Genomic DNA, 54,340 nt, shown 5'->3' on the forward strand with positions numbered 1-54,340 from the left:
GATCGGGGGGTTTTTGGGGTGGGGGGGGGGGGGGGGGGGGGGGGGGGGGGGGGGGGGGAGGGGGGGGGGGGGGGGGGGGGGAGGCACCAAAAACCCCCCCCCCACCCCACCTTGAAGCCCGGTTGTCAGGCGACGATCAGATAGATCCCGTACGTCACGGCCGCCGCGCAGAGCGCGAAGCACACGTACGCGCCCACGCGTGCCGCCGCCGCCCCGCCCGCAGCCGATGAGGCGCCGGACGCGGAGGCGCCGGACATGGCCGCCTCGTGCTTGGAGAGGCCGACGATGCCGAGGGTGAACAGGCCCACCAGGGCCACCGTCACCGCGAGGCTGACTCCGAAGACGGTGCCGAGAGCTGCCCAGTCGATGTCCATGCTGACTCTTCCTTACACCGTGGCGGGCCGGGCGGGGTCCGCCGCGGTGCTGGTCGGGGCCGCGATGGTGGCCTTGACGAAGTCGATGTCCGCGCTCGCCACGGCCGACCCGGTGGGGGGCGGTGTGACGGCGGCCATCGCGTTGGTCACGACGCCCACGGGCTCGTCGACGGAGGGGCCGCCGATCTCGTCGTCGGCGACGTTCGTGTGGTCGACGGCGTTGCGCCGGGACAGCACCCAGATCACGGCCGAGCCCGCCACGAGGAGCGCGGCGGTCACCGCGACGCCCCAGGGGCCCTGCTTGGTGAGGAACTCCGCGCCCGCGCCGACCAGACCGGCGGCCGGCAGCGTCAGGCCCCAGGCGATGAACATGCGGGTCGCCGTGGACCAGCGGACGACGCCGCCCTTGCGGCCGAGGCCCGCGCCCATCACGGCGCCGGAGCAGGACTGGGTGGTGGAGAGCGAGAAGCCCAGGTGCGAGGAGGCCAGGATGACCGTCGCGGCGCTGGTCTGGGCGGCGAAGCCCTGCTGCGGCTGGAGGTCGGTGAGGCCCTTGCCCATGGTGCGGATGATGCGCCAGCCGCCGAGGTAGGTGCCGAGCGCGATGGCGACACCGGCCGAGACGATGACCCACATCGGGGGGTTGGAGCCCGGGTTCAGGACACCGCCGGTGACCAGGGCGAGCGTGATGATGCCCATGGTCTTCTGCGCGTCGTTCGTGCCGTGGGCCAGCGAGACGAGGCCCGCGGAGGCGATCTGACCGACGCGGTAGCCCTTGGCGGTGGCCTTGGTCTCGGTGTTGCGCCCGATGCGGTACGTCAGGCGCGTGGCCAGCGTCGCGGCGAGACCGGCCACGAGGGGCGCGGCGATCGCGGGGAGCAGGATCTTGGTGACGACGGTGCCGCCGTCGATCGACGACCAGCCCATCGACATGACCGCGGCGCCGATGAGGCCGCCGAAGAGTGCGTGGGAGGAACTGGAGGGCAGGCCCACCAGCCAGGTCAGCAGATTCCAGAGGATCGCGCCGACGAGCGCCGCGAAGATCACCTCTGTCTTCAGTCCGTCCTCGTTGACGATCCCTCCGGAGATCGTCTTGGCGACCTCGACGGAGAGGAAAGCGCCGACGAGATTCAGCACGGCGGACATGGCCACCGCCGTCTTGGGCTTGAGAGCGCCAGTCGAGATGGTGGTCGCCATCGCGTTGGCCGTGTCGTGGAAACCGTTCGTGAAGTCGAACACGAGAGCGGTAACGATCACGATCCCGAGGAGAAGCGTGATGTGTTCCATTTACCCAGGCTTCTGTTGGACGTCAGTGGCAAGTGGAACGTAGGCAAGCTGAGTGAACGGAAAGTGAACTGGGCCGGGCCGTACGGTGACCCAATGCGGGGCACCGCCACTCCGGTTCTTCCGGGGCGCCGGCGAAGATCGCCCGGAGGAGCGTCACAAGGCCCGGAATCAGGGCTTCCCGAGGTGCCCGGCTACCCACGGGCGAAGCTTTTCAACGTGTTCGCCGAGCCGTTGAAGAGATTCTGATCACCCGGCAGCGCGCCGGCTTTGTCGTGCTGCCAGATGGTCAGGTACGACCAGCCCTTGGGCAGCGCCCCCGGCGTCGACGCCCAGCGCGCCAGCCACAGCGCGTGGTCCGATCCGAAGGCCCGGCTGCCGCCCGTGCAGGCGTTCCACCACTTGGTGGTCGTGTAGATCACCGGGCGCCGGCCCGTCTGCCGCTGCACCTCGCCGCTGAAGGCCTTGATCCAGTCGACCATGCGGGCGCTGCCGAGGCCGTAGCACTTCCGTGAGCCGTACGGATTGTGCTCGATGTCGAGCGCGGGTGGCAGCGTCCGGCCGTCCGCCCGCCAGCGCCCTCCGTGGTCCATGAAGTACGCGGCCTGCCTCTTGCCCGAGGACTTGTCCGGCAGGGCGAAGTGGTACGCGCCACGGAGGATGCCCGCCGCGCGGGAGCCGTCGTACTGCTGCCGGAAGTAGGGGCTGCGGTACGTGTGGGACTCGGTGGCCTTCACGTAGACGAACTGCGCGCCCTTGTTCCTGGCCTGCTGCCAGTCGACGTTCTTCTGGTGCGAGGAGACGTCGTGCCCTCTCGGCTTGCCCGCGGCCGAAACCGGAATCTCGGCGAGGGTGGCACTCCCGAGGGTCAGAGCCGTCACGGAGGCCGCGATGACGCGGGCGCGACGGAGGGACGGTGTGCGGTCACGGGCCATGTTTCCCCCGGATGGCGACGTGCAGGACAAATCACCCAGAGGCTAGTGGAAGATCGTTCGACACCGGCCGACCGCGGGCCAACCCGTGTCGGCCCCGCTGCTGGCAGGATCACGGCATGACGGAGCAGCGGGAAGAGCGGGGCGAGGACCGGCGGGACGCGATCGAGCGGGCATGGGGCGAGCTGGTGGCGGCGGCCCGCAGGACCGTGACGGACGGCCTGGTCGTCGGCACGTCGGGCAACGTCTCGGTACGCGTCGGCGGCACGATCCTGGTCACCCCGAGCGGCGTGCCGTACGACCGCCTGACCCCCCGGAACGCCGTCGGTGTCGACACGGACGGCAACCAGCTCTTCGGTGACCTCGCCCCGACCAGCGAACTGCCCATGCACCTCGCCGTCTACCGCACCACGTACGCCGGAGCCGTGGTCCACACCCACGCGGTGCACGCCACCGCCGTCTCCACCCTGGTCCCTGAGCTCCCGCCCATCCACTACATGACGGCCGCGCTCGGCGGCCCGGTCCGCGTCGCCCGGTACGCGCCGTACGGCTCGGACGAGTTGGCCGAGAACATGCTCCGCGCCCTCAGGGACCGCTCGGGCTGCCTGCTGCAGAACCACGGGACCGTCACCTACGGAGACACCCTGGACCAGGCGTACGACCGCACGGCGCAGCTGGAGTGGATGTCCCGCCTCTGGCTCACGGCAAGCTCCGTCCCTGGCCACGCCCCGACCCTCCTGTCCACGGGACAGCTGAGGGAGGTGGAGGACAGGCTGCGGGGCTACGGCCAACGGTGACGTATCGCCGTGGGGCTCCGCGGAGCAAGTGACTTCACCCTGGGGGCCCCGCCCACTGGCCCAAGGCGGGCCAGGGCCGGACACTGGGCAGGTGCGCCAAGCCAAAGCGACGGCAACGGCCGTCACCGCCGTCACCACCGCCCTCGTGGGCGGCGCAGCCGCCGTCGCCGCGGGCCGGTTCGCCAGCAACGCGGCCCTGAAGGCACCCCCCGGCCGCCCGCTGCCCACCGAGCCCCGCCTCACCGTCCACTCCACGGCCGCCGGCCAGATCACCCTGACCCGCGCCCTCGCGAGCCTGCGCCCCGGCACGTACGGCCTCAGCGGCAACGGCAGCCATGCCGTGATCGGCCCCGTCCTGGACGCGGCTCCGCACGCGGCGGACACCGTCGTACGCCGCCTCGAGCGCGTCACGCACGGCTCCCTGGAACCGGGGGCGAAGGTCTGGCTCACCCCGCAGGTCCACATCGGCGACCCGCACGCCGCCCTGGACATCGACCACGCGGACGTCGACATTCCCGGCGAACTCGGCGGCCTGCCCGCCTGGTTCGTGCCGGGCACCCGGGACACCTGGGTGATCACCGTGCACGGCCTCGGCACCACCCGCGAGCACCCCATGGTCGTCATGGATTTCCTGCACCACCAGCAGTTCCCGGTGCTCGACCTCGCCTACCGGGGTGACCTCGGCGCGCCCCGCTCCCCGGACGGCCTCGGCCACCTCGGCGAGACCGAGTGGCGCGACCTGGACGCCGCCATCCGCTACGCCGTGCGCAACGGAGCCCGGAACGTGATCCTGCACGGCTGGTCCACCGGCGGTGCCATGGCGCTGCACGCCGCCGCGTACTCCGCCCTGCGCGACCGGATCAGCGGGCTCGTCCTCGACTCCCCGGTGCTGAACTGGGAGACCACCCTGCGGGCGCTCGCGGGGGCCCGCCGCACGCCGGGCCCCCTCCTGCCGCTCGCGGTGCGCGCCGCCCAGGGCCGCACGGGCCTGCGCGGCGACCGCATCCTGGAGGCCGCCGACCCGGCGGTTCTCAAGGTCCCCACGCTCCTCTTCCATGGCCCCGACGACGTGATCGCCCCCTGGGGGCTCTCCCGTCAACTGGCCGAGAGGCGACCGGAGCTGGTCACTCTCCACACCGTTCCGGATGCGCCCCACGGAGCCATGTGGAACGCCGACCCTGCGGGCTACGAAGAGGCGCTGCGGCGCTTCCTCACGCCCCTCATGTAGCGCGCGAGAGCCCCCCGACGCAGCGCTCCGGAGCCTTGCGCAAGCATTCCGTTTGGGTTTTCGGACCGTCAACAGGAAGACTGCTCCCGTGACGTCCCGTATCCCGCGCGACTCAAGGCTCCGACTCGTCCGCGCTCAGTCCCCCAGGGCCGAGAGGCGAGCGGGGGTGGAGCGCGGCACAGCGCGACCCCTGACCGCCCCCGGCGCAGTGACGCAGCAGCACGCGCGCCGTCCCGCGCCCCGGCCACCCGAGGGCACGCCCGCCCCCGGCGAGCTGGCCCGGATGGCACGCAATCACCTCGCCGACGCCGTGCGGGTCGCGCGCTGGGCCGACGCGTCCCTGCGCCCGGGGCCAAGGCGCGGCGGGCCGACGCCCGACGGCAAGGGCACCCTCTCCGCCGCCACCGCCGAACGCGCCGCCGCCGAACTGGCGCTGACCCCGGATCAGGTGCGCGCCGACTGGGACACCGCACGGCTCGCCGGCCTGATCGAGGTGCACGGCGACAGCGCGCGCCCCGGCTGGCGGCTGCGCGCCTGGGACCGTGACGACGCCGCGGTACTGCGCGGCTGGGTCGCCCTCTTCGACGCCTGGTCGCTCACGCACGCGGCATCGCGCGAACCGGCGCCCGCCACTGTGGCCGAGACCGTCGAGGCCATGCCGCAGCTCCTCACCCTGCTGCAGCTCTCCGCGGGCCCCGTGCCCGTCCCGCAGCTCCTCGACCTCCTCGACCAGCGCGTGACCGAACTGCGCACGGAACGCTGCGAGATCCCGTACGGCCCGCAGCCCGAGCCGGTCGACCCTGCCGAGACCCCGGCCCTCGCCACCCTCCTGGACTGGGCGCTGAACGGCCTGGCCGCCGTCGGCGCGCTGACGTACGCCGAAGGGCAGGCCACGCTCACGCCGCTCGGCAGCTGGGCGGTCTGGGTCAAGCTGGAGCAGATCTGCGTGGCCGCGCAGAGCCCGGCGGGCAACATCGAGCAGGCCGCCGAGGACATGCTCCGAGGCTGCGCCCGCCTGCGCCCGAACGCGGCCCGCTCCGAGTACCGCGCTTGGCTCGCGGCCCGGCCCGTCGGCAGCGCCGTCGCCGAGCTCCTGGAGGCCGCCCGCGGCGAGGACGCTCTGCTGCGCGGCCTCGCCTTCGAGGCCCTGCGGGTGGTCGGCGCCCCGGCCGAGGCGGAGGTGCGGGCCGTCGTGGACGAGACCCCGCTGCGGCCCTACGCCCTGATCTGGCTCGCCGAGCAGGAGGGCGCCGACCCCGAGGACGTCCACCTCGTCCTGACGCGGGAGGAGTCGACGTGGCTGTGGGTCGACACCGCCGCGGCCGTCGCCGACCACGGGGAGACCCACCTCCTCGTACGCCACCTGGAGTCCGCGGAGCAGCCCACGGTGCCCGCGCTCCTGGACGAGGTGCGCCGCATCGGCCACCCCCGCACGGTCCAGGTCCTGGTCGCGCTGGCCGCCGCCCACCCCGACCCGGCGCTCGCCAAGGCCGTGCGGCGCGCGGCCTTCCAGGTGCACACCGGCGGGGTGTAGCAGCTCACCGGAAGGTGTTGCACTGCGCCATGTCGCCGGTCCGGTAGCCCTGGTAGAACCACTGCTGGCGCTGCTCGGCCGAGCCGTGCGTCCAGGACTCGGGGGTGACCCGGCCCTGGAACTTCTCCTGGATGCGGTCGTCGCCCACGGCGGCCGCCGCGTCCAGGCCCTCGCGGATGTCCGCGTCGGTGAGGCTGGTGATCAGCGGCTTGCCCGTCCGGTCGTCGGGGGTGCGGGTCGCGTGCCGCGCCCAGACGCCCGCGTAGCAGTCGGCCTGCAGCTCCACCTTCACGGCGTTGCTGTTCTGTCCCGTACGCCCGTCCTGGGAGCGCTGCAGCGTCCCCATCAGGTTCTGCACGTGGTGCCCGTACTCGTGCGCCACGACGTACGCCTGCGCGAACGGGCCGCCGCTGGAGCCGAACTTGGTCCGCAGCTCGTCGAAGAAGCCCAGGTCCAGATAGACCTTGCGGTCGCCGGGGCAGTAGAAGGGGCCGACCGCCGACGACGCGGCGCCACAGGCCGTGCCCACGCGGCTGGTGTAGAGGACGGTCGGCGCGGGGGAGTAGGACCCCTTCCTGCGCTGGAACTCGGGGCGCCAGTAGTCCTGGACGCTGTTGACCACGGCGACCATGCGGCAGTCGCCCTTGGTGTTCGCGTCCTCCCCCGTACGGCAGCTCTGCTGCACCTGCGCGAGGGACGAGGAGGTGGCGACGGGCTCCTCGTTGCCCGAGGAGAGGCCGAGCTGATCCGGGCCGACCCCGAAGAGCAGGCCGAGGACCAGCGCGATCAGCCCCGCGATGCCGCCGCCGACCGTCGCCTTGCCGCCGGGGACCCGGCTGCCGCGCACGTCCTGTACCTCGGACGTGTCCAGATTGGCGTCGTCGTCGAACTGCATGGGCGCACCACCCTCTGCCTCGCATCCGGGACGGCGTCGCGCCGCCCTGTGCCGAGATGTCGGCGTCTTCATCCTGATATGACCCACTCTGCGCGGCGTCGGACGGGGGTCCGAACGGGGGACCCTCGCCGCTCGGTGCGTCGTGTCGCCGCCGCCGCCCGGGGCCGCACGGTGACACCGCCGCTACGCTCTGCGCCTGTCCCATGGGCAGAGGTACCGGCGGATGTGCCGAAGAGCGGCAGATGTGCCGAAGAGGGGGGCGTCGTGTCCGTAGTGCCGTTCGAGGTGTCCGGATCCGAACCCGTGAGACCGGCGCCCGCCCGCCGTGGCTCCCGCCTCGCCCTCCCGGTGGTCCTCGGCCTGCTGGCCCTGCCGCTCATCACCGCCGCCCACCACTCGCGACCCGCCCCCTACGGAGACCACCTCACCGTCCACGCGCGCGTCGACGGCGGCGCACCGGCCCCCGAGCTCCGCACCAAGGGCCGCGCGGTCCGGGCGTACGACCCGGCGACCGGGCACCCCCGCTGGACGTACAGCCGTGAGGGGGAACGGCCGCTCGCGCTGCTTCCCGTCCCCGGGCATGCCGTCGCGCTCTGGAGCGACGGCATGGTCACCGACACCGCACGCGCCGACGGCAGCGCCGTCCGCTGGCACCGCGCCATCCCCGGCAGCGCACCCTGGCTGGGCTCTCCCGCCGCCCGGGGCGCCGCCGGGGTCCTCCAGCCGCTCGATCCCCGCGGCCGCATGCTCGCCGTCGTCACCCCGCAGCGCATCGCCGCCTACCGCACCGCCGACGGCGACCTGCGCTGGGTACTGCCCGCGCAGGGCGGCTGCGCCTTCGAGCCCGCCCGCTCCGCGCGCCGCGGGCAGGCCCTGATGGTCGCCCAGCCCTGCGGCGACGCCGGAACACCGTGGACCTCGCAGCTGATCGCCGTGGACGACCTCGGCCGGATCGTGCCCCGGCGCACGCCCCTGGGCAACGAGCTGCCGGGCGGCGCCTCGGACGACGGACGCACCCGGGCAGGAAAAGCGGTTGCACCGCCCCGTTAGAATTGGCCGCATGGCCATTCTCCTCGTGCACTAGACGGCGTGATCGCCTTCAGTCTTTCCGCCGTCCGAACCCACCCCTGCCCAGGAGTCTGTCCGTGATCACCGCTTCCGGCATCGAGCTGCGCGCCGGCGCCCGCATCCTCATCGAGAACGCCACCTTCCGTATCGCCAAGGGCGACCGCATCGGCCTGGTGGGCCGCAACGGAGCGGGCAAGACCACGCTCACCAAGTGCCTCGCCGGTGAGGGCACCCCGGCCGGCGGCACGATCAGCCGCTCCGGCGAGGTCGGCTATCTCCCGCAGGACCCGCGCACCGGCGACCTGGACGTGCTCGCCCGCGACCGCATCCTCTCCGCCCGCGGCCTCGACACCCTCATCCGCAAGATGCGCGAGAACGAACAGCGCATCGCCACCGGCTCGGGCGGCACGCGCGACAAGGCGATGAAGCAGTACGAGCGCCAGGAGACGGAGTTCCTCACCAAGGGCGGGTACGCCGCCGAGGCCGAGGCCGCCACCATCGCCGCCGCGCTCAGCCTCCCCGACCGCGTGCTCGGCCAGCCCCTGCACACGCTCTCCGGTGGTCAGCGCCGCCGCGTCGAGCTGGCCCGCATCCTCTTCTCGGACGCCGACACCCTGCTCCTCGACGAGCCGACGAACCACCTCGACGCCGACTCCATCGTCTGGCTCAGGGACTACCTCAAGTCCTACCGCGGCGGCTTCATCGTGATCTCCCACGACGTCGACCTGGTCGAGACGGTCGTGAACAAGGTCTTCTACCTGGACGCCAACCGCGCCCAGATCGACGTCTACAACATGGGCTGGCGGCTCTACCAGCAGCAGCGCGAGTCGGACGAGAAGCGCCGCAAGCGCGAGCGGCAGAACGCCGAGAAGAAGGCCTCCCAGCTCCACTCGCAGGCCGACAAGATGCGGGCCAAGGCTACCAAGACCGTCGCCGCGCAGAACATGGCCAAGCGCGCCGACAAGCTCCTCGCCGGTCTGGACGAGGTGCGCCAGAGCGACAAGGTCGCGAAGCTGCGCTTCCCGGACCCCTCGCCCTGCGGCAAGACCCCGCTGATGGCCGAGGGTCTCTCGAAGTCGTACGGCTCCCTGGAGATCTTCACGGACGTCGACCTCGCCATCGACAAGGGCTCGCGCGTGGTCATCCTCGGCCTCAACGGCGCGGGCAAGACCACGCTCCTGCGGCTCCTCGGCGGCGCCGAGAAGCCCGACACCGGTCAGGTCATCGAGGGCCACGGTCTCAAGCTCGGCTACTACGCCCAGGAGCACGAGACCCTTGACCCCGAGCGCACGGTCCTGGAGAACATGCGCTCGGCCGCGCCCGACCTCGACCTCGTGGCGGTGCGCAAGACGCTCGGTTCGTTCCTCTTCTCCGGCGACGACGTCGACAAGCCCGCGGGCGTCCTGTCCGGCGGCGAGAAGACCCGTCTGGCGCTCGCCACCCTGGTGGTCTCCTCCGCCAACGTGCTGCTCCTCGATGAGCCCACGAACAACCTCGACCCGGCGAGCCGCGAGGAGATCCTCGGCGCGCTTCGCACCTACAAGGGCGCGGTCGTCCTCGTCACGCACGACGAGGGCGCGGTGGACGCGCTCCAGCCGGAGCGGATCATCCTGCTGCCCGACGGCATCGAGGACCTGTGGGGCCAGGACTACGCGGATCTGGTCGCGCTCGCCTGATCCGGGCGGGGCGGCGGCCTGTGCCGTCCTGGCGTCCACCTGGGTTGATCGAATAACTGATCCACAGCGTATGGATCATTCGGCCGAGCCGTGATCCTTCATCTGTGTGAGGTCTCCTCGTACCGAAGTGTGGGATACACGGATTTCCGCGGCGGGCGGGGAATCGGATATGGCTCTCTCCTGCCAACGCGCTGACCTGGCACTTCGGTCCACAACCCATTCGGCGGCACGGAATTCCCTACGCGGAATCGTTCATTCCGCTCGTGGTGCCGCCTTCCCCGGCGGGAAACCTCGTCGTACGGACCTTGCCGAATGGGTGGCCAGGAAGCCCGGGAGGGGTGATCATGAGAAGTCCAGAGCGCACTTCCTATGAGGAGGCACGGGTGGCCGAGACTCTGAAGAAGGGCAGCCGGGTAACCGGCGCCGCGCGTGACAAGCTCGCGGCAGACCTGAAGAAGAAGTACGACGGCGGTGCGAGCATCCGGGCGCTGGCTGAGGAGACGGGCCGTTCGTACGGCTTTGTGCACCGCATGCTCAGCGAATCCGGAGTCACGCTGCGGGGACGCGGCGGGGCTACGCGAGGCAAGAAGGCCGCAGCCGGCTGACGGCTGCGGGCGGTTCACCGGCTTCGACGGTGGCCACCCGGCCGATCGCCTGATCGGCCGGGTGGTTACTGTGCAGTCACTTACGGGCGCGTCCGCGCGCCCGCACCGACTGCACACCACCATCGGAGGCTCCCATGGTTTCGCCCGGCAGTGAACTCGGCGGATCCGCACCGGTACTCGACAAGGACGGCGTACGCCTGACTGTCGACGAGGCCGTCGCCACGGTGACGCTGGCCAACCCGGCCAAGCGCAACGCCCAATCTCCCGCGCTGTGGAGGGCGTTGGCCGAGGCAGGCCGGATGTTGCCGGGCAGTGTCCGTGTCGTCGTGCTCCGCGGTGAGGGCAAGTCCTTCTCCGCGGGCCTCGACCGACAGGCGTTCACGCCCGAGGGCTTCGACGGTGAGCCGTCCTTCATCGACTTGGCGCGCGGCGACGACGACGTCCTCGACGCGACGATCGCCGAATACCAGGAGGCGTTCACCTGGTGGCGGCGCAGTGACATCGTGTCCATCGCCGCCGTCCAGGGGCATGCCATCGGTGCGGGCTTCCAGCTCGCGCTCGCCTGTGACCTGCGGATCGCCGCGGACGACGTGCAGTTCGCCATGCGCGAGACCAGCCTGGGCCTGGTGCCCGACCTCACCGGCACGCACCCCCTCGTGGGTCTCGTCGGCTACGCCCGCGCGCTGGAGATCTGCGCCACCGGGCGGTTCGTCCACGCCCCCGAGGCCGAGCGCGTGGGCCTGGCCAACCTTGTCGTGCCCGCCGACCAGCTCGACGCGTCCGTGAGCGACCTGGCGGCCGCGCTGCTCACCGCGCCGCGCGACGCCGTCATCGAGACCAAGGCCCTCCTGCAGGGCGTCGCCGGTCGTACGTACGAGGAGCAGCGCACCGCCGAGCGTGCCGCGCAGGGACGCCGCCTGCGGGACCTGGCGGGGCTCGGCGACTGACGCCGTCACTCCACCGCGGTGACCAGGACCGTCACCGAAGGATGGTCCTGCAGCGCGGAACCGACCGCCGTGCGGACCGCGAGCGCCACGTCGAGGGCGCGGTGTTCGCGGTCCGTGGCCAGCTCCACGCGCGCGTGACGACGCGGCAGGGATGCGTCCGCCGCGGCCCGGGACTCCTCCAGGTGAACGGCGCGGCCGTACCCGCCGAGGGCGGCGGTCAGCCGCCGTACGCCCGGGACTTCGAGGGCGGCGCTCGCCACGCGTGCCTCTTCGCCGCTTCCGGGGGCCGACTGTGCCCCGTCCGGCGGCATCTTCCCCGGCTCCCTCGGCACCTCCACAGGCGCCTGCCCCGCGTCGAGCAGCGTCGTCACGCTGAGGTCCACCTCCGCGACCACCAGGCCGAGCCGCTCACCGGCCGCCGTGAACAGCGCCGTCCGGAGCCGGTCCGCCGCCGCGGGAAGCGGCTCGCCCGTCTCGGCCGCGAACTCCGCCGTGATCCGCAGCGGCCCCGGCGGCAGCGCGCTCGGCGGCGCGGGCACAACCGGAGTGGCCGCCCGCGACGGATCGGCGAGAGCCAGCCGCAGGGTTCCCAGACGTACGCCGCTCACCCCCTCCGCCGCATGGCGCAGTACTCCGTCCGCGCACGCCTCGGTCAGCCAGGAGCCGTCACCCGGACCGCCCAGGGGGAGAACCCGCCCCAGGCCGAGCTGCCGCCGTACCGCCTCGGTCCATCCGTCACCCGTCATGACCCCAGCCTGCCCCATCCCTGGCGCGCGAGGACGTAACCGCACTTAGTGTGGACGAAGGAGTAGATCCCCGTTCGAAAGGGACACACGGCGATGAGTGACATCGGACAGCGGAACCGGCCTGGGGAGACCCTTGAGAAGGGGGCTTCGGACGAGGCAGCGGGGAAGAGCACGACCAGGAAGGGCGGCGGCGACCCCGCTTCCCGTGGGCGTACCACCATCGCGGACGGCGTGGTCGAGAAGATCGCCGGGCTCGCGGCACGCGATGTGGACGGCGTGCACGCGATGGGCGGCGGCCTCTCCAGGACCTTCGGGGCCGTACGCGACCGGGTGCCCGGCGGTTCGAGCTCCAAGTCCGTGTCGCGCGGCGTGAAGGCCGAGGTCGGTGAGGTGCAGACGGCACTCGACCTGGAGATCGTCGTCGAGTACGGGGTACCGATCGCGGACGTCGCGCGCGATGTGCGGGAGAACGTCATCGGGGCGGTCGAGCGGATGACCGGGCTCGAGGTCGTCGAGGTCAACATCGCCGTGAGCGATGTGAAGCTCCCGGACGACGAGGAAGACGATGAGCAACAAGGCCGCCTTCAGTGACCTCCCCGTACGCAACCCCATACGGGACAATCCCCACCCCAGCCGCGTCTTGCTAAGGAGCGCACGATGAGCATGGCCGTGATCGGCATGGTGGCCGGAATGGCGCTCGGCTTCGCCGGGTACTTCGGCGGGTTCGGGGCGTTCTTGCTGGTGGCCGCGTTGGGCGCCATAGGGTTTGTCGCGGGCCGGTTCCTCGAGGGGGACCTGGAGCTCGGCGACTTCTTCCGTACCCGTGGCGACGACCGGCGGCGGTGAGCCGTGGCGGCACAGGTCGGGCCCGGGGAACGCGGCGCGACCCAGATCGCCGACCGGGTCGTCGCGAAGATCGCGGCGCAGGCGGCACGCGAGGCGCTGACGGAACTGCCCGCGGACTGCTCGCCGCCGCACGCGACCGTCACCGTGCGCCATGACGTCGCCCGCGTCCGGGTCAGCGTCGAGCTGGACTACCCCTCGGACATCGGCGGGCAGTGCGGCGCGGTGCGTCGCCAAGTCGCCCAGCGGGTAAAGGCGTTGGCGGGGATGGAAGTGCCCGAGGTCGCGGTCCAGGTCGAGCGGCTGCACTCGGCACACGTGCGCGCGGCGGCGCAGGGAAGGACGCGATGAGCGAGGCTCAGGGGCCCCAGGGCGCAGGCGGCGGCGGCACGCAGCCGCTGCCCGTCGTCGAACGCGCCGAGAGTGAACTCGACCAGTCGGCCTCCGCGGCGGCCTACGACCCCCCGCCCACCCTGGTCGACGAGACGAAGGCGACCCGCTTCTGGTCACCGCGGCGCGTGCCCGCCGCCGTCCTCGCCCTGTTGATCCTCGGCGGCGCGGGGCTTTTGCTGTACGACATCGCGGCGGTGCGTGCCGGGCACTCGGCCATGAGCTGGCGGCGCGACCTCTCCCGCGAACTCGGCGAGCGGCCCCTGGACGACACGGCGGTCCTCATCGGCGCCGGGGTCGCCGCGGCCGCCGGGATCTGGCTGCTCGTGCTCGCCGCGACACCCGGGCTGCGGGCGATCCTCGCCATGCGGCGCGAGGACGCGGACGTGCGGGCGGGGCTGCACCGGGGCGCCGCCGCGATGGTGCTGCGGGACCGGGCGATGGACGTGTCAGGGGTGCAGTCGGTGCGGGTCCGCATGACGCGCTCGAAGGTGGACGTGCACGCGGTCTCGCACTTCCGCGAACTCGACGACGTACGAAGCGACTTGGACGCCACGCTGGCCGACGGCATCCGGGACCTGGGCCTCGCCCGCGGCCCCGCGCTCACCGTCCGGGTGGCACGGCCCGGCAGGAAAGGCTGAGCGCGATGCTGAAGACGGTCAACCGTGTGGTGCTCGGCCTGCTGGGCCTGGTGCTCGTCATCGGGGGCGGCTCGGTCCTCGCGGTCGGGCTGGGGGCCTCGCCGCCGTCGTGGTGGGTCCACGACGGGAAGCGTGACGTCCTGCTGAGCGACGCGGACCGGTCGCGGTGGCGGGACGAGGGCTGGTTCTGGCCCTCGGTGATCGCCGTGCTCGCGGTGCTCCTGCTGCTCGCCCTGTGGTGGCTGGTGGCGCAGTTGCGGCGGCGCAGGCTGGCCGAGGTGCTCGTGGAGACCGGGGACGGCGAGGGCGCGCTGCTGCGGGGACGGGCCCTGGAGGGCGTACTCGTGGGGGAGGCGGAGTCCCTTGACGGCGTGCAGCGGGCCGGGGTCTTCCTGACCGGCCGCCGCAACGCCCCCGAGGCCCGGGTGTCGCTGCACCTCGAGCCCCAGGCGACGCCCGGCGAGGCGCTGCACCGGCTCTCCACGGAGGCGCTGGCGCACGCGAGGGATTCGGCGGGGCTCGCCCGGCTGCCCGCGGTGGTGCAATTGCGGGCGGTGAAGCACCGGGCCGAGCGGGTCAGTTGAGGGGCCCCGGCGGCTAGAACCCGTGCCGTGCCCCGCCGTCCACCGGCAGCATGACGCCCGTCAGGTAGGAGGCCGCGGGCGAGAGGAAGAAGGCCGCCGTGCGTCCGAACTCCTCCGGCGTCCCGTAACGCCGCAGCGGGATGCGCGACTCGTGGCCCGCCCGCGTCGCCTCGGGGTCCGCGGAGAGACCGTCGAGCTGCCGCACCCGGTCCGTGTCGATACGGGACGGCAGCAGCCCCACGACGCGGATGCCCCGGGGGCCGACCTCGTCGGCGAGCGACTTCGCGAAGCCCGCGAGGCCGGGCCGCAGCCCGTTGGAGATGGTGAGTCCCGGGATCGGCTCGTGCACGGAGGCGGAGAGGACGAAGCCGATGACGCCTCCCTCGCCGAGCTCCGCGGCCGCGGAACGGGCCAGGCGTACCGCCCCGAGGAACACGGACTCGAAGGCTGACGTCCACTGCTCGTCCGTGTTGTCGGCGGCGAAGCCGGGCGCGGGCCCGCCGACACTGATCAGCACACCGTCGAAGCGGCCGAAGTGCTCACGCGCGGCGGCGATCAGCTGCCCCGCGACGGCCGGATCGGCGTTGTCCGCCGCGATGCCCCGTGCGTTGCCGCCGAGCTCGGTCGCCGCCTCGGCGACGGTCTTCTCGTCCCGGCCGGTGATCAGTACCTTCGCGCCGTCCGCGACCAGCGCACGCGCGGCGGCGTTGCCCAGGCCCCGGGTGGCACCGGTGATGACGTAGACGCGGTCCTTCAGTCCAAGATCCATGGCCCTATCCTGCCGCGTCCCGGCCATGGAACGCGAGGCCCGCTATACGGCGGCCGGCGTCGACTCTGAAGCGGGCGCTGTCTCCGCGGCAGCCGCGCGGCGGTCCCGCACCTCCCTGCGCACCAGGACCACCCAGCCGATGGGCACGCCCGAGCAGAACAGCCACCACTGGACGGCGTACGCCATGTGCGGGCCGATGTCGCCGTGCTCCGGCTCGCCGATCAACTGCGGGGAGCCGTCGGCGGGCTCGGGCGAGGTCAGCTCGACGTAGCCGCCGAGGACTTCCTTGCCGAGGCTGTGCGCCTGCTGGCCGCTGCTGATCAGCATGATCTGACGGTCCGGCAGGCCCTGGACGTCCTTGATGCCGCTCTGCGCGGACGTCTCGTCGGCCATCAGGCGGCCGGTGACGGTGATCTCGCCCTTGGGGGCGGCGGGGATCTTGGGGAACGCGGTCTGCGGTCCGTTCGCCGGGATCCAGCCACGGTTGACGAGGAGGACCTTGCCGTCGTCGAGGACGAACGGGGTCAGGACGTGGAAGCCGATCTCCTCGTCGGAGTTCGTGCGGCGCCGCACGACGACCTCGTCCTTCGTGTCGAACGTCCCACGCGCGGTCACCCGGCGGTAGCGCTCGGAGTCCGTGACGGAGTGACCGGGCGACGTCAGCCGCTCGGCCGGTACTGGCTCGGCGTCCAGGGCCTTGGAGATCTCCGCGTTCTGCGCGACGCGGTGCTCGTGGCGGTGCAGCTGCCAGAAGCCCAGCTCGATCATCGTGGGGATGAGAACGAGGCCGATGAGGGTGAGGATCACCCACTGCCGGGACAACAGGAAGCGGTACACCCCACGACGGTACAACTCGGTCGTGGGGTGCACGGGGGTGGGGTACTCCGGAACGGGGCCGGGGCGGGCCGTGGGGGGCTTTTCGGGAGGGCCCGGGTCACACCCTGTCGACGATGCCCACCTGCCCCTCCGCCCGCGAGCAGTGCGCACCGCAGTACCACTGCCCGTCGGCCTCCACGCCCTGGCCGATGATCCGGCAGCGGCAGTGCTCACAGATGGGCGCCATGCGGTGAATGGCGCAGGAGAAGCAGTCGAAGACGTGCACCGCGCCTTGCGCGTGCACCTCGAACGACATGCCGTAGTCGTTTCCGCAGACCTCGCAACGTGCCATGCGCCACAGGGTGGGACGCGAGGCGCCCGCAAGCGAGCAAGCAGGCGGGCGCCGGGCCGACAATTCACCCGTCTGACACCCGCGGGCGGCTCAGCCCTCCGCCGCCGGGGCGACGTCCTGGAGGAGCTGGCCGAACGCGGCCTCGTCGATGACTGGGGTGCCGAAGGACCGTGCCTTCACGGTCTTCGAGGTGCCCGAGTCCGGGTCGTTCGTGACGAGCAGACTGGTCAGGCGTGACACGCTCGTCGCGATGTGCAGCCCGGCCTCGACCGCGCGGTCCTCGAGGAGGTCGCGTTCGACGGAGGTGTCGCCGGAGAACGCGACACGCATGCCCTGTTGGAGCTGTTTGCCCGGTTCATACCGACCTGGGTTGGGGTAGGGGCAGGCGGGCCGCTTGCGGGAGGGGCGCCAACTCGTCGGGCCGTACGAGGAGTACGAGGAACCCGCGGAGCCGGGCCCGGCCGGCTGGCGGACGATCCGGGGCGCGCCGTCGGACCACTCGGTGAGCGGACGGCACTCCAGGAGCGGCAGCCGCACCCCGCCGGTGGCCGCGGCCTTGAGGCTGGGGCGGAAGGCCTCGGCGAGCACACGCGCGTCGTCGAGGGCGTTGTGCGCGTGGCGCTGCTCGACCCCGAAGTGCGCGGCGAGCGACTCCAGCTTGTGGTTGGGCAGCGGGAGCCGCAGCTCCTTGGAGAGGGCGATGGTGCACAGGCGCTGGCGCACGGGCGCGGTGAGCTCGGCGCGTGCGTACTCCCTGGCGATCATCGACCAGTCGAAGACGGCGTTGTGCGCGACCAGGACGCGGTCGGCCAGGCGCGAGGCGAACTCCTCGGCGACGTCCTTGAAGAGCGGCGCGTCCGCGAGGAGGGCGCTGGTGAGACCGTGGATCCACACGGGCCCGGGGTCGCGCTGGGGATTGACCAGGGTGTACCAGTGGTCCTCCACCTCGCCCCGCGCGTCCACGCGGTAGACGGCAGCCGACACTATGCGGTCGTCGCGGGCGAGACCGGTGGTCTCGACGTCGACGACCGCGTACCCCGTTGGGTACGCGGCCGGCCAGGTGGCTGCGGACGCTGCGGTCGTCTGGTCTTCGAGCATGGTCCATGAGGATACGGGCCACGACTGACAGTCAGGTCCCTGGGCTGTCCGCCGCGTCGAGGAGTCCGGACACCAGTGCCTTGACCGACAGGGTGAACAGCGCCTCGTGGTCGGCGGGTCGGGCGAGCGCGCGGGCGAGCGCCGGGTCGTGTTCGGCCGTCTGCGCGCTCCACAGTTCCTCCTCGCCGGGGTGCTGAGCGGGGGCGCGTTCGCGGTTGCGCTCGACCAGGAGATGGCCGACGACGTGGACCTGGACGGCGCGTACGGCGTCGGCGGCACGGGCGCCGCGCAGGCCCGCCGCGTGCACTTCGTGGACCAGGGCCTGTTGGGCGGGCAGGAACATCCGCTCGGTCAGGCCGCGTTCGTGGACCATCGCGATGAGGTGCGGGTGGTCGCGCAGCCGGCGGCGCAGGGCGCGCGCGACGGAGACGATGCGCCGGTCGGGGGTGCTCCCGGTGGGGTGGATCGCGCCGAGGTCGGCGAGGGTGCGTTCGACTAGGGCGTCCAGGAGCGACTCGCGGTTGCCGACGTGCCAGTAGATCGAGGTGACGGCGGTGCCGAGCACGGCGGCGAGCCTGCGCATCGTCAGGGCCCCCGGACCGTGCTGCTTGACGAGTGCCGCGGCGGCGGCGATGACCTGTTCCCGGTCGAGATGGCCGCGTTCCCGGTCCGGATGCGTACGCGTCTCTTCACTCTTCACGCCTCCTGTTGTAACTGTGTTACAGAACCGCCCGCAAGACCTTCTGTAGTCCTGACGAAGGGTGGTACGACATGGCACGCGTACGTTATGGAGCGCGCACCGAGGCGGAGATCGCCGCGGCGCGCAGCGCGAGTTCGAAGCTGCCCGACATCTGGTCCACGGGTGTGGTGGCCGTCTGGGAGAGCGATCCGGACGCGGTGGCGGCCGTCCTTCCGCCGCCGCTGAAACCCACGGACCGACCGCTGGTGCGGGCCAACATCAGCAAGGTCGACCTGCCCGGCTATCCGCTCGGCGCGGGCTCGGTGGCCGTCGCCGCCGAGCACGACGGGGTGGCCGGCTGGTATCCGCTCGTCATGCCGATGACCCACGAGCGGGCCCTGATCGGCGGACGCGAGGTCTTCGGGGAGCCGAAGAAGCTGGGCGAGGTCGAGGTGGAGCGCGACGGCCTTGTGGTGCGCGCCTCACTGGCCCGGCACGGCATCGCCTTCGTGGAGGTGCGCGGCGCGGTCAGCGGCGCCCTGCCGCTTCCGGAACCGGTCCAGAAGACCGACTTCTACTTCAAGTTCCTTCCCGCGGTGGACGGTTCGGGCTTCGACGCCGACCCGGTGCTCGTGCACTGCGTGCGCAACGAGAAGGTCCGCAAGCTGGAGGGCGTCACCGGGGACGTCGTCCTGCGCGAGTCGATGTACGACCCGGTCGCCGACCTGCCCGTACGGCGGGTCGTCGAGATCACCATCGGCGAGAAGACCACGGACCAGAAGGGCCGGGTGGCCGAGCGCGTCAGCGCGCAGGCGCTGCTGCCCTACATCCACCAGCGCTACGACGACCCGCAGCAGATCCTCGACGGCCCGCCCGAGGGGAGCGTCTGAGATGGAGCTGCGGGAAGGGCAGGTCGCCGTCGTCACGGGCGCGGCGAGCGGCATCGGCCTCGCCATGGCGCGGCGGTTCGCGGCGGACGGCATGAAGGTGGTCCTCGCGGACGTCGAGGAGGGCGCCTTGGAGAAGGCGGCCGCCGGGCTGCGCGAGGACGGGGCGAGCGTGCACGCGCGCGTGGTCGACGTCGGCTCGCGCGACGAGGTCTTCGCGCTCGCCGAAGCGGCGTACGAGAAGTTCGGCGCCGTCCATGTGCTGTGCAACAACGCGGGGGTCGGATCGGGCGCCGAGGGCCGCATGTGGGAGCACGAGCCGAACGACTGGAAGTGGGCCTTCGAGGTCAACGTGTGGGGCGTCTTCCACGGCATCCAGGCCTTCGTGCCCCGGATGATCGCGGGCGGCGATCCCGGCCATGTCGTCAACACCTCGTCCGGCGACGGCGGTATCGCGCCGCTGCCGACGGCGTCCGTGTACGCGGTCACCAAAGCGGCCGTCGTGACGATGACGGAGTCCCTGTACGCGCACCTGAGGGCGGAGCACGCGCGCGTGGGGGCCTCCGTGCTCTTCCCGGGGCCGCACATGCTGCGCACGGGGCTGTGGGAGTCGCACCGCAACCGCCCCGACCGGTACGCCAAGTCCCGCCCCCGCAAGACCCCTTACCGCTCCCTCGACCAGTGGGAGTCCGCCATGAAGGACGCGGGCAAGGAGGTCGCGTTTACGCCCGTCGAGCAGGTGGCGGACTTCGTGGCGGAGGGGATCGCGGCCGACCGCTTCTGGCTGCTCCCGCAGAGCGAGCACAGCGACCGGCAGATCAAGGCCAGGTCGCGGTCGATGCTTGACCGCGCGAACCCGGCGTATTTGGAGAGCTTCATTCTGGACTGAAGGGCACGTGATGACCGACCAGGATCCCTACCTGATCATCTCCTCCGACTGCCACGCCGGGCTCCCCACCGAGGAGTACCGGCCCTATCTCGACAGCCGATTCCACCGGGACTTCGACGGGTTCCTGGGGGAGCGCGACGCACGCCGCGCGGAGGCGACGCGGCTCGGCATCCGCAACGACGCGTTCGCCGCCAAGTGGTTCCAGGACAACGAGGAGGGCCTGCGCGGCGGCTGGGAGACCGCACAGCGCCTCAAGGAGCTCGACGGCGACGGAGTGGCCGCCGAGGTCGTCTTCCCCGACGCGGACGCCGTGGACAGCCAGACGGCCGCGCCCTTCGGGGTGGGCCTCGGGCTCTCCGGGGACCAGGACCCGGAGCTGGGCATGGCGGGCGCGCAGGCGCACAACCGCTGGCTCGCCGACTTCGTGTCCGAGCACCCCGAACGGCACTGCGGGGTCGCCCTGTTGCCCATCACCGGGGAGGTCGACCGGGTCGTCGCCGAGGTCCACCGGGCCAAGGAGACCGGGCTCGGCGCGCTGATGATCCCCTCCATGTGGGTCGACAAGGCGCCCTACCACGAGCGGCGTTACGACCCCGTGTGGGCGGCGGCGGCCGAGTGCGCGATGCCCGTGGTGACCCACTCCGGGGCGGCACCCCGCCACGAGTACGGCGACCACCTGGGGATCTACGTCTCCGAAGTGACGTGGTGGCCCGCGCGGCCGCTGTGGTTCATGCTCTGGTCGGGCGTCTTCGAGCGTCATCCGGGGCTGAAGTTCGGCGTCGCGGAGTCGGGTTGCTGGTGGCTGCCGAACCTCCTGTGGTTCATGGACCGCCTCTACCTGGGCGCGCACGGCGGCAAGAAGCTCTCCCCGTTCGCGGAGCTCAAGCGGCCCCCGCACGAATACCTGGACCGGCAGATCTTCATCTGCGCGACCAACACCAAGCGCCGCGAACTCGCCCAGCGCTACGAGATCGGCGTCGACAACATCCTCTGGGGCAGCGACTTCCCGCACCCCGAGGGGACCTGGCCCGACACGCGCGCGTGGCTGCGGAAAACCTTCCACGACATCCCCGTGGAGGAGACCCGCCGGATGCTGGGGCTCGCGGCCGCCGAGGTCTTCGGCTTCGACACGGAGCGCCTCGCACCGCTGGCACGCCGCATCGGCCCCACCCCGGCCGACCTCGGCCAGGACCCCGACCAAGGCGCCGTCGAGTCCTCCTGGGCGCGCTCGCGCGACGTGGGCCGCCACTGGCTGACCGACCACGACTTCCCGGTACTGGGGGCGGACACATGAACCGGCGGCACATCACCGAAGAGCGCTACACCGTCATCTCGGCAGACTGCCACGCGGGCGCCGATCTCCTCGACTACCGGCCCTACCTGGAGGCGCGCCACCACGACGCGTTCGACGCGTGGGCGGCCACGTACGTCAATCCGTACGAGGACCTGCTCGCCGACACCGCCGACCGCAACTGGAACTCGGAACGCCGCGTCGCCGAGCTGGAAGAGGACGGCATCGTCGCCGAGGTCGTCTTCCCGAACACCATCCCGCCCTTCTTCCCGAGCGCTTCTTTGATGGCACCGGCCCCGACCCGCGAGGAGTACGAGCAGCGCTGGGCGGGCCTGCGGGCCCACAACCGCTGGCTGGCCGACTTCTGCGCCGCGGCTCCGGGGCGCAGGGCGGGCGTCTTCCAGATCCTCCTGAACGACGTGGACGCGGCGGTCAAGGAGATCCACTGGGCGGCCGACGCGGGCCTGCACGGCGGCCTCCTGCTGCCCGGCACGCCGCCGGGCAGCGGGCTCGCCGAGCTCTACTCGGCGACGTACGACCCGATCTGGGCGGCTTGCGCCGAGCGCGGCGTACCGGTCAACCACCATGCGGGGTCGGCCTCTCCGCCCCTTGGCGAGGAGCCGGCCGCGCGGGCCGTGTTCATGGTGGAGACGACGTGGTTCTCGCACCGGGCGCTGTGGCACCTGGTGTTCGGCGGCGCCTTCCGCCGCCACCCGGAGCTGCGCCTCGTGCTCACCGAGCAGGGCTCGGGGTGGATCCCGGGCGTCCTCGACATGCTGGACTACTACCACGGGCGCCTGGTCGCGGCGGCTTCAAGGAAGGACAGCTCCGGGACGGCCGAGTCGAAGTTCGGTGCGGGCCTCGCCGACTCGATGGGCAAGGGGCCGTCCGAGGTCTGGCGCGAGAACTGCTTCGTCGGCGCGAGCTTCATGCGCCCGCACGAGGCGCAGATGAGGGACCGGATCGGCCTCGACAAGATCATGTGGGGCAGTGACTACCCGCACGACGAGGGCACGCACCCCTTCTCGCGCGAGGGTCTGCGCATCGCCTACGCGGGCCTCCCCAAGGACGAGATCGCCGCCATGGTCGGCGGCAACGCGGCCCGTGTCTACGGCTTCGACCTGGAGCGGCTCGACGCGATCGCGTCGAAGGTCGGGCCTACGGTCCAGGAGCTGGAGGAGCCCCTCAAGGAGACACCCGCGGGCGCGACCAGCCCGGTGTTCGCTCCGGGAGGGTCGGTACGCGTCTGGTGACGTACGGGGTGGGGTGATCGGTGGGGTGATCCCCGCGCGATGCGCGGCGAGGCGACCTGGGTCTGCGTTGGGTCTGCGTTGGGTCTGCACTGGGTCTGAGCGTTCGCTTTTGGCGGGGATCACCAACATCCGCTTCTTTACCGCTGGTAATACTTGTGGGTAACCACGTCTAGCGTCGGTCCGCCGGGGGCCCTTACGGTGCACGCATGCCGCCGAACCTGCCCGATGTCGTGCTGTGGTCCATACCTGCCTTCGTGCTGCTCACCGTCGTGGAGATCGTGAGCCACCGGATCCACCCCGACGAGGACGAAGCCGGGTACGAGACGAAGGACGCCGCCACCTCCGTCACCATGGGGCTCGGCAGCCTCGTCTTCGACCTCTTGTGGAAGATCCCCATCGTGGCGATCTACACGGCGGTCTACGCGCTGACGCCGCTGCACATCCCCGTCCTGTGGTGGACGATCCCGCTGATGCTGCTCGCGCAGGACTTCTTCTACTACTGGTCGCACCGCGGGCATCACGTCATCCGCATCCTGTGGGCCTGCCACGTCGTGCACCACTCCAGTCGCAAGTTCAACCTCACGACGGCACTGCGCCAGCCCTGGACGAGCCTGACGGTCTGGCCGTTCTACCTCCCGCTGATCGCGCTCGGCGTCCATCCGGCGGCGCTCGCGTTCTGTTCGTCGGCGAACCTCGTCTACCAGTTCTGGATCCACACCGAGCGCATCGGGAAGCTCCCGCGCCCCTTCGAGTTCGTCTTCAACACCCCCTCGCACCACCGCGTCCACCACGCCTCACAGGGCGGCTACCTGGACCGCAACTTCGGCGGCATCCTGATCATCTGGGACCGGATGTTCGGCTCCTGGGTCGCGGAGACGGACCGCCCCGTCTACGGCCTCACGAAGAACATCACCACGTACAACCCGCTGCGGGTGGCCACGCACGAGTACGCGGCGATCGCCAAGGACCTCAGGAAGGCCACCAGTTGGCGCGAGCGGGGCGGAAGGCTGTTCCGGGGGCCCGGTTGGCAGCCGCAGGAGTCCGCGAAGCCTCAGACCGCCCAGGAGGCCACGCCGGGGCCCGTGCCGGAGCCCGTGACGGAGCCGGTCACGGAGGGCGCGGCATGAGCCCTGGCCCCGCGGTGGGCAGGCGCTCGGCGGCCAAGCTGCTGCTTGCCGCGTTCGCCCTGGCGGCCACAGGGGATCTGGCGGCACTGCTGGCGAACTCGGACGCGGCGCACGCGGTCTTCAAGCCGCTGCTGATGCCACTCCTGGCGGCGTACGTGGTCACGGTCAAGGGCCCGCGCCTGCTGACCGCGGCTCTCCTCTTCGGCTGGGGAGGCGACACCCTCCTCCTCTTCGACGCCGACCCCGCGTTCCTCGCGGGCATGGGCTCCTTCGCGGCAGGCCACGTCTGCTACCTCGCCCTCTTCAAGCGCCACGGCACACCACGCGCGCGTGGCGCCTGGGTCGTGGCCGCGTACGCCGCCGCCCTCATCGTCACGGTCACCCTCCTCTGGCCGGACCTCCCGCCGGACATGCGCGGACCGGTGGCGGGCTACAGCCTCCTGCTCACCGCGATGGCGTTCGGCGCCACGAGGCTGGGCCTCACCGCAGCGGCCGGCGGCGCGCTGTTCCTCCTGTCGGACACCCTCATCGCGACCGGCGTCGCCGAGTGGCCGCAGGCCCCCCGCCCTGACTTCTGGATCATGCTCACCTACATCGCCGCCCAGTTCCTGCTGGCCCGCGGCGTATTGGCGGCGCAACCCCACCAGCACCACCAACCCCCCACAGCTCAGCAGCTCACCAGCGAATCGGCAGCGGCAGCGCGGTCAGCAGAGCCGACACCGCCACCACGACCCCGAGCATGATGACCTCCCAGCGGGCGGGGGAGTACGCCGAGACCGGATCGGGGGCCTTGCGCAGCCGCCGGCGCGCGAGCAGCGCCAGGACGGCCACGGCCGCCACGAGGAGCACCTTGGCGAGCAGCGTGCGTCCGTAGGCCGTCTCCGTCAGCTGGTCGACGACTGTGCCCGGCGGCATCCGGCGCAGCGTGCTGCACACCCCCGTCACCGTGATCGCGGCGAGGAGAACGGCCGCCACGCGCGCGTAGAGCCCCAGTACCGCCGCGCCCGCCTCCGGCGCGAACGTCCGCCACAGCCGCAGCATCCGGAGGACCTGCAGCAGGCCACCCGCCCACAGCACCCCGCAGGTCAGATGCACGAGGGTCAGACCGGTGCCGATGAGCGGGGTGTCCTCCACCGGGGGATGGGCCCGCAGCGCCTCCGCGACGATCACCGCGGCCAGCGGAAGTGCGGCGGTGGAGGGGCGGCGCGAGCGCGAGCAGAGCAGTGCCACGATGAAGGCGTTGACCTCGAGGAGCGCCAGCCTGCCGTCCCGCGTCGCGTAGAGGCCGCCGACGTCCATGTCGGAGAGCTGGTGCGGGACCAGATTGCCGGTGGCCACCACCGAAGCCAGGCCGAGCGCGGCAATGAGGCCCGCGCCTGCCGCGTACGCCGCCCAGCTGCGCGGCTCACGGTCCAGCGGAGCTCCCGGCACCCGGCGCGCGAGCCGGATCGCGTACACCTCGCCCAACTGCACGCAGAGCGCGGCGAACATGACCGTCCGCAGGAACGTGATCCCGGCCGTGCCGGGCGCCTCGGCCTCCCCGGTGCCGCTCAGCGCCGCCGAGGGGCCGAGCAGCGGGACGGCGGCGGCGACGGCCACCAGGATCAGTACGGCGACGGCGTGACGCGTCGAGGGACGGCGCGGTGCGCGGTGCGAGGCGGCCGCCGCGCCGCCCGAGGCTTCGCCACCGGGGTCGGCGGACGGTTGTATGGAGCTCACCACATGATCTTCACCAGCCACCCCCTAAACGGGCAAGTCCTGGCAAACAACTGACGGCTCCCCATCCCGCCCGACGGGCCGCCTACTCCGCGGTGCTCGCGTCCGCCTCGCCCCGCGTGGCCGCCGACCACCACAGCCTGACCGACGTCTGCGGCTCCGACGGCCGCAGCTCCCACCCCTGGGCAGTCGCGGTCTCGACCACGTAATGGCCGCCCACACCGCGGTAGACGCTCCACGGGATCTCACACTCGACGGGCCAGAGCGGCTTGCCCGGCTCCCGGGGCGCGGACGCCCGGTCCGTCCAGCCGCCGACGACCTTGTCGACCCGCGTGCGGTGGTACGCCGTGTCCCCTTCATGGCGCATCTCCGGCCAGGTCACGCACCAGCCCGGCAGCCGGAGACGCTCCAGCATGCGGTCCGACAGGGCGGCGAGCTTCCTGCCGCCCGAGTTGCTGGCCGCCTCGACGACCTCCGCAAGCAACAGGACCACGATGGCCCCGGGCATCACCACCACCGCGAGGACGCACCACACCGGTATGTACGCGATCATGCCAACGAATCGGAGCATCAGCTGCCACCGGGGACGGACGGGCGCCGCCACCCAATGCTCCGTGCCGGTCTGCACGAACCGGGAGTCCTTGTACTCATACATGGGACGAGATCCTCTCGCGAAGGGCCGGGCGGTCGGTGACCGCCCGGCCCTGTGCCTCCCGCGAGAGGGCTGCTTCCGCGAGAGGGTTACCTCCGTACGGCGTCCAAGGCGTCGATCATGCCCACGCCGTAGAAGCCGTTCTTGTTCTTGCCGCCCGCGCACACCGCGTCGACCTTGCCGTCGGCGTCGATGTCGTACGGATCGGTGCACTTCATGGCGTCGGCCTCGCCGTAGAGCAGCGCCTTCACCTTCGATGAAGACGCGTACGGGTGGGCCGACTTGATGAGCGCGGCGACCCCCGCTGCGTGCGGGGACGCCATCGACGTACCCGCCTTGTAGCCGAACTTGCCGCCGGGCAGCGTCGACAGGATGCGGCCGTCCGTGGCCGGCGCGTCCGGCGTCTGGAACCTCGTCGAGTCACCGCCCGGCGCCGCGATGTCCACCACGCCCATGCCGTAGTTCGAGTACGAGGACTTGATGCCCTTCGCACCCGTGGCAGAGACGGTCACCACACCCGGAAGCTGCGACGGCAGGTCGAGGCAGTCCGCGGTTTTGATGACCCGCTCCGTGGGCGTCGTGTCGTCCGGGCTGGAGTCGTCGACGATCTCGTCCTGCGCGAGGTCCGTCTCGGCGTTACCGGCCGCCGCGACGTTCACCGCACCCTTGCGCTCCGCGTACCGGGTGGCCCGCCCGACGGCGTCGACCAGGGCCTTCTGGTCGTCGTCCGTCTTGCAGTTGAACAGCCACGGGTCGGTGTAGTAGCTGGAGTTGGTGACGTCGACGCCGTGATCGGCCGCCCACATGAAGCCGCAGACCACGGCCTCCGTGTAGTACATGCCGGTCGCCGGCTCGGCCACCTTAAGGCTCGCCACCTTCACGCCCGGAGCGACACCGGTGACGCCGGTGCCGTTCTTCGCGGCGGCGATCGTGCCCGCCACGTGCATGCCGTGGTCGCTCTCCCCGCTCACCGGACGCCACGCGCTGTCCTTCTGCACGGGCACGCCGCCCAGACAGCTCGCGGACGCCTTCGCGTCGAAGTTCGGCGCGATGTCCGGGTGCGTGTCGTCCACGCCGGAGTCCAGGACGCCGACGGTGACCCTGGAGCTGCCCAGCGACTCCTTGTGGGCCTTGTCCGCCTTGATGGCGGGCAGGTCCCACTGGAGCGGCTCCAGCTCGTCCTGGCCCGCGCCCGCCTGCCCGGCCGCCTGCTTCGCCTCGGCGGCGGTCAGCGGCCGGTCGGCCTCAAGGGCGTCGTCGGACTGCGCCGACAGCGGAGCCGTACGAGTGGCCCCCGCTGACGCGACACCCTTCACCCCGCGGATCTTCTTCGCGAAGTCCGCGTTCGACGAGTGGACGACGATCACGCCGATCCGGTCGTACGCGATGACGACCGTGCCGCCCGCCTTGGCGATGGCCCTCTTCACGTACGCCGACGTCTTGCCGGACGGTGAACCGCCGTGCCCGGCACGGACGTTGACGACGTAGCTCATCGACGTGCCGTCAGTGAGCGAGCCCAGGGCGGACACGGCCGACGACACCGGAGTGCCGGGACGGGCCGCGGCATCGGGTTGAGCCGACGCCGTGCCCGGCAGGAAGGCGACGGCCGAGGCCACCGCCATGCCGAGCGGGAGTGCGAGCACGCGGCGGGAGCGCGTGAGGGGTGCGGTCATGGTGCGCGAGCCCCTCACTTCTTCTTCACGGCGTCGAGCGCGTCGACGATCCCACTGCCGTAGAAGCCGTTCTTGTTCTTGCCGCCCTCGCAGACCGCGTCGACCTTGCCGTCACCGTCCGGGTCGTACGGCGTCGTCGGGCAGCCCGGGTTGTCGGCCTGCTTCTTGAGAAGGCGCTGGAGTTCGGCGGGGCTCGCCTTGGGGTGCGTCGACTTCAGGAGCGCGGCCACGCCCGACGCGTGCGGCGACGCCATCGAGGTGCCCTGCAGCCAGCCGTACTGGTTGCCCGGCATCGTGGAGAGGATGCGGCCGTTCTTCGACGGGGTGTCGGCCGGGATCTGCCGGGCGTCGCCGCCCGGGGCCGCGACGTCGATGACGCCCTTGCCGTACGTCGAGTAGTACGACTTGAGGTTCTGCACGCCCGTCGCGCTGACCGTGACCACACCCGGCAGCTGCGTCGGGAGGTCGAAGCACTCGGACGGGTCGATGGTGCGGGGCACCGGCGTCGAGTCGTCCGGGCTCGAGTCGTCCAGGATCTCGTCGGCGGCGAGGTCGTGGTTGGAGTTGCCCGCCGAGGCGAGGTTCAGGGTGCCCTTCTTCTGGGCGTACAGCTGGGCGCGGTTGACCGCGTCGACGATGGCCCGCTGGTCCGGGTCGTCCATGCAGTTGTAGAGCCACGGGTCCACGTAGTAGCTGTTGTTCGTGATCTCGATGCCCTTGTCGGCCGCGAACACGAACGCGCAGACGACGCTCTCCGGGAAGAACAGCTCGCTGACCGGGTCGGCCACCTTGATGCCCGCGACCTTCACACCGGGGGCGACACCCGCGACGCCCACGTTGTTGCGGGTGGCGGCGATCTCGCCGGCCACGTGCGTGCCGTGGTAGTGCTCCGGCTTCTCCGGGCGCCAGGCGCCGGCCGAGGTGTCCGCCTTGCCGCCGACACAGCTCGCCGACTGCGAGGCCGAGAAGTTGGGCGCGAGGTCCGGGTGGGTGTCGTCGACTCCGGTGTCGATGACGCCGACGGTGACCTTCTTGCTGCCCGGGTTGATCTTGGCTGCCTTGTCGGCGCCTATCGCGCGCAGGTCCCACTGGTCGGCCTCGAGGGGCTCGGCGGCCGAAGGGGCCTGCGCCTTGAGCGCCTTGGCCTCGGACTTCGACAGGAGGGTCGGTGCGCCCTCCTCCGTGGTGCCCGCCGCCGTCAGGGGCGAGGTGCGGGTGGCGCCGGCGGACTGGACGCCCTTGACCTTGCGCAGCTGCTTGCCGAAGTCGGGGTTCGCGGAGTGCGCGACGATCACGCCGATCTTCGGGTAGGCGACGACGACGGTGCCGTCCGCCTTGGCGATCGCCCGCTTGACGTACGCGATCGTCTTGGAGTCCGTACGGGTGTTGACGACGTAGGCGAGCTTCGGGGCCTCGGCCTTCGCGGACGCGGTGGCGGGGGCGTCGGGGGCCGCGGTCGCGACACCGGGAGCGAAGCCGACCGACGCCGCGAGCGCGATGCCGAGCGGCACGGTGAGCGCGATGCGACGTCTGGAACGCAGATGAGCCATGGGATCTCCACATCATCCGGATACGTGAACTGCCCGAACACACCAAGTGATCGGGCAGGTACATGACGGGCTGTGCAGGGTGAAGCTATCCCCCGAACTCCCAGGCCAGCAATGGATTCCAGAAGAAAACGATCCGTCACACCGCGCCGGGCGCGCCGTCGAGACGTTGAACAGGTAACGGAAGCAACATCGACCCCTGTCGGATCACGTCCTGTGGCCTTAGCATCGCCATCCGTGGCTCACGTGATCCGCGTCACTGCCGGATCGAAAAGAGCCAATGGATCAGCTGTCCGTCCCCACCGCACCCGCACCACGAGGAGAAGACTCCGTGGCCCCCGAAGCATCCCCACCGTCCAAGGACGGAGCAGCCCCCGCCCCGTACGCGCCGTCCACGGAAGAATTCCTCCAGGAGCAAGCGAGTCCCGAGTTCGGTGAACTCCGCAAGGCGCACCGCTCGTTCGCCTTCCCGCTGACCGTCGCCTTCATCCTCTGGTACCTCGCGTACGTCCTGCTCTCGAACTACGCGGGCGACTTCATGGGCACCAAGCTGTTCGGCAACATCAACGTCGCCCTGGTCCTCGGCCTGGCGCAGTTCCTGACCACGTTCCTCATCGCCTGGTTCTACTCGCGCCACGCCGCCGCGAAGCTCGACCCCAAGGCCGAGGCCATCAAGTCCCGTATGGAGGCCGGCGCATGAGCCCCGCGCTGAACACCACTGTCCTGGCGGCGACGTCCGACGCCTCCGAGCACCGGGCGCTGATCATCAGCCTCTTCGCGGCCTTCGTCGTCGCGACCCTCTTCATCACCGTCTGGGCCGGGCGCCAGACCAAGAGCGCCGCCGACTTCTACGCGGGCGGCCGCCAGTTCACCGGCTTCCAGAACGGCCTGGCGATCTCCGGCGACTACATGTCCGCCGCGTCCTTCCTCGGCATCGCGGGCGCCATCGCCCTCTTCGGGTACGACGGCTTCCTCTACTCCATCGGCTTCCTGGTCGCCTGGCTGGTGGCGCTCCTCCTGGTGGCCGAGCCGCTGCGCAACTCCGGCCGCTACACGATGGGCGACGTCCTTGCCTATCGGATGCGCCAGCGTCCGGTGCGCACCGCGGCTGGCACGTCCACGATCGTCGTCTCGATCTTCTACCTGCTCGCGCAGATGGCGGGCGCCGGTGTCCTGGTCTCGCTGCTGCTCGGCATCACCAGTGACGCGGGCAAGATCCTGATCGTCGCCCTCGTCGGCGTCCTGATGATCGTCTACGTCACCATCGGCGGCATGAAGGGCACCACCTGGGTGCAGATGGTCAAGGCCGTGCTGCTCATCGCGGGCACCATCCTGATCACCTTCCTGATCCTCCTCAAGTTCAACTTCAACGTCTCCGACCTGCTCGGCACCGCCGCATCCAACAGCGGCAAGGGTTCGGCGTTCCTGGAGCCCGGTCTCAAGTACGGCGTGAGCGGCACCTCGAAGCTGGACTTCCTCTCGCTCGGCATCGCCCTGGTGCTCGGCACGGCGGGCCTGCCGCACATCCTGATCCGCTTCTACACGGTGCCGACCGCCAAGGCCGCGCGTAAGTCCGTGAACTGGGCGATCGGCATCATCGGCTCCTTCTACCTGATGACGATCGTCCTCGGCTTCGGCGCCGCAGCCCTGCTCAAGCCCGGCGACATCATCGCCTCGAACAAGGCGGGCAACACCGCGGCACCGCTCGCCGCCCTGGAGATCGGCGGCGGTGGCGACTCCACCGGTGGCGCGCTCCTGCTCGCCGTGATCTCCGCGGTCGCCTTCGCCACGATCCTCGCGGTCGTCGCCGGTCTGACCCTCGCCTCGTCCTCGTCGTTCGCGCACGACATCTACGCCAACGTCATCAAGAAGGGCAAGGCCACCGAGAAGGAGGAGATGAAGGCCGCTCGCTGGTCGACCGTCTTCATCGGCATTGTCTCCATCGCGCTCGGCGCCCTGGCCCGTGACCTCAACGTGGCGGGCCTGGTGGCCCTCGCCTTCGCCGTCGCGGCCTCCGCGAACCTGCCGACGATCCTCTACAGCCTGTTCTGGAAGCGGTTCACCACCCAGGGCGCGCTCTGGTCCATCTACGGCGGACTGATCGCGGCCGTCGGCCTGGTGCTGTTCTCGCCGGTCGTCTCCGGCAAGCCCACCTCGATGTTCCCCGACGCCAACTTCGACTTCTTCCCGCTGGAGAATCCGGGCCTGATCTCCATCCCGCTGGGCTTCCTGCTCGGCTGGCTGGGCACGGTCCTGTCGAAGGAGAAGGCGGACAAGGGCAAGTACGCGGAGCTGGAGGTACGGTCCCTCACGGGAACCGGAGCCCACTGATCCTCCTGGGTTCCACCTGAAACACGCACGTCAGCGGCCGCGTCGTAGATCATTGGTAGATCTCTACGACGCGGTCGCGCCGCTCCTCGTGGGATCGGGCCCCCCGCGATGTCAGTCCCGTCACGTAGGCTCGTGGTATCTGAACCGAACGGCTGAACAGGATCAGGGAGGGGGCCCACGTGCTCATCGACACCTACGGCCGAGTGGCCACCGATCTGCGGGTTTCGCTGACCGACAAGTGCAATCTGCGGTGCACGTACTGCATGCCCGAAGAGGGTCTGCAATGGCTGTCCAAGTCCGAGCTCCTCAGCGACGACGAGATCGTCCGCCTCATCCGGATCGCCGTGACGCAGCTCGGCATCACCGAGGTCCGCTTCACCGGCGGCGAGCCGCTCCTGCGCCCCGGCCTCGTCGGCATCATCGAGCGCTGCGCCCAGCTGGAGCCGCGCCCCAGGATGTCCCTGACGACGAACGGCATCGGGCTCAAGCGCACCGCCGCCGCCCTCAAGGCCGCGGGCCTGGACCGGGTGAACGTCTCCCTGGACACCCTGCGCCCGGACGTCTTCAAGACCCTCACCCGCCGCGACCGTCACAAGGACGTCCTGGAAGGCCTTGAGGCGGCCCGTGACGCCGGCCTGACCCCGGTCAAGGTCAACACGGTCCTGATGCCGGGCCTGAACGACGACGAGGCCCCGGACCTCCTCGCCTGGGCCGTCGAGAACGACTACGAACTGCGTTTCATCGAGCAGATGCCCCTGGACGCCCAGCACGGCTGGAAGCGCGACGGCATGATCACCGCCGGTGACATCCTGCAGTCGCTGCGTACGCGCTTCGAGCTCACCGAGGAGGGCTCCGGCGAGCGCGGCTCCGCGCCGGCCGAGCGCTGGCTCGTGGACGGCGGCCCGCATCGCGTCGGCGTCATCGCCTCCGTCACGCGCCCGTTCTGCTCGGCCTGCGACCGCACCCGCCTCACGGCCGACGGCCAGGTCCGCACCTGCCTGTTCGCCACGGAGGAGACCGACCTGCGGGGAGCCCTGCGGGCCAACGGCGAGGACAGCGAGGACGGCTCGGACGAGGCGATCGCACGCATATGGAAGCTCGCCATGTGGGGCAAGAAGGCGGGCTCGGGCCTGGACGACCCGGCGTTCCTGCAGCCCGACCGCCCGATGTCGGCGATCGGCGGCTAGCGCGCGCTAGCTCTCCGGGGCTTCCCACTCGGCGAGCGGCACGACGTCCTTCAACATGCTGCGTACGCCCAGGAATTGAGAGAGGTGCTCGCGGTGTTCCTCACAGGCGAGCCACGTCTTGCGCCGCTCCGGGGTGTGGATCTTCGGGTTGTTCCACGCCAGCACCCACACGGCGGCCGCGCGGCAGCCCTTGGCGGAACAGATCGGTGTTTCGTCGCTCACGAATGACGTCCAAGTGCGTTCAAAACAAGGCGACGCCGAGCAGCCACGGGGGGAGCTGCCCGGCGTCGGTCTGTCGCTCCGACGGGGGATGCGGAGCGCGTACGAAGTATGTCACGGGGGACCCGGTGCCTGGCACCGGAACCACATGATTGATCTGAGCTTTTCTTGAGCTTGGCGCAACGTCGACGGTCAGTTCTGATGGCCTGACGGAGCGTTGGGCTCGCCCGGCGCGGGGCCCGTGCCGGCTTCCGGGACGGGTTCCGCGGACTCGCCGTGCGGGGGCGGCGGCGCGAGCATCGGCCGGGACGGCGCCGGTACGAAGGTCGACGGCAGCGAAGGGATGTTCTCCCGCCCCGCGTTGGCGATCACGACGGAGATGTACGGCAGGAGAATGCCGAGCACCAGTGCGACGAGGGCGACATGCCGCTCGACGTTCCAAAGGACCGCCGCGGCAATGACCGAAAGCGTACGGATCGACATCGAGATCACGTACCGCCGCTGCCTGCCCCGCACGTCGTCCGCGAGTGACTGCCGGGCCCCTGTGATCCGGAAGACCTGGGCGCCGCTCTGCTTCCGCATCACATTCCACCGCCTGCTCACAAGAAGCCGGGCACTCCCCGGCCCGGACCCGCTCCACGTTACGCCGGGGCTGCGCAGCCTTCGAGACCGGGGCAGGGTCCTTCTCGGTGTCCCGTCTGCGTCATGCCACGTATGGGGGTGCCCGACATGCGCCGTATGGAGGATCGGTCGAGACTTGCCGTAATGCTCATGTTGAGCCGAATGAGGAGGCAGCTATGAGCTGGTTGTGGGCCATCGTCGTGGGATTCGTGCTGGGGCTGATCGCCAAGGCGATCCTGCCCGGCAAGCAGCACAGTCCGCTCTGGCTGACCACGATCTTCGGCATCATCGGTGCGATCATCGGCAACTCGCTTGCCTCGGCGTTCGGCATCGAAGACACCAAGGGCATCGACTGGGGTCGACACGCCCTGCAGCTCGTGGCGGCACTCGTCGTCGTGGGCGTCGGAGACATGGCGTACAAGATGATCAAGGGCAACAGGCAACGCGCCTGACCTGCGAGAACACAGCATGCGAAAGGGGTCGGTCCCTAAAAGCCGACCCCTTTCGCGCGCATACGGGACCGCGGATCAGCCCGCGGTGACCGCCGTGACCTCGACGGCCGCCAGGTTCTTCTTGCCCCGGCGCAGCACCAGCCAGCGCCCGTGCAGAAGCTCCTCGCGGGCCGGGACGGCGTCCTCGGAGGCGACCTTCGCGTTGTTCACGTAGGCACCGCCCTCCTTGACCGTGCGCCGGGCCGCGGACTTGCTCGCCACCAGGCCGACCTCCGCGAGGAGGTCCACCACCGGGCCGAGCTCGGTGACCTGGACACGCGGCAGCTCCGAGAGGGCCGCGCTCAGCGTCGCCTCGTCGAGGTCACCGAGCTCACCCTGGCCGAACAGGGCCTTGGACGCGGCGATGACCGCGGCGCACTGATCGGCGCCGTGCACCAGCGTCGTCAGCTCCTCGGCGAGCGCACGCTGGGCCGCACGGGCCTGCGGACGCTCCTCGGTGAGCTTCTCGATCTCCTCGAGCTCCTCGCGGGACTTGAAGCTGAGGATGCGCATGTACGTCGAGACGTCCCGGTCGTCCACGTTCAGCCAGAACTGGTAGAACGCGTACGGCGTCGTCATCTGCGGGTCGAGCCAGACGGCGCCGCCCTCGGACTTGCCGAACTTGGTGCCGTCCGCCTTGACCATCAGCGGCGTGCCGACGGCGTGCACCGCGGCGTCCGGCTCCAGGCGGTGGATCAGGTCGATGCCCGCGGTGAGGTTGCCCCACTGGTCACTGCCACCGGTCTGCAGCGTGCAGCCGTAGCGGCGGTACAGCTCCAGGAAGTCCATGCCCTGGAGCAGCTGGTAGCTGAACTCCGTGTACGAGATGCCCTCCTGGGACTCCAGGCGGCGGGCCACGGAGTCCTTGGTCAGCATCTTGTTCACGCGGAAGTGCTTGCCGATGTCCCGCAGGAACTCGATCGCGGACATGCCCGCGGTCCAGTCCAGGTTGTTGACCATCACCGCGGCGTTCTCGCCCTCGAACGACAGGAACGGCTCGATCTGCGAGCGCAGGCGCGCCACCCAGTTCGCGACCGTCTCCGGGTCGTTCAGGGTGCGCTCGGCGGTCGGCCGCGGGTCACCGATCTGGCCCGTCGCGCCGCCGACGAGCGCCAGCGGGCGGTGGCCCGCCTGCTGCAGCCTGCGGACGGTGAGGACCTGCACCAGGTGCCCGACGTGCAGGCTGGCCGCGGTCGGGTCGAAGCCGCAATAGAACGTGACGGGGCCGTCCGCGAGCGCCTTGCGCAGTGCATCTTCGTCCGTGGACAGGGAGAAAAGGCCCCGCCACTTCAGCTCGTCGACGATGTCCGTCACGGTCTTGTGTCTCCTTGAAAGGTTTCTGGCCGGTCGAAAGGCTTGAGGCTTCTGGCCGGTGCCGGCTGGCACCGGCCAGTCTATGGGCGTCACACGCCTTGGCTGACCGAGCTCATGTTGAAGTCGGGGATGCGCAGGGCGGGCATCGCGGCCCTGGTGAACCAGTCGCCCCACTCCCTGGGCAGCGTCTTCTCCGTACGCCCGGCCTCCGAGGCCCGCGAGAGCAGGTCCACCGGCGACTCGTTGAAACGGAAGTTGTTCACCTCGCCCACCACCTCGCCGTTCTCGACGAGATAGACGCCGTCCCGGGTGAGCCCGGTGAGCAGCAGGGTCGCCGGGTCGACCTCGCGGATGTACCAGAGGCAGGTCAGGAGAAGGCCCCGCTCCGTGCCCGCGACCATCTCCTCCAGGGTGCGGTCGGTGCCGCCGTCCAGGATGAGGTTGTCGATGGCGGGGGCCACCGGGAGGCCGGTCAAGGACGCGCTGTGCCGGGTGCTGGTCAGATGCGCCAGCTCGCCCGCGCGCACCCACTCGGTGGCGGCCAGCGGCAGCCCGTTGTCGAAGACGGAGGAGTCACCGCCCGAGGCGTGCGCGAGCACGAACGGCGCGGACTGAAGGCCCGGCTCGTTCGGGTCGCTGCGCAGCGTCAGGGGCAGCTCGGCGAGGCGGTCGCCGACCCGGGTGCCGCCGCCGGGCCTGGAGAACACCGTCCGGCCCTCGGCCGCGTCCCTGGCCGACGCCGACCACAGCTGGTAGATCAGCAGGTCGGCGACGGCGGTCGGCGGAAGCAGCGTCTCGTACCGCCCGGCCGGCAGGTCGATGCGCCGCTGGGCCCACCCCAGGCGCTTGGCGAGTTCCGCGTCGAGGGCCGCCGGGTCGACGTCCTTGAAGTCCCGGGTCGCACGCCCCGCCCACGCCGACTTCGTGCGGTCGGGGGACTTGGCGTTGAGCTCCAGGGTGCCGTTGGGCTGGTCGTGCCGCAGGCGCAGCCCCGTCGACGTCCCCAGGTAGCTCGACACGAGTTCGTGGTTCGCGAAGCCGTACAGCTCACGTCCGCCCGAGCGGGCGGTGGCGAAGGCCTCGCCGAGCGCCGGGGCGAAGTCGTCGAAGACCGCGGAGGACGTCTCCAGGGGCGCGTCCCTGAAGTGCGCGGACTCCTTGCCCCCGGCCACCAGCGGCTGTGCGTCCTCGGCGGGACCCGCCCCGCGCGCGGCGTGCTCGGCGGCGCGGACCAGGGGCTCGAGATCGGCGGCGGTCACCGCCGAGCGCGAGACGACGCCGGACGCGGTGCCTTCCTTGCCGTCGACGGTCGCGACGACGGTGAGGGTGCGGCCGCGGGTGACGCCGTTCGTGGTCAGGGCGTTGCCCGCCCAGCGCAGGTTCGCGGTCGAGTGCTCGTCGGCGATGACGACGCAACCGTCGGCGGTGGACAGCTCGAGGGCACGCTCGACGATCTCGTAAGGCTTGCTGGTACGGCTCATCGACCCGCCTCCTGCGTCGTATTGAGGATGTTCACGCCCCGGAACAGGGCCGAGGGGCAGCCGTGCGAGACCGCCGCTACCTGGCCCGGCTGGGCCTTGCCGCAGTTGAAGGCGCCGCCGAGGACGTACGTCTGCGGGCCGCCGACCGCCGCCATCGAACCCCAGAAGTCGGTGGTGGTCGCCTGGTACGCGACATCGCGCAGCTGGCCGGTGATGCGGCCGTTCTCGATGCGGTAGAAGCGCTGCCCCGTGAACTGGAAGTTGTACCTCTGCATGTCGATCGACCAGGAACGGTCGCCCACGACGTAGATGCCCCGGTCCACGCCTGCGATCAGATCCTCCGTGCCGAGCCCGCCCGGATCCGGCTGGAGCGACACGTTCGCCATGCGCTGCACCGGCACATGGCCGGGGGAGTCCGCGTACGCGCAGCCGTTGGAGCGCTCGAAGCCGGTGAGCTTCGCGATGCGCCGGTCCAGTTGGTAGCCGACCAGAGTGCCGTCCTTCACCAGGTCCCAGGACTGCCCGGCCACGCCCTCGTCGTCGTACCCGATGGTCGCGAGGCCGTGCTCGGCCGTCCTGTCACCCGTCACGTTCATGATCGGCGAGCCGTAGGCGAGCTTGCCGAGCTGGTCGAAGGTGGCGAACGACGTTCCCGCGTACGCGGCTTCGTAACCGAGCGCGCGGTCCAGCTCGGTGGCGTGGCCGATGGACTCGTGGATGGTCAGCCAGAGGTTCGAGGGATCGACCACGAGGTCGTACGAGCCGGCCTCCACGCTCGGCGCCCGCATCTTCTCGGCGAGGTGCTCCGGGATGCGCGCGAGCTCGGCGTCCCAGTCCCAGCCGGTCCCGGTGAGGTACTCCCAGCCGCGGCCGACCGGCGGCGCGATGGTCCGCATCGAGTCGAACTCGCCGCTCGTCCCGTCGACCGCGACCGCGGTGAGCTGCGGGTGCAGCCTGACCCGCTGCTGCGTGGTCACCGTCCCCGCCGTGTCCGCGTAGAACTTGTTCTCGTGCACGGTGAGCAGCGAGGCGTCGACGTGCGAGACGCCGTCGGCGGCGAGCAGCCGCGAGCTCCACTCGGCGAGCAGCCCGCTCTTCTCCTCCTCCGGCACGGAGAAGGGGTCGATCTCGTACGCCGACACCCAGGTCTTGTCGGCGTGCACGGGCTCACTCGCGAGCTCCACGCGCTCGTCCGACCCCGCGGCCTTGATGACCTTCGCCGAGAGCTTGGCCATCGCCACGGCCTGGGAAGCGACCTTCGCCGCCGCGTCCATCGTCAGGTCCACGCCCGAGGCGAACCCCCAGGTCCCGCCGTGCACGACCCGGACCGCGTAGCCCAGGTCCGTGGTGTCCGACGTGCCGGCCGGCCTGGCGTCCCGCAGCCGCCAGGAGGCGCTGCGCACGCGCTCGAAGCGGAAGTCCGCGTGGTCTGCGCCCAGAGCACGCGCGCGGGCCAGCGCGGCGTCGGCGAGAGCCCTCAGCGGCAGCGCCGTGAAGGCTTCATCGATGGAATGAGGCACGGATGTCTCCCTGCTGTCGGCACCGGTCGCTCAGATCATGTCGCGCGTGAGGGCCCGGCGGCCAGCGTTTTCTGTAGGGACCCGACAGTGAGTCCGGTACGCCACTGTCGGTCGTCGATTCTCCGTATGGAGCACCGTACCGATAGGTTTTCGAGGTACCAGACCGCTATCGAAAGGGTGATCCGTTGAGCCGCTCGGTTCTCGTCACCGGAGGAAACCGGGGCATCGGCCTCGCCATCGCCCGCGTCTTCGCCGACGCCGGCGACAAGGTCGCGATCACCTACCGCTCGGGTGAACCGCCCCAGGCCCTCACGGAGCTCGGAGTCCTCGCCGTCAAGTGCGACATCACCGACCCCGAGCAGGTGGAGCAGGCCTACAAGGAGATCGAGGAGAAGCACGGTCCGGTCGAGATCCTGGTGGCCAACGCCGGGATCACCAAGGACCAGCTCCTCATGCGGATGTCCGAGGAGGACTTCACGTCCGTCCTCGACACCAACCTCACCGGCACCTTCCGTGTCGTGAAGCGCGCCAACCGCGGCATGCTGCGCGCCAAGAAGGGCCGCGTCGTGCTGATCTCCTCGGTCGTCGGCCTGATGGGCGGCCCGGGGCAGGCGAACTACGCCGCCTCCAAGGCGGGCCTGGTCGGCTTCGCGCGCTCGCTCGCCCGTGAACTCGGGTCGCGCAACCTCACTTTCAACGTCGTGGCGCCCGGTTTCGTCGACACCGACATGACCAAGGTGCTCACCGACGAGCAGCGGACGAACATCGTGGCGCAGGTGCCGCTCGGCCGTTACGCGCAGCCCGAGGAGATCGCCGCCGCGGTGAAGTTCCTCGCCTCGGACGACGCGTCGTACATCACTGGAGCCGTCATCCCCGTTGACGGCGGATTGGGCATGGGTCACTGATCACCATGAGCGGAATTCTCGACGGCAAGAAGATTTTGATCACCGGCGTACTGATGGAGTCCTCCATCGCGTTCCACGCGGCCAAGGTCGCGCAGGAGCAGGGCGCCGAGATCATCCTCACCGCCTTCCCGCGGCCCACGCTCACCGAGCGCATCGCCAAGAAGCTGCCCAAGCCCGCCAAGGTCATCGAGCTCGACGTGACCAACCAGGAGCACCTCGACCGGCTCGCGGGCCTGGTCAAGGACGAGCTCGGCGGCCTCGACGGCATCGTGCACTCCATCGGCTTCGCCCCGCAGGGTGCCTTCAACTTCCTTGAGGCGACCTTCGAGGACGTCGCGACGGCGATGCACGTCTCGGCGTTCTCCCTGAAGTCGCTCACCATGGCGTGCCGCCCCCTGATGCCGAACGGCGGCTCCGTCGTGGGGCTGACCTTCGACGCGCAGTTCGCCTGGCCGAAGTACGACTGGATGGGTCCGGCCAAGGCCGCCCTGGAGGCCACGAGCCGCTACCTCGCCCGCGACCTGGGCAAGGAGAACATCCGCTGCAACATGATCTCGGCGGGTCCGATCGGCTCCATGGCCGCCAAGTCCATCCCGGGCTTCGCCGACCTCGCCGACGTGTGGAACACCCGTTCCCCGCTGGACTGGGACATGGCCGACCCGGAGCCCGCGGGCCGCGGCATCGTCGCGCTGCTCTCGGACTTCTTCCCGAAGACGACCGGCGAGATCATCCACGTCGACGGCGGCGTCCACATGATGGGTGCCTGACGTCTGACCAGGCATGTCGTACGTTCCTGACGCCCCGTCCCCGCACCGCGCGGGAGGCGGGGCGTCGCCCGTTCGGCCCACTGACCAGGCGGGGTCGGGGCAAGGCCGCGCACCCTGAAGTGTGCGCCCGTCACCTCCTGCGGTGCTCGCCGCTCTCACCCTGCTGATCGCCCTGTCGTACGGCGCCGCCTCGCACGCCGTCGGAGGAGCGAAGGCTCCACACGCGCGCGTGGAGGCCGCCGAACCGCGGCCCTTCGGAGCGGAATGCCGCACCAGCATCGAGGGCTCGGACGCGATCGTGCACTGCCACAACCCGTACCCCGAGACAGACCGGGTCCGGCTGCACGTGGAGTGCGAACAGTGGTGGGACATCGACAGCGACGGCGTGTCCGTCGAGGCGGGGCCCGCGCAGACCGTGCGGCTCACGGGACGGTGCTGGAAGGAGATCCGGGCCGTCTGGGTCAGCCACGAGAAGTGAGGGCCGGGGGCGAGGGAGTCAGGGGAGAGGGGATCAGGGGCGGGCGGGGTCCTCGAAGAGTTCCCTGCGGCACATGAAGGGGTAGCCCGCGGCCTCCTTGGCCGCCGCCTCCGCGTCGTTCTCGCGGATCGCGTCGACGAGCCGGGCGTGGTCCATGTGGCTCTCGGGGGTCAGCTCCTCGCCGATGTCCTCGCGCAGCCAGTCCACCATCACCTCGCCGAGGTCGGCGTACATCGCCGTCATCGCGTCGTTGTGCGACGCGGCCACGACGGCCAGGTGGAAGGTCGCGTCGGCCGCCACGAAGGCTTCGGCGTCGCCCGACGCCCAGGCCTCCTCGCGGCGCTGAAGGAGGGCGTCGAGCTGCTTGAGGTCGCGCTCCGTGCGGCGCTGCGCGGCCAGCTTCGCCGCACTCGACTCCAGGGTGCTGCGCAGCTCCGCGATGTGCCGCGGGTCCGTCCCGGCGAACCTGCGCTGCATGACGCCGGCCAGCTCGCTGGTCGCGACCACGTAGGTGCCCGATCCCTGGCGGATGTCGAGCAGGCCGTTGTGCGCGAGGGCGCGGACCGCCTCCCGGACGGTGTTGCGCGCCACGCCCAGCTGCTCGACCAGCTCGGGCTCGGTGGGGATGCGGGAACCGACCGGCCACTCGCCCGTGGAGATCTGGTTGCGCAGCTCGGCGATGACCTGCTCGGAGAGCGCCGATCGATGAGGGGTGGTCAGCGGCATGACGTTCCTTCGTGCGCGGGATGACGGGCGGGGCCGTGCGGGACGAGGTTACGGGGTGGGGTAACGCGATCGGATTGGCGAGCGGATCGGCGAACCGATTGGACAGTCAATCATCCCATGATTCTATGATGGCCCCATGGCTAGTGAGGAAACCACGACGATGACACCGACACCGACGACACCGATACGCACCGGCGCGGCCAACGGGGCAGCTGAGAAACAGCCCCCCACGCGCGCGTGGGCGACGCGTCTCGTCATCGTCGGCATCGTCCTGGCCGCCCTCAACCTCCGTCCGGCCATCACCAGCCTCGGCTCCCTCCTCGAAGAGGTGCGTGACGGGCTTGGCATGAGCGGCACGCTCGCCGGGCTGCTCACCTCCGTCCCGCCGCTCTGCTTCGCGGTCTTCGGAGTGATGGCACCGCGGCTCGCCCGCCGGTTCGGCCCCAGCGCGGTCGTCTGCGCGGGCATGGTCGCCATCGCCACGGGCCTGGCGATCCGCCCCTTCCTCGGCGGCACCGTCGGCTTCCTCGCCGCGAGCGCGCTCGCCCTCATGGGCATCGCGGTCAGCAACGTCCTGATGCCGGTGATCGTCAAGCGCTGGTTCCCCGACCGGGTCGGCTCGATGACCGGGCTCTACTCGATGGCGCTCGCCCTCGGCACCTCGCTGGCCGCGGCCATCACCGTGCCCATGACCGATGCGCTGGGCGGCAGTTGGCAGAACGGACTCGTGGTGTGGGCGGCGCTCGCCGTCGTCGCCGTCGTGCCGTGGGTGCCCCTGGTGCGGGACCGCAGCGCCGCGTCGGCCGCTCCGGAGCACGTCAGCTCCGAGGTGCGCCAGGAGGACGCGGGACTGCGCATCACACGCAGCCGTACGGCCTGGGCGCTGGCCTGCTTCTTCGGGCTCCAGGCCACCGCCGCGTACATCACGATGGGCTGGATGCCGCAGATCTTCCGCGACGCCGGGGTTCCGGCGGGGGAGGCCGGCGTGCTCCTCGCCGTCACCATGGCGATGGGCGTTCCGCTGGCCTTCGTCATCCCGCGGGTCGCCACCCGGCTGCCGAACCAGGGCCCCGTGGTGGTCGTGCTCGGCGCCTGCGGTCTCGCCGGATACGCGGGCCTCTACCTCGCCCCGGAGAGCGGCGCCTGGGCCTGGGCCCTGCTGCTCGGCGTCTCCAACTGCGCCTTCCCGCTGGCCCTCACCATGGTCGGCATGCGGGCCAAGAGCAGCGTGGGCGTCGCCAAGCTCTCGGCGTTCGCGCAGAGCACGGGTTATCTGATCTCGATCCCCGGGCCGCTCCTGGTGGGCGTGCTCTACCAGCACAGCGGCGGCTGGGGGCTGCCGATCGCGCTCATGGCGGGCCTGATGGTGCCGCAGATCGTGGTGGGCATCCTGGCGGGCCGCAACCGCACGGTCGAGGACGAGGTCGCGGCGGCTGCCTGACCCCGGCGGCGAGTCCCTGGACTCTCGGTGAAGGCTCCTCGGACCCCCGACGGCGACCCCTCGGACAAAGGGTGCGAGACTCTCCCCATGCCAGTGCTCGACCCGAACCCCCAGAACGGCCAGAAGAAGCTGCTCCTCGTGCTCGGAGCGATGCTGGCCATCACCGTGATCATCGGCATCATCGCCTCCATCGCCTCGCCGTGAACTGACCCCGGCGGGGCCGATGGTGGGGCTAGCACCACCATCCCCTAGGGGGCCAGTGTCAGGGTCAAGTGGGTGGATCACCGGATGTGCTGAGGGTCGCTGAATCCGTACCTTCGAGTTGTGCCCGCGAGGACGCGGCACGCAGGACTCGAAGTCACGGAGGCGCCATGTCGGCCCGCTCGCACACTCGGCGCCACCCGGGAGCCCCGAAGGACTCCGCGAGTGTCGAGATCCAGCTTCCGTGGTGGGCCGTCGCCCTCCCCGCCATCGCCTTCGCGGCCCTGCTCCTGCTGATACTGAACCCCGCCGACGCACACGCGGCGAGCGGCGAGCCGGTGGTCACGCATGTGCTCGAACGCATCCAGGAGACCGTGTTCCGTACGGCCCCGTGACCTGCCCCGGCCGGACGCCGTCACCCGTCGCGGGGGAGCACACCAACTCCCTGCGCCCGCTGGCAGGTTTCATGCGAAGCTGGGACGCATGAGCGTCGCAGAACCCCGCAGGATTATCCTATTCCGGCATGCGAAGGCCGACTGGCCGCAGGTGTCCGACCATGAGCGGCCCCTCGCGGAGCGCGGCCGCAAGGATGCCCCCGTCGCAGGGCGCAAACTCGCCGACAGCGGCATCCCTCTCGACCTGGCCCTCTGCTCGACCGCCGCCAGGACCCGCGAGACATGGAAGCTCGCCGTCCACGAACTGCCGCACAGGCCCAAGACCGTCTACGAGGAGCGGCTGTACGAAGCCTCTCCGGGCGAGCTGATCGCCGTGCTCAACGAAACCCCGGACGACGTACAGAACGTCGTGCTGATCGGCCACAACCCCGGAGTGCAGGGGCTCGCCGACATCCTCGCGGGCAAGGCCGAGGGCGACTCCCGTACGCGGATGGATCGTCGCGGCTTCCCGACCGCGGCTTTCGCCGTCCTGACGTACTCCGGCTCATGGAAGGCCCTGGAGCCGGGCGTCGGTACCCTCGCCGACTACTGGGCGCCCTCCGACTGACCCCTGACGCACATACACCGATGGCCCCGGTACCGCATCGGTACGGGGGCCATCGGTGTAGGGCGCCACGAAAAGGCCGTCGGCAGCCTCAGTCGGTGTGCGTGTCCGCCGCCTCGACCTCTTCACGGGTGACACCGAGGAGGTAGAGGACGGTGTCGAGGAAGGGCACGTTCACCGCGGTGTGCGCGGCCTCCCGGACGACCGGCTTGGCGTTGAAGGCGACACCGAGCCCAGCCGCGTTCAGCATGTCGAGGTCGTTGGCGCCGTCGCCGATCGCGACGGTCTGCTCCAGCGGGACCCCGGCCTCGTCGGCGAAGCGGCGCAGCAGCCTGGCCTTGTGCGCGCGGTCCACGATCTCTCCGGTCACCTTGCCGGTGAGCTTGCCGTCGACGATCTCCAGGGTGTTGGCCTGGGCGAAGTCGAGGCCGAGACGTTCCTTCAGATCATCGGTCACCTGGGTGAACCCGCCCGACACGACGCCCACTTGATAGCCGAGGCGCTTGAGCGTGCGGATGAGGGTACGGGCGCCGGGGGTGAGGCGGACCTCGGCGCGGACCTTGTCGACGACCGAGGCGTCGAGCCCGGCGAGGAGCTCCACGCGGGCGTGCAGGGACTGCTCGAAGTCCAGTTCGCCGCGCATCGCGGCCTCGGTCACCTCGGCGACCTTGTCCTCGCAGCCCGCGTGGGCCGCGAAGAGCTCGATCACCTCGTCCTGGATGAGGGTCGAGTCCACGTCCATCACGATGAGCCGCTGGGCGCGACGGTGCAGGCCCGCGGCGACGACGGCCACGTCCACGCCGAGCCTCGCGGCCTCCAGGGCGAGGGCGGTGCGCAGCGGCTCGGTCTCCGCGCCGGAGACGGCGAACTCCACTGCGGTGACGGGGTACTTGGCGAGCCGGAAGATGCGGTCGATGTTGCCGCCGGTCGCGGTGATGCTGGCGGCGATGGCGGCGGTCGACTCGGCGGTCAGCGGGTGACCGAGCACGGTGACATGGGAGCGGCCGAGGCCACGCGGGCGGTTGTCACCGATGCCCGAGATGATCTCGGCCTGCATCTTCAGGGAGTCGGCCCAGCTGTGCACGGTGGACCGCAGGTCGCCCTCCAGGCCGGCCGGCGGCTCGGTCACGAGCGCGCACAGCACTATGCGGCCACGGGTGACGACCTGCTCGATGTCGACGACGTCGACGGAGTAGGCGGCGAGGGTGTCGAAGAGGCCTGCGGTGATTCCGGGACGGTCCTTGCCGAAGATCTTGACGAGGAGCGTGGGGACATCGGCGGGCTGCGGGGGCTGCGAAGCGCTCATGGTGAGGCCCACGGTATCCGGCACCCCACGGCGACGTGCCGCCGGTCCGCTTGGCGGACACCTGGCCTACCGCCCCCGACCGTCCCGGCCTCCCCGAGGCCCCGGCGGCGGAGGCGGCGGAGGGGGAGGCGGCGGCCAGTCGCCGTTGCCCGATGAGCGGGGCCGCGGCTTCGGCTGCGGAGGCGGAGCGACCGGTCCGATGACCGTCGGCGACCCGGACACATCACGTGGCGGCCGGAGGTAGGGATTGGTGTCGGGGTTCGAGGGCCGGAAGGGCGCACCGGGACTGTACGGCCCGGCAGCCCCAGGGACCCCAGCCCCAGAGACCCCGGCCCCAGGAACACCAGCCCCAGGGACCCCAGCCCCAGCCGCACCACCCGCCCCAGCCGCCACCTCAGCCGAAGACGCCACCCCAAGCGGAGCCCCACCCGCACCCCCCGCAAGGGCCAGCGGCGAAACCCTGCCCCCCGCGGCCCCACTGGCCGCGGCGAGCAACGCCCCCACCGCCCCCGCACCGGCACCCCACACCGCACCCAGCAGGAACGCCATCCCCAGCTGACCGTGCAGCTCGATCCCCGCCCCGAACGCGTCGAAGCCGAGCACCGACAGCGAGGCGTCCGCGGACACCCCCGTGAGCCACACCATCAACGGCAGCGCGAGCGCCGTCAGCACGCCGAGCCGCACCGCGCACTGCCCGGCGAACCGCAGGGCGCCCGTCTCACCACGTAAGTAAGGAGTGCGGACCGCGGTGAGCACCCCGGCGAACAGGATCATCAGCGCCGCCGCGACCCCGAGGAGCCAGACCCTGCTGTCGAGTTCCGCGAGCCGCCCCAGCGTCACCGCCTCGTTCCCCGCGGCGCCCGAACCCGCAAGGAGGTCGTCCATCGGATCCGGCAGGAGCTTCGCCAGCTCGCCCGTCGCCTCGCCGTCCCACGGCACGAAGAGCCCGACCGGCACCCCGAGCCACACCCCGTTCGGCGCCCCCAGGAGCGCGGCGCCCGCGATGCGCTTGGGGTGGGCGTCGCCGATCATCGCGTACAGCGCCGCCGCGAGCCCGGCGAGCACCGCCACGAGCGCCACCGTGACCAGCGCGGACGCGGCGGGCCGCACCACGCGGTGCACGGCGTCCCACCCGCACGGCAGCGGCGTACGACGCGAGGCGAGCAGCGCGATCACCAGGACGCCGATCACCCACACCGCGCCAGCGAGCAGCGTCGGACCCGTGTCCACGGTGAAACCCACCGCTGCCTTCGCCTGTGCGAGATCGCCGAGCCGGTCGGGCAGCAGACCGCCGATGTCGCCGAGCCCGTCGGGAAGTTTGTCCGTGATGTCATCGGGGAGCTGGTCGACGCCCTCCTCGATGCCCTTGTCGATCCCCAGCTGCTCGCCGTCGATCGTGATGATGTCGTGACCCGCCCACGCGAGCCCCCCGAGCATCGCGAGAAAGAGGACGATCACCGCACCCGCGCGGGCGGCCAGTTCGGCCGGACTGATCACAACTCCCGCCCCGCGCAAGGAACGTAGGAAAAAATACGCAAGGAGAACCGCACCCGCGAGCCCGACGCCCAGTGGCGCGACATCGATCGCGGTGGTCGCCTCGGCGCCGTCGAGCCCGAAAGCCGACACGTCACCGGACGGGGTGACCGAGCCACCCGCGCCGAGCGCGACCACGGCAGCCGTCATCGGCCCCAGAGACCCCACCGAGTCCGCGCCGAGAAGATGAAGGCCGAGCGCCGCCGTACCGGCCATCCCGACAAGAGCCCAGCTCACGGCGGCAATCGCGGAGAGCAGCACATCGCCCCACCGCACGCCCCGGCCTTCGGTCCGCTTCCCGCCGGTCTCCATCTGGACCCCCCGACTCGCGCCGCGCCGCCCGATTCGTGCGGGATGTGCGCAATGCTCATGATCCGTATGCACTCATGGCTGGTTACTACTCTCCGGCGCGGTTTCTGCCCCGTCAACGGGACGGTCGCGCAGGCCCGTACGCAGTCTTCACAAGGCCCGACTTTCGGTCAGAGGCCTCCGCCTGAAATAGTTCCTCCCGATGTTCGACATCCCTAGACTCCCCATGACGGGGGCTAGCTCGGGGGACAACTCAGTGGGGCTGGAGTGCCGGAACTCGTACTGGAATTGAATGGAAGGACCTGGACGCTCGATCCGTCCAGGTCGTACACCCTCGGACGTGATCCGCAGGGGGATCTCGCGCTTGACGACGCCAGGGTGTCCTGGCGTCACGCCACCATCAGCTGGAGCGGCCGCAGTTGGGTCATCGAGGACCACGGCAGCACCAATGGCACCTTCGTGCAGGGCCAGCGGATCCACCAGATGGAAATCGGCCCCGGCTCGGCCGTGAACCTCGGCAACGCGACCGACGGTCCGCGGCTGAATGTGTCCGGTAGCGCCTCGGGCGCCGCCGTGTCCGCACCGCAGCAGGCGGCCCAGCAGGCACCGGCCCATCAGGCGCCGCAACACCAGGCACCGCAGCACCACGCGCAGCAGCAGGGCGGGCCCGGCTGGGCAGCCAAGGCATCCCAGCAGCAGTACCCGGCGCAGCAGCAGATGCCCCAGCAGCAGGGCTGGCCGCAGCCTCAGCAGGCCGCTCAGCACCAGCAGCCACAGCAGCCACAGCAGCCACAGGTCCCGCAGCAGCAGGGCCCCGGCGCGGGTTCCGGCGGTGTCGCGGGGGCCCCGCCGGTCTACGGTGACCGCAGCCCGACGACGTTCCACCAGCTCTCGCTCGGCCGCAAGATGCGCATCGGCCGCGCCCTGGAGAACGAGCTGGTCGTCTCCGACCTCCAGGTCTCGCGGCACCACGCCGAGTTCACGGCCACTCCGGACGGCCGCTTCGAGATCCACGACCTCGGCTCGCACAACGGCACGTACATCAACGGCCAGCCGGTCGCGAAGTCGGGCACGGCCCTCATCGGGCCGAACGACATCGTCAGCGTCGGCCACTCGACGTTCCGGCTCGTCGGCGACCGGCTCGAGGAGTTCGTCGACACCGGTGAGATCTCCTTCTCCGCCCGCCACCTGACGGTGACGGTCGACGGCGGCAAGGACATCCTCAAGGATGTCTCCTTCGGCGTCCCGGAGAAGTCGCTCATCGCGGTCATCGGCCCCTCGGGCTCCGGAAAGTCCACCCTGCTCAAGGCGCTCACCGGTTACCGGCCCGCCAACAAGGGTGACGTCCTCTACGACAACCGGAACCTCTACAAGCAGTTCGCCGAGCTGCGCCAGCGCATCGGTCTGGTCCCGCAGGACGACATCCTGCACAAGGAACTGACCGTCAAGAAGGCCCTCAAGTACGCCGCCAAGCTGCGCTTCCCCTCGGACACCAGCGAGCAGGAGCGCGAGCAGCGCATCGGCGAGGTCCTGCGCGAGCTCAAGCTGGACATCCACAAGGAGAAGAAGGTCACCTCCCTCTCCGGTGGCCAACGCAAGCGTGTGTCGGTGGCCCTGGAGCTCCTCACCAAGCCGTCGCTGATCTTCCTGGACGAGCCCACCTCCGGCCTCGACCCGGGCATGGACCGCGACGTCATGCAGCTCCTGCGCGGCCTCGCCGACGACGGCCGTACGGTCCTGGTCGTCACGCACTCGGTCGCCGAGCTGGCGATCTGCGACAAGCTCCTGGTGATGGCGCCGGGCGGCTCGGTCGCGTACTTCGGTCCGCCGGAGGAAGCGCTCAACTTCTTCGGCTACCAGACGTGGGCGGACGTCTTCTCGGCGTTCGAGAACTACCGCGACTACGACTGGGCGGGCCGCTGGAAGGGCTCGCAGCACTACCAGATGTACGCCGCCGACATCGACGCCGTGGCCGCCCAGTCGGTACACATGCCACCCCCGCAGGCGATCAGACCGCCCAAGCCGCAGGGCTGGGGCTCACAGCTGTGGACCCTGATCCGCCGCTACACCTCGGTGATCGCGTCCGACAAGGGCTTCATGGGTCTGATGGTGATCCTGCCCGCGGTCCTCGGCATCGTCAGCGTCGTCATCCCCGCCGACTTCGGCCTCGCGCCCCCCAATCCGCCGTCGAAGTTCAACGGCGACGCCGGCACGATCATGTTGATCCTCGCGGTCGGCATGTGCTTCTCGGGCGCGGCCAACTCCGTACGAGAGCTGATCAAGGAACGGGTCATCTACGAACGGGAGCGGGCCACCGGCCTTTCCCGCTCGGCGTACCTGATGTCCAAGGTCATCGTCCTCGGAGTGATCACGGCCCTGCAGGGCGTCATCATCTGCGGCATCGGCTTCGCCACCCGCGACATGCCGGAAGAGGGCCTGATCATGCCCCCGGCCGTCGAGATCTGCCTGGTCATCATCGCCCTGGGCTTCACCTCGATGATGTTCGGCCTGGTCATCTCCTCGCTGGTGAAGACCTCCGAGAAGACCATGCCGCTCCTGGTGATGTTCGCGATCGTCCAGGTCGTCTTCACCGGCGTGCTCTTCCAGGTCTACGGCTCGCCGGGCCTCGAGCAGTTCGCCTGGCTGATGCCGTCGCGCTGGGCCATCGCCGGTGCGGGCGCCACGCTGGACCTCGCGCACCTCATGCCGCCGTGGGACCCGAAGAAGCCGGGCGACCTCGACCCGCTGTGGGAGCACTCGGCAGGGCAGTGGGGCATGAACATCACGATCCTGCTCCTGATCGGCATCGCCTGCGGCTTCGCGGTCGCACGGCTGCTGCGCCGCCACGAGCCTGAGGTCATGCGCAAGTAGCGGACCCTCGAGAGCGACGAGAAGGGCGGCACCCCCAGGGGGTGCCGCCCTTCGGCGTCTGCAGAGCCTCGGTGAAGAGGTCCGTTGATCAGGAGATCAGGCTCAGTAGGCGCTGTTCACGTTGTCCATCGAGCCGTAGCGGTCGGCCGCGTAGTTGGCCGCGGCCGTGATGTTGGCGACCGGGTCGTAGATGTTCGTGGACGTGCCCTGGACGTGGTACGCGTCGAACGTCGGCTGGATGACCTGGAGCAGGCCGACGGACGGGGTGCCGTTGATGGCGTTGATGTCCCAGCCGTTCTTGGCGTTCGGGTCGCCCGCGGACTCACGGATGATGTTGCGGTGCAGGCCCTCGTAGGAGCCGGGGATGCCCTTGGACTTCATGATGTCCAGGGACTGGCGGATCCAGCCGTCGAGGTTGTTGGCGTAGACCGGCTTGCGCGCGGCGGCACGGCTCGCGGCTTCCTTGGCCTTGCGCTCGTCCTCGGCCTTCTTCTTGGCCGCGGCCTGCTCTGCGGCCCGCTTCTTCGCGGCGGCGTCGGCCTCGGCCTTCGCCTTCGCGGCAGCGGCGTCCTTGGCCTGCTTGTTGACGGCGGTGTGCTGCTTGATGACACCGGCCTCGACCGCCTGCTGGGCCTCGGCGTTCTGCTTGAAGGCCACCGGGGCGGCCTCGATGCTCCGGGTCTCGGTTCCGGCATCGGCGCTGCCCGGCACGAGGGAGAACGCGAGGGCGGCGGCGCCGAGCGTGGCGACACCGGCGATGGCGAACTTCTGGGTCTTGGTCGGCGCGGGGCGACTATGACCAGGGGTGCTGAACTTGGACATGGGTGAGGGACCTCTTCAAATCGCGGAGGTCGCTCCGGCCGGCGGGGACATGTGCTTCTCCGGCACAAACGCCGCGGTGCGAGACCGCGGCGCCGAGCGACGGATGCAATTCTTAGCGGCCGCAAAATTCTGTGGCAAAGCAGTGACGTACGAAGCCGGATAGTGGATCAGGGGGCGCGGTGTACGCATTTATGGCATTGCAACCCGTGCGCATAAAGGACTTTCCCGTCAACTAGGGACCTTCGTACGTGATGCGCGTCCTATGCGCGGGCTCACATCGGACACGTAACAACCTCACCGGCAGTTGCCGTCGCAATTCGCTGCGTGAGGAAACTCCTCCGGAAGTAGGAGATGTACGTCGCCGAACTCGTGCCACAGGTAGAGACGGCGTACGGCCTCCGTATAACCCCGGTCCACGGCGGCCCGGCCCGCGATCGCCTCCAGCATCAGCAGATGCGAGGCCTGCGGCTCGTGCAGCCCCGTCAGCAGCCCGTCCACCACGCGCACGCCCCGCTCGGGAGTCACCACGAGCTCCGTACGGCCCGCTGCCGCCCGGACCACCCCGTCCGGGCCCGCGGCCGACTCGACGGCACGCACGGCCGTCGTACCGACCGCGATGACGAGCCCGCCGCCCACTCTGGCGGCGTTGATCAGCCGCGCCGACGCCCCGGGCACCTCGAAGAGCTCGGGATACGGCGGTTCGTGCGCCTCGGGGGACGCCACCCCCGTATGCAGGGTGACCGGCGCGAACTGCACACCCCGGCTCACCAGGCGGGCCACCAGGTCCGCGGTGAAGGGCCGGGCCGCACTCGGCATCTCCGCACTGCCCGCCCCATCGGCCGACGGCAGCGCGAACACGGTCTGATGCGCGGAGAGAGGCTGGTCCCTCTCCGTATAGGAGTAACGGATGGGGCGCCCGTGCCGCCGCAGCAGCGACGGCACGTCGGCCGCCACCTGGGCCCACCACAGCCGTCCGCTCCCCGGGGCCAGTGGTTCCTCGACGACCAGGCGTACGCCACCGGGGAGCCGCACGACTGAATCCGCGGGCCCGCCCGCCCGCGCGCGTGTGGTGCCCCTGTCGTCCGGCTCCCGCAACTCGACGGCCCACCGTCCGTCGTCGCCCCGCGTCGAGAAATGCACCACTACGCGCGCGTGCCCGACGGTTCCGTCGACCGCCGCGGGCAGCGTCGGTGAGGTGTTCACGATCAGCAGGTCCCCGGCCCGCAGCAGCGCGGGCAGGTCGGCGAACGCGTGGTGCGAGACCTCCGTCCCGCGTGACAGGAGCAGCCGCACCGCGTCCCTGCCGAGCCCCGGCCCGCGCTGCTCGGCGGGGACGCGCGCCGACAACTCGTCCGGCACCCGCACGGCCAGCGTCATCGCGCGTCCAGCAGGGAGGGGGCGGCGTACCGCCCGCTCGCCGGCCGCTCGTCGAGCAGCCGCAGGAAGGCGGGCACCACCGTCTCGGGTGACGGCCGCCCCGAGGCGTCGTCGAGAGGGACAGCCGCCTGGTAGAGATCGGTCCGCATGTCACCGGGATCGACCGCCCACACCCTGATCCCCGGCTCCTCCACGGCGAGGACCGCCGAGAGATGATCAAGAGCGGCCTTGGACGCCCCGTACCCGCCCCACGTCTCGTACGCCTCCACGGCCGCGTCGGAGCTGACATCGACCACCGCCCCCGCCCCCGAGGCCCGCAACAGGGGCAGCGCCTCGCGGATCAGCCCCAGCGCCGCCACCACATTGGTCTCCAGAGCCAGCCGCAGCCCATCGGGCGTGAGCTCGTCGAGCCGCACGAGAGGCTCCGCGCCCAGCGCGCTCGCGTTGTTCACCAGCAGATCGAGACCGCCGAGGCTGCGCGCCGCGGCCACCAGATCCGCCCGGTGCCCGGCGTCCGTGACATCCCCGGCGACGGCCTCCACGCGCGCGCCGCGCCCCGCCAGATCGCGGGCGGCCGCATCGAGCGCGACGGCCGTCCTCGCGTCGAGCACCAGACCCCAGCCCCGCTCGGCGAGCCCCGCCGCCAGCGCGCGCCCCAGCCCCTTCGAAGCCCCCGTGATGATCGCTACCGGCATGACATCCGTCCCCTCGGGTCACCCTGCGGCCGCTTCTCCAGCGGATGACCTCACGGTAGGAACGGCACCGCTCCCGGCGCCTCGTGCGCCGGCCGCAACATCTCAGGGCCCTTGGGCCTACGCCGACAGCCCTAGGCGACGGCCATCACAGGTCCGATACGCACTGTCACACCCCGCCGGTACGGTGAGGCCATGAGCCAAGGTCCCCGGTCCGGCCTGAACGCGGTGAGCTCCGCGCTTCTCGCCATGAGCAGCCAACTGGAGGTGCGCGACGTCCTGAAGACGATCGTCGCCTCGGCCCGCGAACTGCTCGACGCGGAGTATGCGGCGCTCGGCGTCCCGGACGACCACGGAGGGTTCGCCCAGTTCGTCGTCGACGGCGTCAGCGACGAGCAGTGGCGCGCCATCGGCCCGCTGCCCCGCCAGCACGGCATCCTCGCCGCGATGCTGCACAAGGCCGAGCCCGAGCGCCTCGCCGACGTGCGCAAGGACCCCCGCTTCGAGGGCTGGCCGTCCGCCCACCCGGACATGTCCGACTTCCTCGGCCTGCCGATCCGGTACGGGGACGAGACGCTCGGCGCCCTCTTCCTCGCCAACAAGAACTGCCCCAAGCCATCCGGCGGTTGCGGCTTCACAGCCGACGACGAAGAACTTCTGTCGATCCTCGCCCAGCACGCAGCGATCGCCCTCACGAACGCCCGCCTCTACGAGCGCAGCCGCGAGCTGACCATCGCCGAGGAGCGCTCGCGCCTCGCCCACGAACTGCACGACGCCGTCAGCCAGAAGCTGTTCTCGCTGCGCCTGACCGCCCAGGCCGCGGCCGCCCTGGTGGACCGCGACCCCTCGCGCGCCAAGGGCGAACTCCAGCAGGTGGCCGCCCTCGCGGCCGAGGCGGCGGACGAACTGCGCGCCGCCGTAGTGGAGTTGCGCCCCGCCGCCCTGGACGAGGACGGCCTGGTGGCCACCCTGCGCACCCACACGCAGGTCCTTGACCGCGCGCACTCCGCCGCGGTCACCTTCGAGAGCCGCGCGGTCCGCGCCCTGCCCGCGGCCCAGGAGGAAGCGATGCTGCGCGTCGCCCAGGAAGCGCTGCACAATGCCCTGCGCCACTCCGGCGCGGAACACGTCTGCGTGACCCTGGTGCGACGCGGCGCCGGAGCCGTGCTGCGCGTCACGGACGACGGCAGCGGCTTCGACCCGCGCGTGATCCGGCGCGCGGGGCGGCACTTGGGCCTGGTCTCGATGCGGGACAGGGCCGGCGGGGTCGGCGGACGGCTGACGGTGGAATCGGAGCCCGGCAAGGGCACGACGATCGAGATGGAGGTTCCCGGTGGCTGACGCCGTGTTCAAGACGAAGACGGGGATCCGGGTGCTGCTGGTCGACGACCACCAGGTGGTCCGCCGCGGTCTGCGTACGTTCCTCGAGGTGCAGGACGACATCGAGGTCGTGGGG

57 protein-coding genes (1 of these 57 cut by a window edge) are annotated in these 54,340 nt (G+C 70.9%); 32 read left to right on the forward strand and 25 right to left on the reverse strand.

Annotated features, from left to right (window positions below; genetic code table 11):
* Positions 1-125: 125 nt before the first annotated feature.
* From ACZ5U5_RS39110 to ACZ5U5_RS39120, 3 genes are all read right to left on the reverse strand, one after another.
* Positions 126-374: a hypothetical protein gene (locus ACZ5U5_RS39110; protein ID WP_469031342.1), complete on the reverse strand. Its 249-nt coding sequence runs from the start codon at positions 372-374 to the stop codon at positions 126-128.
* A gap of 12 nt (positions 375-386) precedes the next feature.
* Positions 387-1,661: an inorganic phosphate transporter gene (locus tag ACZ5U5_RS39115; protein ID WP_469031344.1), complete on the reverse strand. Its 1,275-nt coding sequence runs from the start codon at positions 1,659-1,661 to the stop codon at positions 387-389.
* 191 nt (positions 1,662-1,852) lie between these two features.
* Positions 1,853-2,593 (reverse strand): lysozyme, encoded by a 741-nt coding sequence (locus tag ACZ5U5_RS39120; RefSeq protein WP_469031345.1) that lies wholly within the window; start codon positions 2,591-2,593, stop codon positions 1,853-1,855.
* A 116-nt stretch (positions 2,594-2,709) separates the two neighbouring features.
* Between ACZ5U5_RS39120 and ACZ5U5_RS39125 the strand changes: the two genes are divergently transcribed.
* From ACZ5U5_RS39125 to ACZ5U5_RS39135, 3 genes are all read left to right on the forward strand, one after another.
* A complete protein-coding gene (locus ACZ5U5_RS39125) occupies positions 2,710-3,387 on the forward strand; it encodes a class II aldolase/adducin family protein (RefSeq protein WP_469031346.1) in 678 nt (225 codons plus the stop codon).
* Between the two features lie 91 nt (positions 3,388-3,478).
* Positions 3,479-4,615, forward strand: a complete 1,137-nt coding sequence (locus ACZ5U5_RS39130; protein WP_469031347.1) for an alpha/beta hydrolase family protein — start codon at positions 3,479-3,481, stop codon at positions 4,613-4,615.
* An 88-nt stretch (positions 4,616-4,703) separates the two neighbouring features.
* Positions 4,704-6,149 carry a hypothetical protein gene (locus ACZ5U5_RS39135; protein WP_469031348.1) on the forward strand — a complete coding sequence of 482 codons (1,446 nt, stop codon included), beginning with the start codon at positions 4,704-4,706 and terminating at the stop codon, positions 6,147-6,149.
* Positions 6,150-6,153: 4 nt separating this feature from the next.
* On the opposite strand, the gene ypfJ is transcribed toward ACZ5U5_RS39135, so the two are convergent.
* A complete protein-coding gene (gene ypfJ / locus ACZ5U5_RS39140; RefSeq protein WP_469031349.1) occupies positions 6,154-7,044 on the reverse strand; it encodes a KPN_02809 family neutral zinc metallopeptidase in 891 nt (296 codons plus the stop codon).
* 264 nt (positions 7,045-7,308) lie between these two features.
* Between ypfJ and ACZ5U5_RS39145 the strand changes: the two genes are divergently transcribed.
* The 4 genes from ACZ5U5_RS39145 (at position 7,309) to ACZ5U5_RS39160 (ending at position 11,340) form a co-directional block, all read left to right on the forward strand.
* A complete protein-coding gene (locus tag ACZ5U5_RS39145) occupies positions 7,309-8,094 on the forward strand; it encodes a PQQ-binding-like beta-propeller repeat protein (RefSeq protein WP_469031350.1) in 786 nt (261 codons plus the stop codon).
* Between the two features lie 95 nt (positions 8,095-8,189).
* Positions 8,190-9,788, forward strand: coding sequence for an ABC-F family ATP-binding cassette domain-containing protein (locus ACZ5U5_RS39150; protein ID WP_469031352.1), 1,599 nt, complete (start codon positions 8,190-8,192; stop codon positions 9,786-9,788).
* 383 nt (positions 9,789-10,171) lie between these two features.
* Positions 10,172-10,393, forward strand: a complete 222-nt coding sequence (locus ACZ5U5_RS39155; protein ID WP_055550175.1) for a helix-turn-helix domain-containing protein — start codon at positions 10,172-10,174, stop codon at positions 10,391-10,393.
* Between the two features lie 134 nt (positions 10,394-10,527).
* Entirely contained in the window at positions 10,528-11,340 is an 813-nt protein-coding gene (locus ACZ5U5_RS39160) for an enoyl-CoA hydratase/isomerase family protein (protein ID WP_363207950.1), read from the forward strand.
* Positions 11,341-11,345: 5 nt separating this feature from the next.
* Here ACZ5U5_RS39160 and ACZ5U5_RS39165 read toward each other — a convergent pair whose 3' ends face one another.
* Positions 11,346-12,086 carry a nucleopolyhedrovirus P10 family protein gene (locus ACZ5U5_RS39165; RefSeq protein WP_469031354.1) on the reverse strand — a complete coding sequence of 247 codons (741 nt, stop codon included), beginning with the start codon at positions 12,084-12,086 and terminating at the stop codon, positions 11,346-11,348.
* A gap of 93 nt (positions 12,087-12,179) precedes the next feature.
* On the opposite strand from ACZ5U5_RS39165, the gene ACZ5U5_RS39170 reads away from it, so the two are divergent.
* From ACZ5U5_RS39170 to amaP, 5 genes are all read left to right on the forward strand, one after another.
* Positions 12,180-12,677, forward strand: coding sequence for an Asp23/Gls24 family envelope stress response protein (locus ACZ5U5_RS39170; protein WP_469031355.1), 498 nt, complete (start codon positions 12,180-12,182; stop codon positions 12,675-12,677).
* 66 nt (positions 12,678-12,743) lie between these two features.
* Positions 12,744-12,932 carry a hypothetical protein gene (locus ACZ5U5_RS39175; protein WP_249590721.1) on the forward strand — a complete coding sequence of 63 codons (189 nt, stop codon included), beginning with the start codon at positions 12,744-12,746 and terminating at the stop codon, positions 12,930-12,932.
* Between the two features lie 3 nt (positions 12,933-12,935).
* Entirely contained in the window at positions 12,936-13,280 is a 345-nt protein-coding gene (locus ACZ5U5_RS39180) for an Asp23/Gls24 family envelope stress response protein (protein WP_363207947.1), read from the forward strand.
* Complete coding sequence (locus ACZ5U5_RS39185) at positions 13,277-13,960, forward strand: DUF6286 domain-containing protein (RefSeq protein ID WP_469031357.1); 684 nt, start codon at positions 13,277-13,279, stop codon at positions 13,958-13,960. The genes ACZ5U5_RS39180 and ACZ5U5_RS39185 overlap by 4 nt, the downstream gene beginning before the upstream one ends.
* Before the next feature lie 5 nt (positions 13,961-13,965).
* A complete protein-coding gene (gene amaP / locus ACZ5U5_RS39190; protein WP_469031358.1) occupies positions 13,966-14,544 on the forward strand; it encodes an alkaline shock response membrane anchor protein AmaP in 579 nt (192 codons plus the stop codon).
* 13 nt (positions 14,545-14,557) lie between these two features.
* Here the strand turns inward: amaP and ACZ5U5_RS39195 are convergent, their stop codons facing one another.
* The 5 genes from ACZ5U5_RS39195 to ACZ5U5_RS39215 form a co-directional block, all read right to left on the reverse strand.
* Complete coding sequence (locus tag ACZ5U5_RS39195; protein WP_469031359.1) at positions 14,558-15,313, reverse strand: SDR family oxidoreductase; 756 nt, start codon at positions 15,311-15,313, stop codon at positions 14,558-14,560.
* A 42-nt stretch (positions 15,314-15,355) separates the two neighbouring features.
* Complete coding sequence (locus ACZ5U5_RS39200) at positions 15,356-16,150, reverse strand: SURF1 family cytochrome oxidase biogenesis protein (protein WP_469031423.1); 795 nt, start codon at positions 16,148-16,150, stop codon at positions 15,356-15,358.
* Between the two features lie 97 nt (positions 16,151-16,247).
* A complete protein-coding gene (locus tag ACZ5U5_RS39205) occupies positions 16,248-16,481 on the reverse strand; it encodes a hypothetical protein (protein ID WP_135331724.1) in 234 nt (77 codons plus the stop codon).
* Positions 16,482-16,571: 90 nt separating this feature from the next.
* A complete protein-coding gene (locus tag ACZ5U5_RS39210) occupies positions 16,572-17,579 on the reverse strand; it encodes a DEDDh family exonuclease (RefSeq protein ID WP_469031361.1) in 1,008 nt (335 codons plus the stop codon).
* A gap of 31 nt (positions 17,580-17,610) precedes the next feature.
* On the reverse strand, positions 17,611-18,279 hold the full coding sequence (locus ACZ5U5_RS39215) for a TetR/AcrR family transcriptional regulator (protein WP_469031362.1): 669 nt from the start codon (positions 18,277-18,279) through the stop codon (positions 17,611-17,613).
* 71 nt (positions 18,280-18,350) lie between these two features.
* Between ACZ5U5_RS39215 and ACZ5U5_RS39220 the strand changes: the two genes are divergently transcribed.
* The 6 genes from ACZ5U5_RS39220 to ACZ5U5_RS39245 all read left to right on the forward strand — a co-directional run bounded on the left by ACZ5U5_RS39220 (position 18,351) and on the right by ACZ5U5_RS39245 (position 24,448).
* Positions 18,351-19,148, forward strand: coding sequence for an acetoacetate decarboxylase family protein (locus ACZ5U5_RS39220; RefSeq protein WP_469031364.1), 798 nt, complete (start codon positions 18,351-18,353; stop codon positions 19,146-19,148).
* 1 nt (position 19,149) lies between these two features.
* A complete protein-coding gene (locus ACZ5U5_RS39225; protein WP_469031365.1) occupies positions 19,150-20,034 on the forward strand; it encodes an SDR family NAD(P)-dependent oxidoreductase in 885 nt (294 codons plus the stop codon).
* A 10-nt stretch (positions 20,035-20,044) separates the two neighbouring features.
* Complete coding sequence (locus tag ACZ5U5_RS39230; protein ID WP_469031366.1) at positions 20,045-21,328, forward strand: amidohydrolase family protein; 1,284 nt, start codon at positions 20,045-20,047, stop codon at positions 21,326-21,328.
* Positions 21,325-22,578, forward strand: a complete 1,254-nt coding sequence (locus ACZ5U5_RS39235; protein WP_469031368.1) for an amidohydrolase family protein — start codon at positions 21,325-21,327, stop codon at positions 22,576-22,578. Before ACZ5U5_RS39230 ends, ACZ5U5_RS39235 begins: the two co-directional genes overlap by 4 nt.
* Positions 22,579-22,784: 206 nt before the next feature.
* A complete protein-coding gene (locus ACZ5U5_RS39240) occupies positions 22,785-23,705 on the forward strand; it encodes a sterol desaturase family protein (protein WP_469031369.1) in 921 nt (306 codons plus the stop codon).
* The gene (locus ACZ5U5_RS39245; protein ID WP_469031371.1) at positions 23,702-24,448 is read left to right on the forward strand and encodes a lysoplasmalogenase; all 747 of its coding nucleotides are present in this window, start codon (positions 23,702-23,704) and stop codon (positions 24,446-24,448) included. Before ACZ5U5_RS39240 ends, ACZ5U5_RS39245 begins: the two co-directional genes overlap by 4 nt.
* Here ACZ5U5_RS39245 and ACZ5U5_RS39250 read toward each other — a convergent pair.
* The 4 genes from ACZ5U5_RS39250 to ACZ5U5_RS39265 all read right to left on the reverse strand — a co-directional run bounded on the left by ACZ5U5_RS39250 (position 24,381) and on the right by ACZ5U5_RS39265 (position 29,296).
* Entirely contained in the window at positions 24,381-25,424 is a 1,044-nt protein-coding gene (locus tag ACZ5U5_RS39250; RefSeq protein ID WP_469031372.1) for a CopD family protein, read from the reverse strand. The genes ACZ5U5_RS39245 and ACZ5U5_RS39250 overlap by 68 nt on opposite strands.
* Before the next feature lie 82 nt (positions 25,425-25,506).
* Complete coding sequence (locus ACZ5U5_RS39255) at positions 25,507-26,076, reverse strand: hypothetical protein (protein ID WP_469031374.1); 570 nt, start codon at positions 26,074-26,076, stop codon at positions 25,507-25,509.
* An 86-nt stretch (positions 26,077-26,162) separates the two neighbouring features.
* Positions 26,163-27,746 carry a S8 family peptidase gene (locus tag ACZ5U5_RS39260; RefSeq protein WP_469031376.1) on the reverse strand — a complete coding sequence of 528 codons (1,584 nt, stop codon included), beginning with the start codon at positions 27,744-27,746 and terminating at the stop codon, positions 26,163-26,165.
* Positions 27,747-27,760: 14 nt separating this feature from the next.
* Complete coding sequence (locus ACZ5U5_RS39265) at positions 27,761-29,296, reverse strand: S8 family peptidase (protein ID WP_469031377.1); 1,536 nt, start codon at positions 29,294-29,296, stop codon at positions 27,761-27,763.
* Positions 29,297-29,624: 328 nt separating this feature from the next.
* Between ACZ5U5_RS39265 and ACZ5U5_RS39270 the strand changes: the two genes are divergently transcribed.
* From ACZ5U5_RS39270 to moaA, 3 genes are all read left to right on the forward strand, one after another.
* Complete coding sequence (locus ACZ5U5_RS39270) at positions 29,625-29,993, forward strand: DUF485 domain-containing protein (protein WP_469031379.1); 369 nt, start codon at positions 29,625-29,627, stop codon at positions 29,991-29,993.
* Positions 29,990-31,624 carry a solute symporter family protein gene (locus tag ACZ5U5_RS39275; RefSeq protein WP_469031380.1) on the forward strand — a complete coding sequence of 545 codons (1,635 nt, stop codon included), beginning with the start codon at positions 29,990-29,992 and terminating at the stop codon, positions 31,622-31,624. Before ACZ5U5_RS39270 ends, ACZ5U5_RS39275 begins: the two co-directional genes overlap by 4 nt.
* Positions 31,625-31,803: 179 nt before the next feature.
* Entirely contained in the window at positions 31,804-32,811 is a 1,008-nt protein-coding gene (gene moaA, locus ACZ5U5_RS39280; protein WP_469031381.1) for a GTP 3',8-cyclase MoaA, read from the forward strand.
* 6 nt (positions 32,812-32,817) lie between these two features.
* On the opposite strand, the gene ACZ5U5_RS39285 is transcribed toward moaA, so the two are convergent.
* The gene (locus ACZ5U5_RS39285) at positions 32,818-33,033 is read right to left on the reverse strand and encodes a hypothetical protein (RefSeq protein WP_363207929.1); all 216 of its coding nucleotides are present in this window, start codon (positions 33,031-33,033) and stop codon (positions 32,818-32,820) included.
* A 189-nt stretch (positions 33,034-33,222) separates the two neighbouring features.
* The gene (locus ACZ5U5_RS39290; RefSeq protein ID WP_469031383.1) at positions 33,223-33,612 is read right to left on the reverse strand and encodes a DUF3099 domain-containing protein; all 390 of its coding nucleotides are present in this window, start codon (positions 33,610-33,612) and stop codon (positions 33,223-33,225) included.
* Between the two features lie 215 nt (positions 33,613-33,827).
* On the opposite strand from ACZ5U5_RS39290, the gene ACZ5U5_RS39295 reads away from it, so the two are divergent.
* Positions 33,828-34,103 (forward strand): GlsB/YeaQ/YmgE family stress response membrane protein, encoded by a 276-nt coding sequence (locus ACZ5U5_RS39295; RefSeq protein WP_365827039.1) that lies wholly within the window; start codon positions 33,828-33,830, stop codon positions 34,101-34,103.
* Between the two features lie 75 nt (positions 34,104-34,178).
* Here the strand turns inward: ACZ5U5_RS39295 and tyrS are convergent, their stop codons facing one another.
* The 3 genes from tyrS to ACZ5U5_RS39310 form a co-directional block, all read right to left on the reverse strand.
* Positions 34,179-35,456 carry a tyrosine--tRNA ligase gene (tyrS, locus tag ACZ5U5_RS39300; RefSeq protein WP_469031384.1) on the reverse strand — a complete coding sequence of 426 codons (1,278 nt, stop codon included), beginning with the start codon at positions 35,454-35,456 and terminating at the stop codon, positions 34,179-34,181.
* 89 nt (positions 35,457-35,545) lie between these two features.
* Entirely contained in the window at positions 35,546-36,937 is a 1,392-nt protein-coding gene (locus ACZ5U5_RS39305) for a metallopeptidase TldD-related protein (protein WP_469031386.1), read from the reverse strand.
* Positions 36,934-38,457: a TldD/PmbA family protein gene (locus ACZ5U5_RS39310; RefSeq protein WP_469031387.1), complete on the reverse strand. Its 1,524-nt coding sequence runs from the start codon at positions 38,455-38,457 to the stop codon at positions 36,934-36,936. Before ACZ5U5_RS39310 ends, ACZ5U5_RS39305 begins: the two co-directional genes overlap by 4 nt.
* Before the next feature lie 185 nt (positions 38,458-38,642).
* On the opposite strand from ACZ5U5_RS39310, the gene fabG reads away from it, so the two are divergent.
* The 3 genes from fabG to ACZ5U5_RS39325 all read left to right on the forward strand — a co-directional run bounded on the left by fabG (position 38,643) and on the right by ACZ5U5_RS39325 (position 40,607).
* Positions 38,643-39,362, forward strand: coding sequence for a 3-oxoacyl-[acyl-carrier-protein] reductase (gene fabG / locus ACZ5U5_RS39315; RefSeq protein WP_469031389.1), 720 nt, complete (start codon positions 38,643-38,645; stop codon positions 39,360-39,362).
* 5 nt (positions 39,363-39,367) lie between these two features.
* Entirely contained in the window at positions 39,368-40,129 is a 762-nt protein-coding gene (fabI, locus tag ACZ5U5_RS39320; RefSeq protein ID WP_363207922.1) for an enoyl-ACP reductase FabI, read from the forward strand.
* Positions 40,130-40,271: 142 nt separating this feature from the next.
* A complete protein-coding gene (locus ACZ5U5_RS39325; RefSeq protein ID WP_469031391.1) occupies positions 40,272-40,607 on the forward strand; it encodes a hypothetical protein in 336 nt (111 codons plus the stop codon).
* Positions 40,608-40,640: 33 nt separating this feature from the next.
* Here ACZ5U5_RS39325 and ACZ5U5_RS39330 read toward each other — a convergent pair whose 3' ends face one another.
* Complete coding sequence (locus ACZ5U5_RS39330; protein WP_469031393.1) at positions 40,641-41,333, reverse strand: FadR/GntR family transcriptional regulator; 693 nt, start codon at positions 41,331-41,333, stop codon at positions 40,641-40,643.
* A gap of 136 nt (positions 41,334-41,469) precedes the next feature.
* On the opposite strand from ACZ5U5_RS39330, the gene ACZ5U5_RS39335 reads away from it, so the two are divergent.
* The 4 genes from ACZ5U5_RS39335 to ACZ5U5_RS39350 all read left to right on the forward strand — a co-directional run bounded on the left by ACZ5U5_RS39335 (position 41,470) and on the right by ACZ5U5_RS39350 (position 43,977).
* Complete coding sequence (locus tag ACZ5U5_RS39335; RefSeq protein WP_399385834.1) at positions 41,470-42,774, forward strand: CynX/NimT family MFS transporter; 1,305 nt, start codon at positions 41,470-41,472, stop codon at positions 42,772-42,774.
* Between the two features lie 87 nt (positions 42,775-42,861).
* Positions 42,862-42,978 (forward strand): SGM_5486 family transporter-associated protein, encoded by a 117-nt coding sequence (locus ACZ5U5_RS39340; protein WP_263974370.1) that lies wholly within the window; start codon positions 42,862-42,864, stop codon positions 42,976-42,978.
* Positions 42,979-43,145: 167 nt separating this feature from the next.
* Positions 43,146-43,370: a hypothetical protein gene (locus ACZ5U5_RS39345; protein ID WP_469031395.1), complete on the forward strand. Its 225-nt coding sequence runs from the start codon at positions 43,146-43,148 to the stop codon at positions 43,368-43,370.
* An 88-nt stretch (positions 43,371-43,458) separates the two neighbouring features.
* Positions 43,459-43,977: a SixA phosphatase family protein gene (locus ACZ5U5_RS39350; protein WP_469031397.1), complete on the forward strand. Its 519-nt coding sequence runs from the start codon at positions 43,459-43,461 to the stop codon at positions 43,975-43,977.
* Positions 43,978-44,065: 88 nt separating this feature from the next.
* On the opposite strand, the gene serB is transcribed toward ACZ5U5_RS39350, so the two are convergent.
* Together serB and ACZ5U5_RS39360 are read right to left on the reverse strand one after the other, a co-directional pair.
* A complete protein-coding gene (serB, locus tag ACZ5U5_RS39355; protein WP_469031398.1) occupies positions 44,066-45,280 on the reverse strand; it encodes a phosphoserine phosphatase SerB in 1,215 nt (404 codons plus the stop codon).
* Positions 45,281-45,346: 66 nt separating this feature from the next.
* Positions 45,347-47,125: a streptophobe family protein gene (locus tag ACZ5U5_RS39360; RefSeq protein ID WP_469031400.1), complete on the reverse strand. Its 1,779-nt coding sequence runs from the start codon at positions 47,123-47,125 to the stop codon at positions 45,347-45,349.
* A 264-nt stretch (positions 47,126-47,389) separates the two neighbouring features.
* On the opposite strand from ACZ5U5_RS39360, the gene ACZ5U5_RS39365 reads away from it, so the two are divergent.
* Positions 47,390-49,993: an ABC transporter ATP-binding protein/permease gene (locus ACZ5U5_RS39365; protein WP_469031401.1), complete on the forward strand. Its 2,604-nt coding sequence runs from the start codon at positions 47,390-47,392 to the stop codon at positions 49,991-49,993.
* 102 nt (positions 49,994-50,095) lie between these two features.
* Here the strand turns inward: ACZ5U5_RS39365 and ACZ5U5_RS39370 are convergent, their stop codons facing one another.
* The 3 genes from ACZ5U5_RS39370 to ACZ5U5_RS39380 all read right to left on the reverse strand — a co-directional run bounded on the left by ACZ5U5_RS39370 (position 50,096) and on the right by ACZ5U5_RS39380 (position 52,887).
* On the reverse strand, positions 50,096-50,815 hold the full coding sequence (locus ACZ5U5_RS39370; RefSeq protein WP_469031403.1) for a transglycosylase SLT domain-containing protein: 720 nt from the start codon (positions 50,813-50,815) through the stop codon (positions 50,096-50,098).
* A gap of 294 nt (positions 50,816-51,109) precedes the next feature.
* Entirely contained in the window at positions 51,110-52,192 is a 1,083-nt protein-coding gene (locus ACZ5U5_RS39375; protein ID WP_469031404.1) for an S-adenosylmethionine:tRNA ribosyltransferase-isomerase, read from the reverse strand.
* On the reverse strand, positions 52,189-52,887 hold the full coding sequence (locus ACZ5U5_RS39380) for an SDR family NAD(P)-dependent oxidoreductase (RefSeq protein WP_469031406.1): 699 nt from the start codon (positions 52,885-52,887) through the stop codon (positions 52,189-52,191). Before ACZ5U5_RS39380 ends, ACZ5U5_RS39375 begins: the two co-directional genes overlap by 4 nt.
* 192 nt (positions 52,888-53,079) lie before the next feature.
* Here ACZ5U5_RS39380 and ACZ5U5_RS39385 point away from each other — a divergent pair, with 192 nt between their 5' ends.
* The gene (locus ACZ5U5_RS39385; protein WP_469031408.1) at positions 53,080-54,225 is read left to right on the forward strand and encodes a GAF domain-containing sensor histidine kinase; all 1,146 of its coding nucleotides are present in this window, start codon (positions 53,080-53,082) and stop codon (positions 54,223-54,225) included.
* On the forward strand, positions 54,218-54,340 hold the beginning of the coding sequence (locus tag ACZ5U5_RS39390) for a response regulator (RefSeq protein WP_469031409.1). The gene runs 540 nt beyond the window's last position; 123 of the gene's 663 nt are visible here — the first part of the coding sequence; the start codon lies at positions 54,218-54,220; its stop codon lies beyond the right edge, outside the window. The genes ACZ5U5_RS39385 and ACZ5U5_RS39390 overlap by 8 nt, the downstream gene beginning before the upstream one ends.

Source organism: Streptomyces sp. NPDC033177 (assembly GCF_055577715.1).

Excerpts from the sequence above, each read along its gene's own strand:
- ACZ5U5_RS39195 (WP_469031359.1), bottom strand. The coding sequence starts at position 15,313 with ATGGATCTTGGACTGAAGGACCGCGTCTACGTCATCACCGGTGCCACC.
- ACZ5U5_RS39360 (WP_469031400.1), bottom strand. The coding sequence starts at position 47,125 with ATGGAGACCGGCGGGAAGCGGACCGAAGGCCGGGGCGTGCGGTGGGGC.
- ACZ5U5_RS39125 (WP_469031346.1), top strand. The coding sequence starts at position 2,710 with ATGACGGAGCAGCGGGAAGAGCGGGGCGAGGACCGGCGGGACGCGATC.
- ACZ5U5_RS39290 (WP_469031383.1), bottom strand. The coding sequence starts at position 33,612 with ATGCGGAAGCAGAGCGGCGCCCAGGTCTTCCGGATCACAGGGGCCCGG.
- ACZ5U5_RS39350 (WP_469031397.1), top strand. The coding sequence starts at position 43,459 with ATGAGCGTCGCAGAACCCCGCAGGATTATCCTATTCCGGCATGCGAAG.
- ACZ5U5_RS39245 (WP_469031371.1), top strand. The coding sequence starts at position 23,702 with ATGAGCCCTGGCCCCGCGGTGGGCAGGCGCTCGGCGGCCAAGCTGCTG.
- ACZ5U5_RS39115 (WP_469031344.1), bottom strand. The coding sequence starts at position 1,661 with ATGGAACACATCACGCTTCTCCTCGGGATCGTGATCGTTACCGCTCTC.
- ACZ5U5_RS39305 (WP_469031386.1), bottom strand. The coding sequence starts at position 36,937 with ATGAGCCGTACCAGCAAGCCTTACGAGATCGTCGAGCGTGCCCTCGAG.
- ACZ5U5_RS39370 (WP_469031403.1), bottom strand. The coding sequence starts at position 50,815 with ATGTCCAAGTTCAGCACCCCTGGTCATAGTCGCCCCGCGCCGACCAAG.
- ACZ5U5_RS39160 (WP_363207950.1), top strand. The coding sequence starts at position 10,528 with ATGGTTTCGCCCGGCAGTGAACTCGGCGGATCCGCACCGGTACTCGAC.
- ACZ5U5_RS39120 (WP_469031345.1), bottom strand. The coding sequence starts at position 2,593 with ATGGCCCGTGACCGCACACCGTCCCTCCGTCGCGCCCGCGTCATCGCG.
- ACZ5U5_RS39170 (WP_469031355.1), top strand. The coding sequence starts at position 12,180 with ATGAGTGACATCGGACAGCGGAACCGGCCTGGGGAGACCCTTGAGAAG.
- ACZ5U5_RS39235 (WP_469031368.1), top strand. The coding sequence starts at position 21,325 with ATGAACCGGCGGCACATCACCGAAGAGCGCTACACCGTCATCTCGGCA.
- ACZ5U5_RS39255 (WP_469031374.1), bottom strand. The coding sequence starts at position 26,076 with ATGTATGAGTACAAGGACTCCCGGTTCGTGCAGACCGGCACGGAGCAT.
- serB (WP_469031398.1), bottom strand. The coding sequence starts at position 45,280 with ATGAGCGCTTCGCAGCCCCCGCAGCCCGCCGATGTCCCCACGCTCCTC.
- ACZ5U5_RS39295 (WP_365827039.1), top strand. The coding sequence starts at position 33,828 with ATGAGCTGGTTGTGGGCCATCGTCGTGGGATTCGTGCTGGGGCTGATC.
- ACZ5U5_RS39265 (WP_469031377.1), bottom strand. The coding sequence starts at position 29,296 with ATGGCTCATCTGCGTTCCAGACGTCGCATCGCGCTCACCGTGCCGCTC.
- fabI (WP_363207922.1), top strand. The coding sequence starts at position 39,368 with ATGAGCGGAATTCTCGACGGCAAGAAGATTTTGATCACCGGCGTACTG.
- ACZ5U5_RS39340 (WP_263974370.1), top strand. The coding sequence starts at position 42,862 with ATGCCAGTGCTCGACCCGAACCCCCAGAACGGCCAGAAGAAGCTGCTC.
- ACZ5U5_RS39385 (WP_469031408.1), top strand. The coding sequence starts at position 53,080 with ATGAGCCAAGGTCCCCGGTCCGGCCTGAACGCGGTGAGCTCCGCGCTT.
- ACZ5U5_RS39345 (WP_469031395.1), top strand. The coding sequence starts at position 43,146 with ATGTCGGCCCGCTCGCACACTCGGCGCCACCCGGGAGCCCCGAAGGAC.
- ACZ5U5_RS39205 (WP_135331724.1), bottom strand. The coding sequence starts at position 16,481 with ATGGCACGTTGCGAGGTCTGCGGAAACGACTACGGCATGTCGTTCGAG.
- ACZ5U5_RS39275 (WP_469031380.1), top strand. The coding sequence starts at position 29,990 with ATGAGCCCCGCGCTGAACACCACTGTCCTGGCGGCGACGTCCGACGCC.
- ACZ5U5_RS39260 (WP_469031376.1), bottom strand. The coding sequence starts at position 27,746 with ATGACCGCACCCCTCACGCGCTCCCGCCGCGTGCTCGCACTCCCGCTC.
- ACZ5U5_RS39220 (WP_469031364.1), top strand. The coding sequence starts at position 18,351 with ATGGCACGCGTACGTTATGGAGCGCGCACCGAGGCGGAGATCGCCGCG.
- ACZ5U5_RS39175 (WP_249590721.1), top strand. The coding sequence starts at position 12,744 with ATGAGCATGGCCGTGATCGGCATGGTGGCCGGAATGGCGCTCGGCTTC.
- ACZ5U5_RS39240 (WP_469031369.1), top strand. The coding sequence starts at position 22,785 with ATGCCGCCGAACCTGCCCGATGTCGTGCTGTGGTCCATACCTGCCTTC.
- ACZ5U5_RS39380 (WP_469031406.1), bottom strand. The coding sequence starts at position 52,887 with ATGCCGGTAGCGATCATCACGGGGGCTTCGAAGGGGCTGGGGCGCGCG.
- ACZ5U5_RS39165 (WP_469031354.1), bottom strand. The coding sequence starts at position 12,086 with ATGACGGGTGACGGATGGACCGAGGCGGTACGGCGGCAGCTCGGCCTG.
- ACZ5U5_RS39375 (WP_469031404.1), bottom strand. The coding sequence starts at position 52,192 with ATGACGCTGGCCGTGCGGGTGCCGGACGAGTTGTCGGCGCGCGTCCCC.
- ypfJ (WP_469031349.1), bottom strand. The coding sequence starts at position 7,044 with ATGCAGTTCGACGACGACGCCAATCTGGACACGTCCGAGGTACAGGAC.
- ACZ5U5_RS39185 (WP_469031357.1), top strand. The coding sequence starts at position 13,277 with ATGAGCGAGGCTCAGGGGCCCCAGGGCGCAGGCGGCGGCGGCACGCAG.
- ACZ5U5_RS39225 (WP_469031365.1), top strand. The coding sequence starts at position 19,150 with ATGGAGCTGCGGGAAGGGCAGGTCGCCGTCGTCACGGGCGCGGCGAGC.
- amaP (WP_469031358.1), top strand. The coding sequence starts at position 13,966 with ATGCTGAAGACGGTCAACCGTGTGGTGCTCGGCCTGCTGGGCCTGGTG.
- ACZ5U5_RS39330 (WP_469031393.1), bottom strand. The coding sequence starts at position 41,333 with ATGCCGCTGACCACCCCTCATCGATCGGCGCTCTCCGAGCAGGTCATC.
- ACZ5U5_RS39335 (WP_399385834.1), top strand. The coding sequence starts at position 41,470 with ATGGCTAGTGAGGAAACCACGACGATGACACCGACACCGACGACACCG.
- ACZ5U5_RS39110 (WP_469031342.1), bottom strand. The coding sequence starts at position 374 with ATGGACATCGACTGGGCAGCTCTCGGCACCGTCTTCGGAGTCAGCCTC.
- ACZ5U5_RS39230 (WP_469031366.1), top strand. The coding sequence starts at position 20,045 with ATGACCGACCAGGATCCCTACCTGATCATCTCCTCCGACTGCCACGCC.
- ACZ5U5_RS39210 (WP_469031361.1), bottom strand. The coding sequence starts at position 17,579 with ATGCTCGAAGACCAGACGACCGCAGCGTCCGCAGCCACCTGGCCGGCC.